Source organism: Pseudomonas sp. JDS28PS106, from assembly GCF_036706555.1.
Taxonomy (GTDB): domain Bacteria; phylum Pseudomonadota; class Gammaproteobacteria; order Pseudomonadales; family Pseudomonadaceae; genus Aquipseudomonas.
Map to the genome: position 1 here is coordinate 400,709 of NZ_JBAJGT010000001.1, position 57,671 is coordinate 458,379.

Annotated in this window: 45 protein-coding genes and 1 pseudogene (2 of these 46 running past the window's edge); 21 read left to right on the forward strand and 25 right to left on the reverse strand. The window is 62.7% G+C overall.

What is annotated here, in order from left to right; genetic code table 11:
* The 4 genes in view from TRP66_RS01735 to TRP66_RS01750 are tightly spaced (at most 6 nt apart) and all read left to right on the forward strand, a layout consistent with a single transcriptional unit that may run on beyond the window.
* A protein-coding gene (locus TRP66_RS01735) for an ABC transporter substrate-binding protein (protein ID WP_333399593.1) crosses the window boundary here: on the forward strand, window positions 1-756 show its 3' portion. Its footprint begins 270 nt before the window's first position; 756 of the gene's 1,026 nt are visible here — the last part of the coding sequence; its start codon lies beyond the left edge, outside the window; the stop codon is at window positions 754-756.
* Window positions 741-1,664 (forward strand): ABC transporter permease, encoded by a 924-nt coding sequence (locus TRP66_RS01740; protein WP_333399594.1) that lies wholly within the window; start codon window positions 741-743, stop codon window positions 1,662-1,664. Before TRP66_RS01735 ends, TRP66_RS01740 begins: the two co-directional genes overlap by 16 nt.
* A gap of 6 nt (window positions 1,665-1,670) precedes the next feature.
* Window positions 1,671-2,486 (forward strand): ABC transporter permease, encoded by an 816-nt coding sequence (locus tag TRP66_RS01745; protein ID WP_333399595.1) that lies wholly within the window; start codon window positions 1,671-1,673, stop codon window positions 2,484-2,486.
* Window positions 2,483-3,628 carry an ABC transporter ATP-binding protein gene (locus TRP66_RS01750; RefSeq protein WP_333399596.1) on the forward strand — a complete coding sequence of 382 codons (1,146 nt, stop codon included), beginning with the start codon at window positions 2,483-2,485 and terminating at the stop codon, window positions 3,626-3,628. The genes TRP66_RS01745 and TRP66_RS01750 overlap by 4 nt, the downstream gene beginning before the upstream one ends.
* Before the next feature lie 162 nt (window positions 3,629-3,790).
* Here the strand turns inward: TRP66_RS01750 and TRP66_RS01755 are convergent, their stop codons facing one another.
* On the reverse strand, window positions 3,791-5,197 hold the full coding sequence (locus TRP66_RS01755) for a purine-cytosine permease family protein (protein WP_333399597.1): 1,407 nt from the start codon (window positions 5,195-5,197) through the stop codon (window positions 3,791-3,793).
* A 740-nt stretch (window positions 5,198-5,937) separates the two neighbouring features.
* Here TRP66_RS01755 and TRP66_RS01760 point away from each other — a divergent pair.
* From TRP66_RS01760 to TRP66_RS01770, 3 genes are all read left to right on the forward strand, one after another.
* Complete coding sequence (locus TRP66_RS01760) at window positions 5,938-6,423, forward strand: flavin reductase family protein (RefSeq protein WP_333399598.1); 486 nt, start codon at window positions 5,938-5,940, stop codon at window positions 6,421-6,423.
* A 69-nt stretch (window positions 6,424-6,492) separates the two neighbouring features.
* Window positions 6,493-7,530 (forward strand): LLM class flavin-dependent oxidoreductase, encoded by a 1,038-nt coding sequence (locus TRP66_RS01765; RefSeq protein WP_333399599.1) that lies wholly within the window; start codon window positions 6,493-6,495, stop codon window positions 7,528-7,530.
* 196 nt (window positions 7,531-7,726) lie between these two features.
* Window positions 7,727-8,968: a M20/M25/M40 family metallo-hydrolase gene (locus TRP66_RS01770; protein WP_333399600.1), complete on the forward strand. Its 1,242-nt coding sequence runs from the start codon at window positions 7,727-7,729 to the stop codon at window positions 8,966-8,968.
* Window positions 8,969-9,281: 313 nt separating this feature from the next.
* Here the strand turns inward: TRP66_RS01770 and TRP66_RS01775 are convergent, their stop codons facing one another.
* Window positions 9,282-10,463, reverse strand: coding sequence for an MFS transporter (locus TRP66_RS01775; RefSeq protein ID WP_333399601.1), 1,182 nt, complete (start codon window positions 10,461-10,463; stop codon window positions 9,282-9,284).
* Window positions 10,464-10,558: 95 nt separating this feature from the next.
* Between TRP66_RS01775 and TRP66_RS01780 the strand changes: the two genes are divergently transcribed.
* On the forward strand, window positions 10,559-11,119 hold the full coding sequence (locus TRP66_RS01780; protein WP_333399602.1) for a TetR/AcrR family transcriptional regulator: 561 nt from the start codon (window positions 10,559-10,561) through the stop codon (window positions 11,117-11,119).
* 92 nt (window positions 11,120-11,211) lie between these two features.
* A pseudogene (locus TRP66_RS01785) lies at window positions 11,212-11,325 on the forward strand (hypothetical protein); the annotation flags it as partial.
* A gap of 85 nt (window positions 11,326-11,410) precedes the next feature.
* On the opposite strand, the gene TRP66_RS01790 reads toward TRP66_RS01785, so the two are convergent.
* Both TRP66_RS01790 and TRP66_RS01795 read right to left on the reverse strand, forming a co-directional pair.
* Window positions 11,411-12,379: an aliphatic sulfonate ABC transporter substrate-binding protein gene (locus TRP66_RS01790; protein WP_333399603.1), complete on the reverse strand. Its 969-nt coding sequence runs from the start codon at window positions 12,377-12,379 to the stop codon at window positions 11,411-11,413.
* Window positions 12,380-12,393: 14 nt separating this feature from the next.
* Window positions 12,394-13,359: an ABC transporter substrate-binding protein gene (locus TRP66_RS01795; protein ID WP_333399604.1), complete on the reverse strand. Its 966-nt coding sequence runs from the start codon at window positions 13,357-13,359 to the stop codon at window positions 12,394-12,396.
* Window positions 13,360-13,573: 214 nt separating this feature from the next.
* On the opposite strand from TRP66_RS01795, the gene TRP66_RS01800 reads away from it, so the two are divergent.
* Both TRP66_RS01800 and TRP66_RS01805 read left to right on the forward strand, forming a co-directional pair.
* Complete coding sequence (locus TRP66_RS01800) at window positions 13,574-14,473, forward strand: LysR family transcriptional regulator (protein WP_333399605.1); 900 nt, start codon at window positions 13,574-13,576, stop codon at window positions 14,471-14,473.
* A 137-nt stretch (window positions 14,474-14,610) separates the two neighbouring features.
* Complete coding sequence (locus TRP66_RS01805; protein WP_333399606.1) at window positions 14,611-15,405, forward strand: class II aldolase/adducin family protein; 795 nt, start codon at window positions 14,611-14,613, stop codon at window positions 15,403-15,405.
* Window positions 15,406-15,482: 77 nt separating this feature from the next.
* Here TRP66_RS01805 and TRP66_RS01810 read toward each other — a convergent pair whose 3' ends face one another.
* From TRP66_RS01810 to TRP66_RS01820, 3 genes are all read right to left on the reverse strand, one after another.
* Window positions 15,483-16,802, reverse strand: a complete 1,320-nt coding sequence (locus tag TRP66_RS01810) for an LLM class flavin-dependent oxidoreductase (protein WP_333399607.1) — start codon at window positions 16,800-16,802, stop codon at window positions 15,483-15,485.
* A 13-nt stretch (window positions 16,803-16,815) separates the two neighbouring features.
* On the reverse strand, window positions 16,816-17,769 hold the full coding sequence (locus TRP66_RS01815; RefSeq protein WP_333399608.1) for an ABC transporter substrate-binding protein: 954 nt from the start codon (window positions 17,767-17,769) through the stop codon (window positions 16,816-16,818).
* Between the two features lie 89 nt (window positions 17,770-17,858).
* Window positions 17,859-18,929, reverse strand: coding sequence for an LLM class flavin-dependent oxidoreductase (locus TRP66_RS01820; RefSeq protein ID WP_333399609.1), 1,071 nt, complete (start codon window positions 18,927-18,929; stop codon window positions 17,859-17,861).
* Between the two features lie 255 nt (window positions 18,930-19,184).
* Between TRP66_RS01820 and TRP66_RS01825 the strand changes: the two genes are divergently transcribed.
* From TRP66_RS01825 to TRP66_RS01835, 3 genes are all read left to right on the forward strand, one after another.
* Window positions 19,185-19,790 carry a cysteine dioxygenase gene (locus tag TRP66_RS01825; RefSeq protein ID WP_333399610.1) on the forward strand — a complete coding sequence of 202 codons (606 nt, stop codon included), beginning with the start codon at window positions 19,185-19,187 and terminating at the stop codon, window positions 19,788-19,790.
* Window positions 19,790-21,370, forward strand: a complete 1,581-nt coding sequence (locus TRP66_RS01830) for a rhodanese-related sulfurtransferase (RefSeq protein WP_442965149.1) — start codon at window positions 19,790-19,792, stop codon at window positions 21,368-21,370. Before TRP66_RS01825 ends, TRP66_RS01830 begins: the two co-directional genes overlap by 1 nt.
* 396 nt (window positions 21,371-21,766) lie before the next feature.
* Window positions 21,767-27,382: a putative Ig domain-containing protein gene (locus TRP66_RS01835; RefSeq protein ID WP_333399612.1), complete on the forward strand. Its 5,616-nt coding sequence runs from the start codon at window positions 21,767-21,769 to the stop codon at window positions 27,380-27,382.
* Window positions 27,383-28,173: 791 nt separating this feature from the next.
* Here the strand turns inward: TRP66_RS01835 and TRP66_RS01840 are convergent.
* The 5 genes from TRP66_RS01840 to TRP66_RS01860 form a co-directional block, all read right to left on the reverse strand.
* Window positions 28,174-29,523, reverse strand: coding sequence for a TolC family outer membrane protein (locus TRP66_RS01840; protein WP_333399613.1), 1,350 nt, complete (start codon window positions 29,521-29,523; stop codon window positions 28,174-28,176).
* A gap of 1 nt (window position 29,524) precedes the next feature.
* On the reverse strand, window positions 29,525-30,895 hold the full coding sequence (locus TRP66_RS01845) for an HlyD family type I secretion periplasmic adaptor subunit (protein WP_333399614.1): 1,371 nt from the start codon (window positions 30,893-30,895) through the stop codon (window positions 29,525-29,527).
* Complete coding sequence (locus TRP66_RS01850; RefSeq protein ID WP_333399615.1) at window positions 30,888-32,609, reverse strand: type I secretion system permease/ATPase; 1,722 nt, start codon at window positions 32,607-32,609, stop codon at window positions 30,888-30,890. Before TRP66_RS01850 ends, TRP66_RS01845 begins: the two co-directional genes overlap by 8 nt.
* Before the next feature lie 295 nt (window positions 32,610-32,904).
* A complete protein-coding gene (locus TRP66_RS01855; protein WP_442965150.1) occupies window positions 32,905-33,684 on the reverse strand; it encodes a carboxymuconolactone decarboxylase family protein in 780 nt (259 codons plus the stop codon).
* Window positions 33,653-34,147 carry a (R)-mandelonitrile lyase gene (locus tag TRP66_RS01860; RefSeq protein WP_333399616.1) on the reverse strand — a complete coding sequence of 165 codons (495 nt, stop codon included), beginning with the start codon at window positions 34,145-34,147 and terminating at the stop codon, window positions 33,653-33,655. Before TRP66_RS01860 ends, TRP66_RS01855 begins: the two co-directional genes overlap by 32 nt.
* Before the next feature lie 135 nt (window positions 34,148-34,282).
* Between TRP66_RS01860 and TRP66_RS01865 the strand changes: the two genes are divergently transcribed.
* Window positions 34,283-35,194, forward strand: a complete 912-nt coding sequence (locus tag TRP66_RS01865; protein ID WP_333399617.1) for a LysR family transcriptional regulator — start codon at window positions 34,283-34,285, stop codon at window positions 35,192-35,194.
* A gap of 29 nt (window positions 35,195-35,223) precedes the next feature.
* Here TRP66_RS01865 and TRP66_RS01870 read toward each other — a convergent pair whose 3' ends face one another.
* Together TRP66_RS01870 and TRP66_RS01875 are read right to left on the reverse strand one after the other, a co-directional pair.
* Complete coding sequence (locus TRP66_RS01870) at window positions 35,224-36,042, reverse strand: alpha/beta fold hydrolase (protein WP_333399618.1); 819 nt, start codon at window positions 36,040-36,042, stop codon at window positions 35,224-35,226.
* A 133-nt stretch (window positions 36,043-36,175) separates the two neighbouring features.
* Window positions 36,176-37,087 (reverse strand): LysR family transcriptional regulator, encoded by a 912-nt coding sequence (locus TRP66_RS01875; RefSeq protein WP_333399619.1) that lies wholly within the window; start codon window positions 37,085-37,087, stop codon window positions 36,176-36,178.
* 99 nt (window positions 37,088-37,186) lie between these two features.
* Here TRP66_RS01875 and TRP66_RS01880 point away from each other — a divergent pair, with 99 nt between their 5' ends.
* The 4 genes from TRP66_RS01880 (at window position 37,187) to TRP66_RS01895 (ending at window position 43,562) form a co-directional block, all read left to right on the forward strand.
* Window positions 37,187-40,609: a molybdopterin-dependent oxidoreductase gene (locus TRP66_RS01880; protein WP_333399620.1), complete on the forward strand. Its 3,423-nt coding sequence runs from the start codon at window positions 37,187-37,189 to the stop codon at window positions 40,607-40,609.
* Window positions 40,610-40,634: 25 nt separating this feature from the next.
* On the forward strand, window positions 40,635-41,570 hold the full coding sequence (locus tag TRP66_RS01885) for an ornithine cyclodeaminase family protein (protein ID WP_333399621.1): 936 nt from the start codon (window positions 40,635-40,637) through the stop codon (window positions 41,568-41,570).
* 60 nt (window positions 41,571-41,630) lie between these two features.
* Window positions 41,631-43,073 carry a short-chain fatty acid transporter gene (locus TRP66_RS01890; RefSeq protein ID WP_333399622.1) on the forward strand — a complete coding sequence of 481 codons (1,443 nt, stop codon included), beginning with the start codon at window positions 41,631-41,633 and terminating at the stop codon, window positions 43,071-43,073.
* 93 nt (window positions 43,074-43,166) lie between these two features.
* Entirely contained in the window at window positions 43,167-43,562 is a 396-nt protein-coding gene (locus TRP66_RS01895; protein WP_333399623.1) for a RidA family protein, read from the forward strand.
* Window positions 43,563-43,571: 9 nt separating this feature from the next.
* Here the strand turns inward: TRP66_RS01895 and TRP66_RS01900 are convergent, their stop codons facing one another.
* The 11 genes from TRP66_RS01900 to TRP66_RS01950 form a co-directional block, all read right to left on the reverse strand.
* On the reverse strand, window positions 43,572-44,903 hold the full coding sequence (locus TRP66_RS01900) for an MFS transporter (RefSeq protein WP_333399624.1): 1,332 nt from the start codon (window positions 44,901-44,903) through the stop codon (window positions 43,572-43,574).
* An 86-nt stretch (window positions 44,904-44,989) separates the two neighbouring features.
* Entirely contained in the window at window positions 44,990-45,925 is a 936-nt protein-coding gene (locus tag TRP66_RS01905; RefSeq protein ID WP_333399625.1) for a hydroxymethylglutaryl-CoA lyase, read from the reverse strand.
* Window positions 45,922-47,112, reverse strand: a complete 1,191-nt coding sequence (locus TRP66_RS01910) for a CaiB/BaiF CoA transferase family protein (protein WP_333399626.1) — start codon at window positions 47,110-47,112, stop codon at window positions 45,922-45,924. The genes TRP66_RS01905 and TRP66_RS01910 overlap by 4 nt, the downstream gene beginning before the upstream one ends.
* Window positions 47,113-47,216: 104 nt before the next feature.
* The gene (locus TRP66_RS01915; RefSeq protein WP_333399627.1) at window positions 47,217-48,128 is read right to left on the reverse strand and encodes a LysR family transcriptional regulator; all 912 of its coding nucleotides are present in this window, start codon (window positions 48,126-48,128) and stop codon (window positions 47,217-47,219) included.
* A 141-nt stretch (window positions 48,129-48,269) separates the two neighbouring features.
* The gene (locus TRP66_RS01920; RefSeq protein ID WP_333399628.1) at window positions 48,270-48,950 is read right to left on the reverse strand and encodes an RraA family protein; all 681 of its coding nucleotides are present in this window, start codon (window positions 48,948-48,950) and stop codon (window positions 48,270-48,272) included.
* A gap of 80 nt (window positions 48,951-49,030) precedes the next feature.
* Window positions 49,031-50,089: an amidohydrolase family protein gene (locus tag TRP66_RS01925; protein ID WP_333399629.1), complete on the reverse strand. Its 1,059-nt coding sequence runs from the start codon at window positions 50,087-50,089 to the stop codon at window positions 49,031-49,033.
* Complete coding sequence (locus tag TRP66_RS01930; RefSeq protein WP_333399630.1) at window positions 50,089-50,817, reverse strand: amino acid ABC transporter ATP-binding protein; 729 nt, start codon at window positions 50,815-50,817, stop codon at window positions 50,089-50,091. The genes TRP66_RS01925 and TRP66_RS01930 overlap by 1 nt, the downstream gene beginning before the upstream one ends.
* Window positions 50,814-51,560, reverse strand: a complete 747-nt coding sequence (locus TRP66_RS01935) for an amino acid ABC transporter permease (protein WP_333399631.1) — start codon at window positions 51,558-51,560, stop codon at window positions 50,814-50,816. The genes TRP66_RS01930 and TRP66_RS01935 overlap by 4 nt, the downstream gene beginning before the upstream one ends.
* 2 nt (window positions 51,561-51,562) lie before the next feature.
* Window positions 51,563-52,264, reverse strand: a complete 702-nt coding sequence (locus TRP66_RS01940; RefSeq protein ID WP_333399632.1) for an amino acid ABC transporter permease — start codon at window positions 52,262-52,264, stop codon at window positions 51,563-51,565.
* Between the two features lie 40 nt (window positions 52,265-52,304).
* On the reverse strand, window positions 52,305-53,108 hold the full coding sequence (locus TRP66_RS01945) for a transporter substrate-binding domain-containing protein (RefSeq protein WP_333399633.1): 804 nt from the start codon (window positions 53,106-53,108) through the stop codon (window positions 52,305-52,307).
* A gap of 74 nt (window positions 53,109-53,182) precedes the next feature.
* Window positions 53,183-54,388, reverse strand: a complete 1,206-nt coding sequence (locus TRP66_RS01950) for an aminotransferase class I/II-fold pyridoxal phosphate-dependent enzyme (protein WP_333399634.1) — start codon at window positions 54,386-54,388, stop codon at window positions 53,183-53,185.
* Window positions 54,389-54,516: 128 nt separating this feature from the next.
* On the opposite strand from TRP66_RS01950, the gene TRP66_RS01955 reads away from it, so the two are divergent.
* Entirely contained in the window at window positions 54,517-55,416 is a 900-nt protein-coding gene (locus tag TRP66_RS01955) for a LysR family transcriptional regulator (RefSeq protein ID WP_333399635.1), read from the forward strand.
* A gap of 156 nt (window positions 55,417-55,572) precedes the next feature.
* Window positions 55,573-57,671 carry the 5' portion of a membrane-bound PQQ-dependent dehydrogenase, glucose/quinate/shikimate family gene (locus TRP66_RS01960; protein ID WP_333399636.1) on the forward strand. The gene runs 265 nt beyond the window's last position, so 2,099 of the gene's 2,364 nt are visible here — the first part of the coding sequence; the start codon lies at window positions 55,573-55,575; the stop codon falls past the right edge of the window.

The following is a 57,671-nucleotide window of genomic DNA, read 5'->3' on the forward strand; positions in this document are numbered from 1 at the left end:
CTGCGCGCCGCAGCCGAAGGACTGCTCGAACCACTGGATTTCAAGACCATCGACCGCGCCCGGATCGACCCGCGCTTCGTGTCCGATCACGGCGCCGGCTCGTTCTTCTTCTCGTTCGTGCTGGGCTACAACGAGGGCAAGACAGGCGGTAAAGCGCCAGCCGACTGGGCTGCCCTGTTCGACACCAAGACTTACCCCGGCAAACGCGCGCTCTACAAGTGGCCAAGCCCCGGCACGCTGGAACTGGCGCTGCTGGCCGATGGCGTGCCCGCCGACAAGCTCTACCCGCTGGACCTTGACCGGGCCTTCAAGAAGCTCGACACCATCAAAAAGGACATCGTCTGGTGGGGCGGCGGCGCGCAGTCCCAGCAATTGCTTGCCTCGGGCGAAGTCTCCATGGGCCAGATGTGGAACGGTCGCGTCTATGCCTTGCAGCAGGACGGCGCACCGGTCGGCGTGAGCTGGAAGCAGAACCTGGTCATGGCCGATTTCCTCGTCGTCCCCAAGGGTTCGAAAAACAAGGACGCGGCGATGAAGTTCATCGCTGACGCCACCAGCGCCAAGGGCCAGGCCGACTTCTCCAACCTCAGCGCCTACGCCCCGGTCAACCTGGACAGCGTCCAGCAACTCGATACCAAGCTGGCGCCCAATCTGCCAACGGCCTATGCCCCCGATCAAATCACTCTGGACTTCGCGTATTGGGCCAAGAACGGTCCTGCGATCGCGACAAGGTGGAACGAATGGCTGGTCAAATGAAAATGCCGATGCTGGCCCGTCGCGGGCCAGGCGCCGCCGCCATCAACGCAGGAACCCTGCCGCCGGTGCCGTCCAGCAGACGCTGGCGCGGCAGTCGCAATCTGCTGCCGGCACTGATCTTCCTGGGCCTGTTCTTCTTCGCGCCGCTGATCGGTCTGTTGCTGCGCGGCGTGCTGGAGCCGACTCCGGGCCTGGGCAATTACGAGCAGCTGTTCGCCAACTCGGCGTATTCGCGGGTCCTGCTCAACACCTTCTCGGTCGCGGGACTGGTGACCTTGTTCAGCCTGCTGCTGGGGTTTCCGCTGGCATGGGTCATCACGCTGGTGCCACGCGGCTGGGGACGCTGGATCCTCAATATCGTGCTGTTGTCGATGTGGACCAGCCTGCTGGCGCGTACCTACTCCTGGCTGGTGCTGCTGCAGGCCTCCGGGGTCATCAACAAGACACTGATGGCCCTGGGCATCATCGACCAGCCGCTGGAGATGGTGCATAACCTGACCGGCGTCGTGATTGGCATGAGCTACATCATGATCCCGTTCATCGTCCTGCCCTTGCAGGCAACCATGCAGGCCATCGATCCAATGGTGTTGCAGGCGGGCTCGATTTGCGGCGCCAGTCCCCGGACCAACTTCTTCAAGGTGTTCCTGCCGCTGTGTCGTCCGGGTCTGTTCTCCGGCGGGCTGATGGTGTTCGTGATGTCGCTGGGGTACTACGTCACGCCAGCGCTGCTGGGCGGCGCGCAGAACATGATGCTACCCGAGTTCATCGTCCAGCAGGTTCAGTCGTTCCTCAACTGGGGACTGGCCAGTGCGGCGGCGGCCCTGTTGATCGTGATCACCCTGGTGCTGTTCTACTTCTACCTGAAGCTTCAGCCGGAATCACCGGTTGGCGCCAGTCACGCGAGGTAAGTCGCCATGCTCCTGACTCCCAACGCCATGGGCCCCGGACTGCGCGGCGGCCTTTACCTGACCACGGGGTTGATCGCGCTGTTTCTGCTGCTGCCGATCCTGTTCATCATCCTGTTGTCATTCGGCTCGTCCCAGTGGCTGGTGTTTCCGCCGCCCGGCTGGACACTCAAATGGTATGAACAGTTCTTCTCCAATCCGGAGTGGATGGCGGCGGCGATGTCCAGCTTCAAGGTCGCCATCCTGACCACCATTGCCGCGGTTGCGCTGGGCCTGCCCACGGCATTCGCTCTGGTGCGCGGTCGCTTTCCGGGCCGCGACCTGCTGTACGGGCTGTTCACCCTGCCGATGATCGTGCCATTGGTGATCATCGCGGTAGCAGTCTATGCGCTGTTCCTCAAGCTCGGTTACACCGGCACGTTGTTCTCGTTCGTGGTCAGCCACGTGATTGTGGCGTTGCCGTTTACCATCATCTCCATCATCAACTCCCTGAAACTGTTCGACCAGTCCATTGAGGATGCCGCGGTCATCTGCGGGGCCTCACGGATCCAGGCGATCTATCGGGTGACCTTTCCGGGGATTCGTCCGGGCATGATCGCCGGCGCACTGTTCGCCTTTCTGGTCTCATGGGACGAAGTGGTGCTGAGCGTGATGATGGCCAGCCCTACCCTGCAAACCCTTCCCGTCAAGATGTGGACCACATTGCGTCAGGATCTGACCCCGGTCATCGCCGTCGCCTCGACGCTGCTGATCGGTCTGTCGGTGCTGGTGATGATCATTGCCACCACCTTGCGAAACCGCAACGAAGCCAGGAGCACATCATGAGTGCCGTCATGCAGGAACGACCCGGGCAGACCCTCGTCAGCCTATGCAATCTCGACAAGCACTATGGCGATTTCGCCGCGGTGGACAACATTTCCCTGGATATCGTCGATGGCGAATTCCTGACCTTCCTCGGCTCCAGCGGCTCGGGCAAGAGCACGACGCTGTCGATGCTGGCGGGATTCGAAACGCCCAGTTCGGGCGAAATCCTTGTCAGCGGACAATCGCTGGTCAATGTGCCGCCGCACAAGCGCGACATCGGCATGGTGTTTCAGCGCTACTCGCTGTTCCCGCACCTCTCGGTCCGCGACAACATCGCCTTCCCGCTGGCGATTCGCAAACTGCCGGCGGCTGAACGCGACAAGCGCGTCGACGCCATGCTCAAACTGGTGCAACTCGAAGCCTTCGCCCACCGCCGTCCCGCCCAGCTATCCGGCGGCCAGCAGCAGCGCGTGGCCATCGCCCGGGCGCTGGTCTACGAACCGCGCATTCTGCTGATGGACGAGCCCCTCGGTGCACTGGACAAAAAGCTGCGTGAAGACCTGCAGGACGAATTGCGTCAGCTGCATCGGCGGCTGGGAATCACCATCGTCTATGTGACCCATGACCAGGAAGAAGCGATGCGTCTGTCACAGCGCATCGCCATTTTCAGTCATGGCAAGATCGTCGGGCTGGGCACGGGCTATGACCTGTACCAGAACCCGCCCAATGCGTTCGTGGCCTCGTTTCTGGGCAATTCGAACTTCCTCCGGCTCAAGGCTCAGGGCAACGGCGTGGCAACCTTTGAAGGCAAGCCACAGGCGATCCGCCTCACCTCCGGACTGACTGACGGTCAGGACGTGCTGCTGATGATCCGTCCCGAAAAGGCTCTGGCCCTGAGCCCCGCACAGGCTCAGCAGGTGCCGCTCGAACCGGGATGGAACGAGGTTGCGGCCACTGTGACCGAAGTACTGTTCCTGGGCGAAAGCCAGACCTGCTCGGTGGTGACGGCCAACGGCTCGGCAATGACCGTCAAGGCGTTGTCGGCCACCGGCATGCCGCTCAAGGCCGGAGACGCGGTGCGGGTTCGCTGGGCCGCGGCCGATGCTTGCGTCTACACCGAATGGGCCGAAAGCGACCTGAACAAGGCCGCCGGCGCGCACTGAGCGACAACGGCCCATAACTGACGATGCCCTCTTCGGAGGGCATTGTCGTTTTCGGGCCACCGCCACAGATGACAAAGCCGACCACCCGGCGCACGTTCATCAACCTCCCCAAACACAAAAGCCCCGGGCGCGAACCCGGGGCTTTTGCGATCTGCCAGACGTTCAGTCGTTGTAGCGCAGCCGCGCGACTCGAACCGCCTGGGCTTTGCTCCGGGTCGCCAGGCAGTAATAGAGCGGACAGGTCACCGCAAGCCCGACCAGCCAGGACAGGTCCACGCCTTCGATGTAGTTGGCATAGGGGCCGACCCACAACGCGGTATTGGCGAAAGGGATCTGAACCAGAATGCCGATGGCATAGGCAACGATCGCGTGCGGATTGAACAGGCCGTACACGCCGCCATCGGGCTTGAAGATCGACTCGATGTCGTACTCGCCGCGCTTGATCAGGTAGAAGTCGATGATGTTGATCGACGCCCAGGGCACCAGCACGATCAGCAGCGCGAGGATCAGGCCGATGAACTGACTGATGAAGTCGCTGGAGGCCGAAAGCGCGGTTGCGCAGCAGCCGGCGAGCACCACCGTCGACAGCATGACCCGGACCTTGACGCTCGGCGTCCAGCGGCCGGCGAAGGTCTGGATCGAGGTGACGATGGAAAGCACCGCACCGTACAGATTCAGCGCGTTATGGCTGATGATGTTGAACAGAAACAACACCATCAGCACCGGCCCGAGAATACCTGTCGACTGCTTGACTGCCGCCATCGCCTCGGTGCCTTCGGGTGTGGCAAGCGCCGCGATTGCGCCGAAACTGAACGACAGAATGGTGCCCAGCGAGGCCCCCAGATAGGTCGCCCAGAATGGCCTGGCAACGCCGATATCGCAGCGCAGGTAGCGGGAATAGTCGGAGGTATAGGGCGAGAAGCTGATCTGCCAGATGATCCCCAGCGACACCGTGGCGAGGAAGCCGGACAGATTGAAGCCGCCGCGCTGGAAGAAATCGGCAGGCAGATCCTGCAGGAAAATCATGCTGAATCCCGCCAGCAACGCCGACCCCATCACCCAGGTCCCGATACGATTGAGGGTATGGATGAAACGGTAGCCGACCACGCCAATGGCTGTGGCACTCAAGGCACCGATCAGAATGCCGCTGGAAAGCGATACCGAGGGCGCGATGCCCTGGATCGACTTGCCCGACAACACGATGTTGGAAATGAAAAAGCCGACGTAGATAAGTGCGGTGATGAACACGATCAGCAAGGCGCCGTAGCGTCCGAACTGGCCGCGGCTCTGCACCATCTGCGGGATTCCCAGGCGCGGACCTTGCGCCGAAGCCAGACCGATCACCAGTCCGCCAATCATGTTGCCGGCGATGATCGCCAGCAGACCCCAGAATAAATCAAGGTGGAACACCTGCACTGCCATCGCGCCGGTCACGATGGGCAGCGGCGCTATGTTGGTACTGAACCACAGCGTGAAAAGGTCTCTGGCCTTGCCATGACGTTCGGCCAGAGGCACGTAATCGACGGTGTGGTTTTCAATCAGGGGAGCGGAAGCATTGTTCTGGGACATAGTCTGGATCTCGAAACCGTGGGCCTGGCGTCTTTGTCGAGGCGCCGGAGACGTAGGCTTCGGATGCGCGTGACCGCGACGCTGCCAGCCGCCGGAACGAATCAGGCAGCGGACGGCTTCGTCGATACGGATATCGCGGGCCGAAGCTTTACGCAGGGAACCAAGCGAACCTGGGCGGTCGCTTCAACCTGGAGGCCGATGTCCGCTGCAAACGTCTGGCTGTCGAGGCGATGGAAGGAGTCCGTATAACGTGAGGGGGCAGCTTTGAGTAGAGTTCTTGAACATTGTCTCGCCTGAATTGTTGTTGTATTGAGCCAAATCGTGACGGGATCTGCGGTACATGTAGCTGGATCTCGACACATGCGCAGGCCGATTCTGCCGATCACTTTGGCTACACCATATTATGGTATGCCAATATCACGCAACCCCCGCTTGGTGGTGCAACCAGGCTCCCGACGAGCGCGCTCATGGAGCGGCTCTGACACTGCCGTGATCCAGCCGGGCGGCTCGATGCGTGATATCCGCGTAGCCGTAGGATCGAGCTTGCTCGCGAATGCAATCTGTCAGAGACCTCGATGTCGACCGGCGCACCGCTTTCGCGAGCAAGCTCGCTCCCACTTACATTGGGTATTCGTGTGAGTCGCGCAGCCCATCAGAAAAAACGCTTGCCATCGAAATATTACGGTATACCATCAGACAACAATAATTCATCGCTCCGGCGCAGCCGCAGAGGTATTACAATGATCGACGCAACTGCCTACAAGAACGTGCTGGGCTCGTTCCCTTCCGGTGTCACTGTCATCACCACACTGAACGACGACGGCGAAGTGGTCGGCCTGACCGCAAGCGCCTTCAGCTCGCTTTCGATGGACCCTCCTCTGGTGCTGTTCTGCCCCAATTACAGCTCGGACTCCTACCCCACACTGATCCGCAACCGGCGTTTCGCCATTCACCTGCTGTCCGGCACTCAGCAAGCCGAGGCCTATGCATTCGCGCGCAAAGGCAAGGACAAAGCCGCCGGAATCGACTGGACCCTGAGCGAGTTGGGCAATCCCCTGCTTGCCAACGCGACGGCGATCATCGAATGCGAGCTGTGGCGCGAATACGAAGGCGGTGATCACGCGATCATGGTTGGCGCGGTCAAGAATCTGATCCTGCCCGAGCAGCCCGCCGCGCCGCTGGTGTACTGCCGCGGCCAGATGGCGGCGTTGCCAGAACTCGCATGATCAGCTCACGCGTATCACACCGCTTTATCGCCTGTCCGCGGGCACTCTGATTGAAAACGAGGGTGAGTCATGAAATTTTCGTTGTTCGTACATATGGAACGCTGGGATGAAAGTGTCAGCCATCGTCAGCTGTTCGAGGATCTGACCGAACTGACGCTGATGGCGGAGAAAGGCGGTTTCAGCACGGTCTGGATCGGCGAGCATCACGCCATGGAGTACACCATCTCGCCGAGCCCGATGCCGTTGCTCGCCTACCTTGCGGCCAGAACCGACACCATCCGGCTGGGCGCGGGCACGATCATTGCGCCCTTCTGGCACCCGTTGCGGGTCGCCGGTGAATGTGCGTTGCTGGATGTGATCAGCAACGGACGCATGGAAGTCGGCCTGGCCCGCGGTGCTTACCAGGTCGAGTTCGATCGCATGGCCGGCGGCATGCCTGCCTCCGAAGGCGGCAAGGCGCTGCGCGAGATGGTTCCGGTGATTCGCGCGCTGTGGAAAGGCGATTACGCCCACGACGGCGAGATCTGGAAATTCCCCACGTCCACCAGCGTACCGAAACCGGTCGGCACCCCACCGATGTGGATCGCGGCGCGCGACCCGGATTCGCACAACTTTGCCGTGCGCAACGGCTGCAACGTGATGGTCACCCCGCTGATGAAGGGCGACGAGGAAGTAGTCGACCTCAAGAACAAATTCGAGGCGGCGCTGGCGAACAATCCGGACGTGCCACGTCCGCAGCTGATGGTGCTGCGCCATACCCACGTGCACAGCCCGGAAGATCCGGAAGGCTGGGAAGTCGGAGCCACCGCCATTTCGAAGTTCTATCGCACCTTCGATGCCTGGTTCGGCAACAAGACCACGCCAACGAATGGTTTTCTGGCGCCCAGCCCCGAAGAGAAGTTCGCCGAGCGGCCCGAGTTTCAGCTGGAGAACATTCGCAAGAACACCATGATCGGCACACCCGAGGAAATCATCCCGCGCATTCGCTATTACCAGGAACTGGGCGTCGACGAATTCAGTTTCTGGTGCGACAACAGCTTGCCGCACGCGGAAAAGAAAAAATCGCTGGAGCTGTTTATCAAGCACGTGGTACCGGCATTCCGCTGAGCAATGGGCAGCACAGAAAAACCAGGCCGATGCCTGGTTTTTCTGTTTTGCACTCGTGCTTTTTTCATCGGAGACGCAGTCTGTTTGCAGCACAAGCCGCGCCGTTTCAACCCATCAGTAACTTGATCAAATTGGCGAGAAAGCCGCCAATGGTCAAAGCTGCAGACTCAACCCGCATCGATGTGAAGGAACCCGCATGCTCATTCGACGTTCAGCTATCGCCTCTGCAATCGCCCTTTCATTCCTGTCGCTTTCTGCACTGGCCGCCGATCTGGCGCCCGATCAATTGCTGAAAAAACCCGAAGCCGAACAGCAATCCTACCTGGCCACTGTCAAGGGACTGGTGAACGTCGACACCGGTACGGGCCAGGAGCCAGGTCTGAAAACCATCAGTGCTGTGTTGGTGGAACGACTCAAGGCACTGGGCGCCGAAGTCGCCACGAGTCCGGCCTCGCCTTCGGCGGGCGATAACATTGTCGGCACCTTTAAGGGTAACGGCAGCAAGTCGTTCCTGCTGATGGTGCATTACGACACCGTGTTCCTGCCGGGCACCGCTGCCAAGCGGCCCTTCAAGGTCGAGGGCGAGCGCGCCTACGGCCCGGGCGTCGCCGATGCCAAGGGCGGCGTAGCAATGATCCTGCACTCGTTGAAGCTGCTGCGCGACGAGAATTTCAAGGATTACGGCACCCTGACTGTACTGTTCAACCCGGATGAGGAAACCGGCTCCAGCGGATCGAAAAAGATCATCGCCGAACTGGCTCGCCAGCACGACTACGTGTTTTCGTACGAGCCGCCGGACAAGGATGCGGTGACCGTCGCCACCAATGGCATCAACGGGGTGTTTCTCGACGTGAAGGGCAAGTCCTCGCACGCGGGGTCGGCGCCAGAAGCCGGGCGCAACGCGGCCATGGAACTGGCGCACCAGTTGCTGCAACTCAAGGATCTCGGCGATCAAGCCAAGGGCACCACGGTCAACTGGACGCTGCTCAAAGCCGGCGACAAGCGCAACATCATCCCTTCCAGCGCGTCGGCCGAAGCCGACATGCGCTACTCGGACCTGAGTGAAAGCGACCGCGTACTGGCGGACGCCCAGCGCATCGCGCAGAAAAAGCTGATTGACGGAACCGAAGTCAGCCTGCGCCTTGATAAAGGTCGGCCGCCCCTGGCGAAGAACCCCGGCTCCGACCAGTTGGCGAAGACCGCCCAGGCACTCTATGGAAAGATCGGTCGCACGATCGAACCCATCGCCATGCGCTTTGGCACCGACGCAGGCTACGCCTACGTGCCCGGCAGCGAAAAGCCGGCGGTGCTGGAAACCATGGGTGTGGTCGGCGCGGGCCTGCATGCCGACGACGAATACATCGAGCTTTCGAGCATAGCGCCACGGCTTTATTTGACCGTGGCGCTGATTCAGCAGTTGTCCGAAGGCACGCGATAAGCCCGCGCACGACACAGGCCCTGTAGGAGTGAGCTTGCTCGCGATCTGCCGCAATGCCACAGCAAATCCAGCCGACGCTGGTGTGTCGGGTATTGCCAGTCGCCAGCAGGCCGGCTCTCAGCAACAACTCGTAAATCGCCGTTGTAGCTATTTAAGCTCCAACAGCGATAATTTGGACATCCCCGCTACGACAAGCTGACCAGGCGCTTTGCAGTTAGGGTCAGCCCTGGCCTTCAGCCTACGATGTGTGCGGCAATACGTTTAATACAGAACCTGGGGAGACGTATGCGTTGAAGTGCTGGCCACATGGCTCTCAACCGGGCTGAACGCAGGGGCGCGCGGCGCTGTTGCGCACGCCGAACAGCGCCAGCACGATTACACCAGCTAGATACAGCTGCGCCGCGCCATCCAGGCCCAGCCGGGGTACCAAGGTGCTGACCGCCAAGACCGGCAGGCAGAACGCGAGATAACTGAGCACGTAGAACGCGGCCAGCAAGCCGGCACGTTGTGTCGGTTCGGCCAGCGGAAGCACGCCGCGAGTTGCCCCGAGAAAGCCGCTACCGAAGCCGATCCCAGTGACAGCAGTACCTAGCGCGAAGAATCCAAGCTGGCCGCTCAACACCGCCAGCCATAGCAGCACCGGTCCTGCCACCAAGGTGCTGGCACCGAGGCGCAGGAGGCGGCCGGCAGTCCAGAGCCGTAGCCCGTGCAGGCTTGCAGCGCCGCTCAACGTCAGGCAGGCCACTACCCCGCTTCCGATCAAAACCGAGCTTGTTCCGGTCGCCGCCCTGATCAGCCCCGGCATCAGAGAAAGATAGAAGCCGCCCACTGCCCAAACCGCCAGCTCCACCGGCAATACACGCCACAGTACAGCACGCGCCTGGGACGGAACCGCCAGTTGCGGACGCAGCGCGACCAGCAGTCCTGGACGACGAGGCAGTAGATCGGGCAGGCGCAGCAGCAACAGGCCCTGCAGCACAAAGAGCAGCAGAAACAGCCGATACACTAGTTGCAGGGGTGCCGGCGCAAACGCCACTAGCAGGCCGCACCCCAGAGCACCACCCGCCATTCCCAGCAGCGGCGCCAGGCTGTTTAGCCAAGGGCCTCGCTCACGATCCACGTCGAGCAACGCAGCGCCCACTGCACTGGTGGCGATGCCCGTGGCTATGCCCTGTAAGGTACGAGCTAACACCAAGTCTGTCAGCCCCTGGGCCTGATGGAACAGCAGCATGGAAAGCACCTCCAGCACTAACGCGCTCAGGATGACCGGTCGACGCCCCAGGTGATCAGACAGCCGTCCACCCACGAGCAACGCGGCAAGCAAGGCAAAGGCATAGACCGCAAACACCCAGGTCAGCCAGAAGGTGGAAAATCCCCAGGCTTGCTGATAGCTGGCATAAAGCGGCGTTGGAGCAGCCGAAGCCGCCATGAACGTGAATAGCAGAGTCCCGAGCAGACTCAAGCGCGCCGTGGATGTGGAAGTCGAAGAAGGCATCGCCCAACCCTAAAGCAAATAATTAGCTTTAAAGACTGAGCCTTTTCACTGACTAAAGCAATGCTTTTGCGTTAAATGAAAGGTATCCTGTTGCCATGAATACCAAGCAAGCCCGTCCTGGAGGCCGTAGCGCCCGCGTCCAACAAGCCATTCATGATGCCGTGCTGGCCATGCTGAACGAACAGTCGCGTGAATCCCTTACATTCCCCCAGATTGCCGCGCGTGCTGGCGTCACTCCGTCCACCCTCTACCGGCGCTGGGGCAATCTGCCAACTCTGCTGGCCGATGTTGATCTGTGCCAGCTTCGTCCGGACCAGCCCCCTCTGGATACCGGCAGCCTGCGTGGCGACCTCGAACGGTGGTTGGAATCCTACGTAGATGACCTTTCTTCCACACCCGGCCAGGCGATGCTCAAGGATGCTCTGGCCTCCACCGATCCAGGGTGCGCGGTGCGCTGTACTGAACCGACCCGCGAGCGGCTCGAACTGTTGCTTGAGCGGGCCAAATCCCGTGGAGAAGCAGCGCCAAATCTGGATGCTCTTATGGACGGCCTGGTCGCTCCGCTTGTTTTCCGAACCTTGTTCGGAGCCGAGCGCCCCGGCGAACAGCTCTGTCAGCGCCTGCTGTCACAGACGTTGAGCGAACAAAACATTTGAGAAAGCCCGCTGCTGGAAACAATCGATCAGACGAAAAAAATGTTGCGCTCGTGTATTCAATCGCGGCTAACGCCGCTCCCACGCGGTCGTGTATGGTCGGCGCGGGCCTGCATGCAGATGACGAATACATCGAATTGTCGAGCATCGCGCCACGGCTTTACCTGACCGTGGCGCTGATTCAGCAGCTGTCCGGAGGCGCGCGCTAAGCCAGCGCACGACACAGGCCCTGTAGGAGCCAGCTTGCTGGCGACGCAGATTCATTTGACACACCGCAGGCGAAGCGATGCCGCTTCACCGGCTATCTGCTTGCTCGCGCGGCTCGTACAGCGTCACCGCACGCGCATCCACCGCCTTGGGCAGCAATCCCTCTTTATAGAACGCATCGGCGATCTGTTGCTGCTCGGCCAGGTTCTCCGGTCTGACCGGCTGCACGTCATAGCTGCGCCGGGCGTTGGCCTGCTGCACGGTGGTGCTGTCGAGGTTGCCCCACAGGGGTCCGAGGATGGCGGCCGCCGACGCCGGGTCGGACTTGACCCAGGCACCGGTTTCACGCAGCGCCAGGTACACCTGCTGCAGGACTTGCGGATGCGCCTTGGCATAATCGCTGCCGGCCAGGTAGTAGCGCTGATAGCTGGCCAGACCCTTGCCGTCGGCGAGGATGCGGGCGCCCTGCTGATGCTGGGCGCTGGCGACGTACGGGTCCCAGGTCACCCAGGCATCGACCTTGCGATTTTCGAAGGCGGCGCGCCCATCGGCCGGGATCAGGTACGCCGGGGTGATGTCCTTGAAGGTCAGCCCGGCCTTGGCCAGGGCCTGGATCAGCAGGTAATGGCTGCCGGCAGCCTTGGTCACCGCCACGCGCTTGCCTTTGAGGTCGGCCAGGCTCGTCAGAGGCGACTCCGCAGGCACCAGGATCGCCTGCGCGGTCGGCGAAGGTGCTTCCCGAGCGAAATAGGTCAGTCTGGCGCCAGCGGCCTGGGTGAAGATCGGCACGGTGTCGGCCACGTCCGCCGATACGTCGACGTTGCCCAGGTTCAGCGCTTCCAGCAAGGGCAGGCCGCTGGGGAATTCATGCCAGCTGACGCGAATGCCCTGCGCCTGGAGACGCTGCTCCAGACCGCCGCGGGCTTTGAGCAAAGTCAACAGGGTCGAGGATTTCTGGTAGCCGATGCGCAGGGTCTGCTCGGCATTGGCAATATTCGGGATCGCAGCGCTGACCAGCAGCGCGACGGCCAGATGGCGCAAGGTTTTCAAGGGCATGATGAGGTTCCGGTTCAGGGTTGCGCGGCCAGCTTCGCGTTGTCGGGGACGGTGAAGCCGGTGGCGAAGGTCGGCGCCACGTCGAGGCGTTCGCTCATCAGGCCGTGTGCCTTGTAGAAGTCAGCGGTGTCCTGCTGCTGAGCCACGGTCTGGGGATCGATGGGCTGCCAGCGCAGCTTGCGCCGTTCGAACTGCAGACGCGCGGCGTTCTCGGGAAAGCCGATGATGGCCGCCAGGGTTTTCGAATAGCTGTCCAGATGCTGGTTGGCCCACACCTGCGCGCCGGCCAGCCGGTTGAGGTAGTCCTGCAGCGCCGCGCGCCGCGCCGGCTCATCCAGCGCCTTGTCGGTGGCCGCAAGAAAGCTGTTGCCGCTGGACAGGCCGCGACCGTTGACCAGCACGCGCCCCTGCCCGCTCACCTCGGCCAGCGCGGTATAGGGTTCCCAGGTCGACCAGGCGGCCACCGAACCGTTGGTCAGAGCGATCTTGGCGTCCACCGGGCCGAGGAAACGGAATTCCACATCCTTCTCGCTGAGCCCGGCCTGCTCCAGCGCCTTGAGCGCCAGGTGATGGCCGATCGAACCGCGCCCGGTGGCGATGCGTTTGCCCTTGAGGTCGGCGGCGCTATGCAGGGCCGCATCCGGGCGGACCAGCAGCGCCGTGCCGTAGGGGTCGGACTTGTCCACCGCGATGGCCTTGACCGGAGCACCCGAGGCCAGCACGAACAGCAGCGGCGCGTCGCCGATGATGCCGGCATCGATCGCTCCGGCATTGAGCGCCTCGGCCAGCGGCGCGGCCGCCGGAAACTCCGCCCAGCGGATGTCGTAGGGCAGATCGCGCAAGGCGTCGGCGGCTTCCAGCTGGGCACGCATGTTGCCCTTCTGGTCGCCGATCCGCAGGGTCAGGCGCTCGTCGGCGCTGGCCTGGCCGATCAGCAGCAGCGCCGCGGCAAGGGTCAAGAGCTGGGTTCGGATGGACATGGTGCTCCTCGGTGTCATGGCGGGGCCGCGTTGCGCGGACCGTGACGAGCGACTCTAGCGAGGTTTTCACGATAAATTAAATTGATTTTAGGAATATCCTAATATGCATTTCTACCAGCTCCCGCCTTATCCCTGAGAGCATGTCAGTGGCATTACCTCGCGGACAGATTATGCTAGCGCTTTATTTTTTCGTTCGACTCAGTGAGCGCCGACCATGAAGATCGATGATATGGACGCCTTCGTGGCGGTCATTCGATGCCAGTCCACCAACCTTGCCGCCCAGTCGCTGCAACTGACCCAGCCGGCGATCACCCGCCGGGTGCAGAACTTCGAGCACGATCTGGGCGCCACCCTGCTGGACCGCAACAGCAAGCCGCTCAAGCCCACACCCATGGGACTGCGGGTGTACGAGCAGTGCAAGGCAATCCTGCGCGAGATCGACCTGTTGCGCGAGCTGGTGGCCAACGATGGCGCGCCGTCGGGCACGTTGCGCCTGGGCGTGCCGCAGACCCTCGGCGACGTGGTGCTGCTCGACGCCCTGGCGCGGATCCGCGACGCTTACCCGCAATTGCGCACTCAGGTCACCAGCGGCTGGGGCAGCAGCCTGATCGCGCGCATGGAAAACGGCGAACTGGATGCCGCCGCCGCGCTGTTCCCCACCGGCAAGATCTTTCCCGAAGGGATCGCCAGCCATTCACTGGCGCGCATGTCGCTCAAGGTGGTCGCCGCCAAGGGCAGCATCACCAGGCGCAACACCCGGCTCAAGGACTGCTACACCCGCGGCTGGGTGCTCAATCCCGACGGCTGCGGTTTTCGCGCCGGGCTGCAACGGGCATTGAGCGAACAGGGGCTGAGTCTGTCGATCAATCTGGAAACCTTCGGCACCGAGTTGCAACTGGGTCTGGTCGCCAACGGTCAGGGACTGGGGCTGGTGCCCGAGCCCCTGCTGCTGGCGAGCCGGCATCGCGAGGCGCTGGACGTGATCAACGTCAGCGACTTCAAGCCTCAGGTCGATCTCTGGCTGTTCCATCCACGCTACCTGGGCAACCTGCAGGAACCGGTCGAGTTGTTCGGCGAAGTGGCCGGGCACCGCCTGCTGGCAGAGCCAGCCTGATATGCATGCGATGCATATAATTCTTGATAAAAGATGCCATGGATAAATAATTAGCATAGAACCAAAAAGACTTTTACAGCCTGCATCCCTGCGCATACGGTCTTGAGCATTCGACCGTCATTCAGGGATGAACCCCCATGCACTCGCTGTCCTCCACCACCCTGCGCACCCACACCGTACGCCAGCGCGTCAACGCCGAAGAATGGGAGGTGCGGGTCAAGCTCGCCGCCGCCTACCGCCTGGCCGCCCTGTTCCGCTGGACCGACCATATCTACACCCACTTTTCGGCCCGGGTGCCGGGACCGGACGAACATTTCCTGATCAATGCCTACGGCCTGCTGTTCGACGAAATCACCGCGTCCAATCTGGTCAAGGTGGACGTCGACGGCACACTGATCGATGATCCGCTGGGACTGGGCATCAACCAGGCGGGCTACGTGATCCACAGCGCAGTTCATCGCGCCCGTCCCGACCTGAAAGCCGTGCTGCACACCCACACCCGCGACGGCGCGGCAGTGTCGGCGCAGCGCGATGGCCTGCTGCCGATTTCCCAGCACGCGCTGGCCTATTACAGCCGGGTCGCTTATCACGCCTACGAAGGCATTGCCCTGGACCTGGACGAGCAGCAGCGGCTGGTCGCCAATCTGGGCGACAGCAATATTCTGATCCTGCGCAATCATGGACTGCTGACCGGCGGCGTCAGCGTGGAACAGGCCTTCCGCGAACTGCATGGGCTCGAACGGGCCTGCAATATCCAGATCGCGGCCCAGGCCGGGGGCAACGACCAGCTGCTGCATGCCTCACCGGCGGCGATCGCCAAGGTGCATGAACAGACCTTGCGCGTTCGCGAGGGTCAAAGTGATGGTATCCAGCGACACTGGGATGCGCTGATCCGGCAGTTGGAACGCGAGGGCGTCGAGTACCGGAACTGATAGACTGATGAAAAAGCGCCACACCGGCGCACCGGATTTGGTTCCGGCGCCGGTGTGGCGCTACCTTCCACCTGTGATCAGCGTCTGAACGTCGGAATCTTCAGCCCCAGGCTTTCCCGTAACGTGCTGCCTTCGTAGGCCGTGCGATACACACCCCGCTCCTGAAGCAGCGGTACCACTTCGTCGGTGAAGCGCCGGAACTGGCCGGGATGACCGATGTAGATATTGAAGCCGTCCAGCGCCCGCGCTTCGAACCACTCGGCCATTTTCGTGGCGACCGTCTGCGCCGAACCCACGAAGGCGCCGGGACGAAGCTGACGGCCGAAATCTACTGCCTGCCGCAAGGTGAAGCCCTTGTCGCGAGCCTGATCGGCGATGCGCTTGGCATTGGTGAAAAAGCTGCTGCGGGCATATTCCAGGCTTTCCTGGGGGAATGGCGCATCGAGGTCGTACTGGGTGAAATCGTGCCAGCCGAAGTTGCGGCCGAACTCCTTGAGCGCCAATTCGAAGCTGTGATCGGTCTGGTGGTAATGACGCTCGATTTCCCGGGCATGCTCGTCGGTGTCGCCGACATGGATTTCCGCTCCCGGCAGCACCAGCAATTGCTCGGGGTCACGTCCCAGACGCTCGGCGCGACGCTTGATGTCGCGGTAGAACGCCTGGCCCTGCTCGATGCTGGCGGCATGGGTGAAGACCACATCGGCGGTGGCGGCGCCCAGATCGCGACCCTGTTCGGAATCACCGGCCTGGAAGATCACCGGCTGGCCCTGGGGCGAGCGCTGCATGTTGAGCGGACCGGTTACCGAGAAATGCTCGCCCTTATGATGCAGCGCATGCAGCTTTGAGGGATCGAGGAAACGGCCGCTGTCGCGATCCCGGGGAAAGGCATCGTCTTCATAGGAACGCCACAGGCCCTGCACCACCTGCACATGTTCCTCGGCGCGAGCGTAGCGGGTGTCGTAATCGTAATGCTCATCAAGGCCGTAGTTACCCGCCGTGCCGGCATCGCCGCTGGTGACTACGTTCCAGCCGGCGCGCCCCTTGCTGATCAGGTCCAGCGAGGCGAGTCTTCTGGCGACGTTGTAGGGCGCGTTATAGGACGTCGTCAGCGTGCCGACCAGGCCGATATGGCGCGTGCTGACCGCTAGCGCCGAAAGCAGCGTCAGGGGTTCGAGCCGATTGAGATAGTGCGACGGGGAACCGGGGGTGATGAACTGGCTGTCGACGATGAACATCAGGTCGAACAGCGCCGCTTCGGCCTGACGGGCGATATCGATGTACCAGTCGATATTGACGCTGGCGTCGGCGGGCAGCTCGGGATCGAGCCACAGATTGTGCCGGCCGGGGCCGCCGCAGCCCATGGTCAGGGCGCCCAGCTTGATCTGTCGTTTGCTCATGGGGCGCTCCTGCTCAGTGGCTGCTGACGGTGGGTTGCTGCAAGGCGGCGCTGAACGAGGTGTCGAACAGGTTCTGCGCCGGATACGTCTTGATCAGGCCGAGCCCGGCGAAGAAGTCCACGGTTTTCTGCGCGTCGACCACCACCTGCGGGTCCAGCGGCGCCAGGTTGGTGCGGGCGCGAGCGAACCAGATACGGGCGATGTCACGATCGGCGCGGGTGCGTTTGGCCCAGGCATCGGCGTAGGCTTCGGTGTTGGCCGGATCGTTCAGGGTCCATTCCCGCGCTTTTTTCAAGCGCTGCAGGAAATCGGCGATCTGCGTGCGCTTGGCATCGACCGCCTTGCTATTGGCGACCACGAAGCTCTGCGCCGGAATCACGCCCTCGGCGGTCGCCAGCACCCGGGCGCCCTGGCGTTCCTGCTGGGTGACATAGGGTTCCCAGGTGGCGATCACGTCGACCGAGCCGCCGTCCAGCGCATGCGAGGCGTCGAGCGCGCTGAGGTAACGCAAGTCCAGCGTGTCGCGCGGCACCCCGGCCTTGTCCAGGGCGTTGAACAGCAGTTGCTGGCTCCAAGAGCCTTTCCAGATGGCCGCGCGCTTGCCGCGCAGGTCTTGCAGGTTCTTGATCGGGGAATCCTTGCGCACCAGGATCGCAACGCCTTCGAGGTTCTGTCGGCTGACCGCAATCACTTTGATCGGCGCTCCGAGGGCGCCCAGAAACAGCGGCGGCGCATCGCCCAGCAACCCGATGTCGAGGCTGCCGACGTTGAGCGCTTCAGCCACTGGCGAGCCAGCCGTGAATTGCTTCCATTCCAGGGTATAGGGCAGATCGTCGAGCACCCCGGCCGCTTCCATCACGGCGCGGGCGTTGTAACTCTGATCGCCGACCACCAGGGTCTCGGCGGCGGCGGCAAGGCTGAAGGTAGCGGCCAGCACAGTGGCGGCCAATTGCTTGAAGTAACGCACGTTCGTCTCCAGATGCCCCGTCGGGGCAAGTAAGGTCGATCCGCGCGTGCGGTCTCGTCAGGCATGTCTTGTCAGTGATGAAGCAGGTTTCAGGCGCTGCGCGCGGCAACCTTGGCGCGGGTCAGGGGGATCAGTTCGCGGCCGTAATCCTCGGCGTCATTCAGGGGGTCGAAGCCGCGGATCAGGAAACTCGTAACGCCCAGGTCGTAATAGGCCAGCAACGCGTCGGCGACCTGCTCCGGTGTGCCCACCAGCGCGGTCGAGTTATGTCCGCCGCCGACCAGCGCGGCGATGCCGGTCCACAAACGCTCGTCGACCCGCTCGCCCTTGGCCACGGTGTCGCGCAGGCGCTGGGCACCGACGCTTTGCGGTTTGTTGGCAATCACCGGCCCCGCCTGCTCGATGCGCTGCCGGGCCTGGCCGAGAATGGTTTCGGCCTTGGCCCAGGCCGCCTCCTCGGTCGCCGCGATGATCGGCCGGAACGACACGCTGAACTGCACATCGCGACCGTGTTTCGCAGCCTGCTCACGCACTGCTGCGATGGTTTCCGCCGTTTGCTCCAGCGACTCGCCCCACAAGGCGTACACATCGGCATGCTTGCCCGCTACCTCCAGCGCCGCCGGCGACGAACCGCCGAAGTAGATCGGCAGATGCGGGTGTTGCAGCGGCTTGATCGCCGAGAACGCATTTTGCGCCTGATAGTGGGTGCCTTCGTGATCGAACGGCGCCTGTTCAGTCCAGACCTTGCGCACGATCTCCAGAAACTCATCGGTGCGCGCGTAGCGCTGGTCATGTTCCAGGTAGTCGCCGTCCTTGCGCTGCTCGACATCATTGCCGCCGCTGATGATGTGTACCGCAAGGCGACCATCGAGCAGATGTTCAAGGGTCGCCAGTTTGCGTGCAGCCAGGGTCGGCGCCACGAAGCCGGGACGATGGGCGAGCAGAAACTGAATGCGCGACGTGGCCTGCCCGGCCAGCGCGGTGACCAGGAAACCGTCCGGCTGGTCGGACCAGTAACCCACCAGAATCCGGTCGAAGCCTGCCTGTTCATGGGCACGGGCGAAACGGGTGATGTAGTCCTTGTCAAAGATCGGACCTTGCGGCGCGGTGATTTCCGAGGACAGCCGGTGGCCAATCATGCCAATGAATTGAACGCTCATGTGGGGGACCTTCGATGAATAGAGGGTAGATCTCAACGAGTCGAGTAGACGACTTTTTTATAAGCTATAGGCCTAAATATTCGTTGTGAAATTCGCTTTGGTCATAAGCTCATACCTTTGCCAGATTTCATTTGAGAGCATAAAACCCAAACTGTAAATGCATTATATGCATATTAGCTTATGCACATTTTGCATTTTGAGAATAGAACAGGTCTTTGCTAGGGTGACACCAAACCCGAATACCGAGCCTCGACCATGAGCCAGAACCTGCACCTGGAGCGCTTGCGCCACTTCATTGATCGCTTTGCCGGACTGGTCGATCAGCAACCCGACGAGGCCACCCTCCTCGATCGCGGCCAGAATCTGCTGGCCGAACTGGTCGCCCATGACGACTGGTTGCCGGATGAATTCGCCCAGCCTGACCCGCAGCGCTATCAGCAGTACTTGCTGCATTGCGATTCGCGCCAGCGTTTTTCGGTGGTCAGCTTCGTCTGGGGACCCGGCCAGCGCACCCCGGTGCATGACCACCGGGTCTGGGGCCTGATCGGCATGCTGCGCGGCGCCGAAGATGCGCAGAGCTTCGTTCGTGATGCTCAAGGAGGCCTGACACCGCACGAGGCGCCGGTGCGGCTGACGCCCGGCCAGATGGAAGCCGTGTCGCCGCGTATCGGCGATATCCATCAGGTCAGCAATGCCTTTGCCGATCAGGTGTCGATCAGCATCCACGTCTACGGCGGCAACATCGGCGCGGTCTCGCGTGCCGTGTACGCCGAGGACGGCAGCGAAAAACCTTTCATCTCCGGCTATTCCAATAGCCGTCTGCCCAATATCTGGGATCTATCCAAAGAGAAGACTAAGTGATGACCGTCAGTACCCGCCGCTACGAAGACATCCGCCGCGCCTTGCTGGCCCATGAAGAATTCGCCCTGATCGACGTGCGTGAAGAGGACCCTTTCGCCCAGGCCCATCCCCTGTTCGCCGCGAACATCCCGCTTTCGAAACTGGAGCTGGAGATCTATGCCCGGGTGCCCCGGCGCGATACTTCGGCCACGGTTTATGACGATGGCGGGGGCCTCGCCAGCGTGGCGGCGCAGCGTCTGCTCGCGCTCGGCTACAGCGATGTGGCGGTGCTCGACGGCGGTCTGGCTGGCTGGCGCGACGCCGGTGGCGAGCTGTTCCGCGACGTCAACGTGCCGAGCAAGGCGTTCGGCGAACTGGTGGAAAGCGTGCGCCATACGCCGTCGCTGGCGGCCGAACAGGTACAGGCACTGCTAGATGAGAAAGCCGATGTCGTTGTGCTCGATGCCCGGCGCTTCGACGAGTATCAGACCATGAGCATTCCCGGCGGCATCAGCGTGCCCGGCGCCGAGCTGGTGCTGCGGGTCGCCGAACTGGCGCCGGACCCGACCACCCAGGTGATCGTCAACTGTGCTGGCCGCACTCGTAGCATCATCGGCACCCAGTCGTTGGTCAACGCCGGCATTCCCAACCCGGTTGCCGCGCTGCGCAACGGCACCATCGGCTGGACGCTGGCGGGTCAGCAACTGGCCCACGGCCAGGAGCGCCGCTTCGCCGAGGTGGGCGCCGACACTCGCGCCAACGCAGCGCGTCAGGCACGTACGGTGGCAGACCGCGCCGGCGTGCTGCGTCTGGACCGAGAAGGCCTCGCCAACTGGCAGGCTGACGCGGCGCGTACCACCTACCTGTTCGACGTGCGCACGCCCGAGGAGTACAGCGCCGGCCATTTGCCCGGTAGTCGCTCGGTGCCGGGAGGTCAGCTCGTACAGGAAACCGACCACGTCGCCAGCGTGCGTGGGGCGCGTATCGTGCTGGTGGACGACGACGGCGCACGCGCCAACATGAGTGCGTCGTGGCTGGCCCAGATGGGCTGGGAGGTCGCGGTGCTCGACAGCCTGAGCCGTCCCGATTTCAGCGCCAGTGGCGAATGGCAGCCACCGCTTCCGGAGCTGCCCGCAGCCAGCGAGATCAGTGTCGAACAACTGGCTGACTGGCTGGAGGACGACGGCACCGTGCTGCTGGACTTCACCACAAGCGCCAACTACGTCAAACGTCATATACCGGGAGCCCATTGGGCGATTCGCGCCCAGTTGCCCGAGGCGCTGGAACGTCTGCCCCAGGCGCGCCGCTACGTCCTGACCTGTGGCAGCAGTCTGCTAGCGCGTTTCGCCGCACGCGACTTGCAGACGCTGACCCGCACGCCGGTCCATGTGCTCGAAGGCGGTACCGCGCGCTGGATCGCCGCCGGACGGCCGCTGGAAACCGGCGAAACCCATGTGACGGTCCCGCGCAGCGACCGTTACCGGCGTCCGTATGAAGGCACCGATAACCCGCGTGAAGCGATGCAGGGTTATCTGGACTGGGAATTCGGTCTGATCGCCCAGCTCGATCGCGACGGCACCCACGGATTCAAGGTGCTCTGAGCCTCCTAACGCTGGCACGAATCTTCTGACACCACCCGGACCGAGCCAGTGCGGTCGGGGCAGGTCCTCTCCGCAGGCTCCCGCCCCCTCCGGCGTCTCAAAACAGATACAGCGTTCCGACGGAATTCACACCGTTATGATCGGACCCGCTCGATGTCAAATCCATGCTGATCAAAGCATGGTGCACGCTATTTCCCACTACGTCGCAAAAAAAGCGCGCCCATAAATAGTCAACGAAATGGCGCCAATATATCCGTAAACCATCACTTCGATACAATCCGACAATTTTCCGACATACGGCAATAACTTTCCGGATTCCAGGAGTCATACCCACCATGCTCGCCGATCGGATATTGGCATGCAGTGTGATCCCAGCCTGTGACCGGAGATAAATGCATGATTTTCAACATCAAGGATTTTGGCGCCAAAGGAGATGGTGTCACCGACGATACGGCGGCCATCCAGCAAGCGATTGATGCGGCGGCAGCGGCCGGCGGTGGACAGGTTTACGTCCCACCCGGTACCTGGATAGTGTCAGGAGGCGAGGAACCGTCCGACGGCTGTCTCATGCTCAAGAGCAACGTCTACATGTACGGCGACGGCATGGGCGTCTCGAACATCAAGGTGGCCGACGGCTCGGACACCAAGATCACCGGCATCATCCGCTCGGCGTATGGTGAAGAGACCCACGACTTCGGCCTGAGCAATCTCACCCTGGACGGCAACCGGGACAACACTACCGGCAAGATCGACGGCTGGTTCAACGGTTACATCCCCGGTCAGGAAGGCTACGACTCCAACGTCACCCTCGACGGCGTGGAAATCAAGGACTGCTCCGGCTACGGCTTCGACCCGCACGAACAGACCGTGAACATGGTTATCAAGAACAGCGTGTCCCACGGCAACGGCCTGGACGGCTTCGTGGCCGACTTCCTCAGCGACAGCATCTTCGAGAACAACATTGCCTACGACAACGACCGGCACGGGTTCAACGTCGTCACCAGCACCCACGACTTCACGCTCAGCAATAACGTGGCCTACGGCAACGGGGGCGGCGGGATCGTCGTGCAGCGCGGCAGCGAGAACATCCCATCGCCGGCCAACATCACCATCACCGGCGGCGAGGTCTACGGCAACGGCGCCGAAGGCGTGCTGGTCAAGCTGTCCAGCGATGTTACGGTCAGCGGCGTCGGCATCCATGACAACGGCAGCGCGGGCGTGCGCATTTATGGCAGCTCCCAGGTCGACGTCATCGGCAACACGCTGAGCAACAATGGCACGGCTGGCGCGGTGCCGGAGATCATCATTCAGTCCTACGACGACACCACCGGTGTATCGGGGAAGTATTTCAACGGCAGCGACAACACCATTCAGGGCAACACCATCACTGGCGGCGCGCAATCGACCTACGGCGTGGCCGAGCGCAATGAAGACGGCACCGACCGCAACGCAATCATTGCCAACACCATCAGCAACACCAGCAAAGGCGACACCCTGTTGTACGGCGACGGTAGCTATGTCAGCGCAACCATCCCGGTCGTGGCCGTTCCGGGCACCGACGGCAATGACACCCTGTCGGGCAGCGACGCCAACGAGATTTTTCAGGGCGGCGCGGGCAACGATACGATCAACGGCGGCGCCGGTGACGACATCCTGGTGGGCGGCACGGGCGTGGACAACCTGACCGGCGGCGCGGGCGCGGACATCTTCCGCTTCTCCAGCCAGTCGGACAGTTATCGCACCGCCACCACCGGTTCCGTGGACGTCATCACCGATTTCGACGTGACGCAGGACCGGATCGACCTCGCCGATCTGGGCTTCACCGGCCTGGGCAATGGCCGGGGCGGCACCTTGCAGGTCAGTTACAACGCGAGCCAGGACCGCACCTACATCAAGGATTACGATGCCGACGCCAGTGGCAATCGTTTCGAGCTGATCCTCGCCGGCAACCTGGTCGACACGCTCACCGCTGACCATTTCATTTTCAACCGTACCTTCACCGGCACCGAAGCCAACGACTCGCTGCAGGGCACCGACGGCAAAGACACGCTGCTCGGCCTTGCCGGCAACGACAGCCTGGCGGGCGGCGGCGGTGACGACCGGCTCGACGGCGGCGCCGGACAGGACACCCTGAGCGGTGGCGCCGGAGCTGACACCTTCGTGTTCTCCAGTCGTACCGACAGCTACCGCAATTACAGCGAAGGCGGCGCCAACCTGGGCGACCTGATTACCGATTTCGATGTCACCACCGACAAGATCGACCTCTCGGCGCTGGGCTTCACGGGCCTGGCCGACGGCATGAACGACACGGTCTATGTGGTGCTCAACGAAGCCGGCACCAAGACCTACATCAAGTCGCTCACCGCCGACGCCGACGGCAACCGTTTCGAAGTCGCGCTGGACGGCAACTATCTGGACAAGCTCACCAGCGCCAACTTCGTTTTCGCCACCCCCCCGGTCGTCAACCAGGCGCCGGTGGTCGCCAACGCGCTGCTGGACCAGAACGCCACCGAGAACACGCCGTTCAGCTACGTGGTGCCCGGCACCAGCTTCACCGATCCGAACAACGACACGCTCAGCTACACCGCGACCCTGGCCGACGGCAGCGCACTGCCCGACTGGCTGACCTTCGACGCCACCACCCGCACGCTCAGCGGCACGCCGGGCGCCAGCGCTTCCGGCACTTACGCGATCAGGATCACCGCGACCGACGCGAGCAACGCCAGCGTCAGTGACCAGTTCACCCTCGCCGTGCAGGACGTGCCTGACGCGCTGGATGTGATCAACGGCACGCCGACCAGCGATACGCTGACGGGCACCGCCGCCAATGAGCAGATATTCGGCGGCGCGGGCAACGACGTCATCAATGGCGGAGACGGCAATGACATCCTCATCGGCGGAGCCGGCGCGGACAAACTTGCCGGCGGCGCCGGCGCCGACGTGTACCGCTTCAGCTCGAAAATGGACAGTTACCGTACGGCTACGGCCAGCTCCGCTGACCAGATCCTCGACTTCGACGTGAACGCCGACAAAATCGACCTCTCGGCGCTCGGTTACAGCGGCCTGGGCAACGGTCTCGACGGTACGCTGCAGGTGATCTACAACGCCGGTAATGACCGTACCTACATCAAGGACAACGTGGCGGACGCCAACGGCAATCGCTTCGAAATCGTGCTGGCGGGCAATCTGGCCGCTACGCTGAACGCCAGTCACTTCGTGTTCGCCGAGCAGACCGTTCCAAGCAACGTTGCGCCTGTGGTGGTGATCCCGCTGCTGGACCAGAACGCGACCGAAAGCTCTCCCTTTACCTATACCGTCGCCGGCAACAGCTTCTCGGACGGCAACAACGACTCGCTGACCTACGCCGCCACCCTGGACGACGGCAGCGCCCTCCCGGACTGGCTGAGCTTCGACAGCGCCAGTCTGACGTTCAGCGGCACGCCGACCAGCACCTCCGCAGGCACCTACACCCTGCTGATCAAGGCGACCGACCCGTCGGGCGCATCGGTCAGTGACCGCTTCGCCCTGACGGTCGCGGATGCCCCCGCCAGCACCATCGCCGGCAGCGACAACGCCGAGGCCCTGTCGGGCACAATCGGTGAGGATCTGATTCTGGGCCTGGGTGGCAACGACACCATCCGGGCGGGCGCGGGAGCGGACATCATCGACGGCGGCGCGGGACGCGACTCGTTGTATGGCGACGAAGGCGCCGATACGTTCCGCTACACCCGCGTGCAGGACAGCTACCGGGACTACGGCGCGGATGGCGTGACCGCCACCGACACGATCTACGACTTCACCCACGGGGAGGACAAGATCGACGTGTCGGCCCTCGGTTTCCTCGGGCTGGGCGACGGCAGCAACCACACGCTCTACCTGAGCCTGAACGCCGCCGGCGACAAGACCTACATCAAATCCAGCGAGGCGGACGCCGATGGCAACCGTTTCGAGATCGCCTTGAGCGGCAACTATCTGGATACCCTGACCGCTGACGACTTCGTGTTCGGCGAACGAGCCCCGCAGGACATTCTTTTCCTGCCGACCCTCGGCCAGTCGAACGCGCGGCTGCTGCGCATGACCGAGGACGATGACCAGTCCGGCACCTCGGCGCTGGTCAGCGACTTGAGCAAATACACCACCTATGACGTGCGCAGTCAGTTCAACGACGCCGATGGCAACGGCATCGACATCGCGGTGGGTGGGAGCACCGTGAACGGCGTATCGACCCTCGGCGCCGAAGAACTGAAGTTGTGCTGGTGGCTGACCGACACCAACCAGCCGGGCCCGGCTCTGCTGCGCGCCGTGGTCCTGTTGCAGGACCAGCTCAGCGAACTGCGCGCGATCGACAACGTGACCATGGGCATCATCTGGGGCCAGGGCGAAGAAGCCGCGCAGGAAATCGCCCGCGCCTCTGACAAGCAAGCTGCCGCGCAAGCCTACAAGGCCGCGACGCTCGCCGTGTTCGACTACCTGCATGCACAGTTGGGCGACTTCAACGTGTACATGATGGAAACCGGTCACTACGACCAGGACGCGGCGCGCGCCCGCGGCTTCTCGGAAGAGAAGATCGCCGGTATCGTGGAGGGCGTCGATTACGTCCGCGCCGTGCAGGAAGCAATCGCCGCTGAGCGCGACGACGTCAAGCTGGCGGTGGACTATACCGACCTGCCGCTGCGCCACGAGGTCGACCCGCTGGTCTACCCCGACGACGTCTGGCACCTGCACGAGGAATCCGCCGAGATCGTCGGCCAGCGACTGGCCGATTACATTGCCGATGACCTGGGTTTCCAGGGGGATCCGACCGACAACAACAGCGTGCAGGCGATATTCGACGATGCGCAGAACGAAGGCGGCAAGATCTTCGGCACCGATCAGGCCGACACGCTTGTCGGAACGTCAGGCAATGACATTCTCGATGGCGACCTGGGCGCCGACAGCATGAACGGTGGCGACGGCAACGACATCTACATCGTCGACAATGCGTTCGACAGCGTGACCGAAAGCAGCGACTCGCCTTCGCAGATCGACACCGTGCAGGCGTCGGTGAGCTGGACGCTGGGCGCGAACCTGGAAAACCTGGTGCTGACCGGCGTCTCCGCCATCGACGGCAGGGGCAACGAGCTGCGCAACTTCATCACCGGCAACGCGGCGGCCAACGTGCTGGATGGCGCGGGCGGCGCCGACAGCATGAGCGGCGGCAACGGTAGCGACATCTATATCGTCGATAACAGCGGCGACAACGTGATCGAAACCAATGCCGACCGGCTAACGGGCGGTGTCGACAGCGTGCGCAGCAGCCTGGCGGCCTACACCCTGGGAAGCAACGTCGAGAATCTGTACATCGACAGCAGCGATGCCGCCAACGGCATTGGCAACGCGCTCGACAACGTGCTGTTCGCCGGCCTCGGCGACAACGTGCTGGACGGACGCGAAGGCAATGACACCGTTTCCTACGCCCGAGCCCTGGCCGGAATCACCGCGACCCTCTCGACCTCGGCGCAGCAGGACACGGTCGGCTCCGGACTCGATACGCTGAAGAACTTCGAGAATCTGACCGGCAGCGCCTACGCCGATACCCTGACCGGGAACAGTGGCGCCAACGTGCTGATCGGCGGCGCCGGCAATGACGTCCTGGTAGGCGGCTCCGGCGATGACCGGCTGGTGGGCGGCGAAGGCGCGGATTCGCTGACCGGCGGCACGGGCGCCGATACTTACGTGTTCGGTTCGCTGGCGGAACTGGGCACAGGCGCGCTGCGCGACGTAATCAGCGGTTTCAAGAGCGCCGAGGGCGACCTGCTCGACTTCACCGGCATGGATGCCAACCCGCTGACCGCCGGAATCGACGCCTTCAGGTTCATCGGCAGCGACGCGTTCGACGCCACGGACGCGACCGGCCAGCTGCGCTTCGCCGACGGCATCCTGTACGGCAGCGTCAACGCCGACGCGACGCCGGACTTCGAAATCCAGCTGGTAGGCGTCAAGGCACTGCAGGCCAGCGACTTCGCTGCCTGACCGCCCCTGTGAAAACAAAAAGGCCTCCGCAATGGAGGCCTTCTTTTTTGCCGTAGGAGACTTCTCGGCGGCGCTGCACAATCGCTGTAGGAGCCAGCTTGCTGGCGATGGCGTTGGATCTGGCGGTGACAGCGCAACCGGCATCGCCAGCAAGCTGGCTCCTACACGAATCGTGCAAATGACGCCGAGTGCGTAAGCCATGCGCCGTGCTCAGGTTCGGTTCAGAACAAGCTCTGCAACATATCCAGCCTGGTATCAAGCAGGTCGCGACGCGCCTGGAAGCCTTTCTCGGTCGAGGTCAGCGCCCGCTCGTTAGACTCCACCGCATTCGGGTGCACCGACGATGCTCTCAGCGGCGCTGCACAATCGCTGTAGGAGCCAGCTTGCTGGCGATGGCGTTGGATCTGGCGGTGACAGCGCAACCGGCATCGCCAGCAAGCTGGCTCCTACACGAATCGTGCAAATGACGCCGAGCGCGTGAGCCATGCGCCGTGCTCAGGTTCGGTTCAGAACAAGCTCTGCAACATATCCAGCCTGGTATCAAGCAGGTCGCGACGCGCCTGGAAGCCTTTCTCGGTCGAGGTCAGCGCCCGCTCGTTAGACTCCACCGCATTCGGGTGCACCGACGATGCTCTCAGCGGCGCTGCACAATCGCTGTAGGAGCCAGCTTGCTGGCGATGGCGTTGGATCTGGCGGTGACAGCGCAACCGGCATCGCCAGCAAGCTGGCTCCTACACGAATCGTGCAAATGACGCCGAGCGCGTGAGCCACGCGCCGTGCCCAAGCCCGGTTCAGAACAGGCTCTGCACCTTCTCCAGCACGGCTCGGTTCATCTGCCCGGTATGGGTATGCAGGCTCACGTAGCTCTGCAACATGTCCAGCCTGGCATCGAGCAGGTCGCGACGCGCTTGGAATACCCGCTGCTGGGCATCGAGAATGTCCACAGTCGAGCGAACGCCACCCTGAAAGCCTTTCTCGGTCGAGGTCAGCGCCCGCTGGTTGGACTCTACCGCGCGCTGCAACGCCCTGCTCTTGCTGAATCCAGCCACCACGCCCAGGTAGTCGGTTTCGATGTCTTCGGCCAGTTGCTGGCGCTGGACGTCATAGTCGGACTGCGCGCCGGCCAGTTGCGCCTCGGCTTTGGCGACCGAGGCGCGTACCGCGCCGCCACGGTACAGCGGAATATCCAGCTGCACGCCGACGTAGTAAGTGTCCTGGCGAGGATCGAGTTCCTGGTATTGCCGGGTTTCGCGGCGGGTCACCTGAGTGGTGAGCGACAAGGTCGGATAGTGTCCGGCACGCTGGGTCTCGGCCTGAGCTTCGGCGACTTTGACCGCCGCCAGGCGCGCCGCCAGTTCGGGGCTGGCATCGCGGGCGACAGCGGTCCAGTAAGCGAGATCCTGTTCCGGCGCAATGGGGCTGCTGGCGCCCGCGTCCTCGCGCATGGGCTGGATATCGTCCACCAGCATCCGGGTGCGCCCGGACAACGCGCGCAAGGCGGCAATCCGTCGGGCCCGGGCTTCGGCCTCCTGAGCGTCGACCAGATCGAGTCGCGCCTGGGCTTCGTCGATATCGGTGATCGCGCCCTGCCCGGCCTGGTAGAGTTTCTGACTCTGCGTGACAAGGCCGGCAATGGCCGACTTCTGCTGGCCGATCAACTTGATTTCGTTTTCAGCACGAGCGACGTCGAAATAGCCTTTGGCGACCCGGTCGAACAGGCTCTGGCTGGCGACATCGAACTGCCCGACGCCGAGCGCGCCCCGTGCCTTGCCTTCCTGAAAGGCGGCCCAGCGTGCCTTGTCGTATAACGGCTGCTGCGCGGCAAGAGTCACGTTGTTGGCCTGGTAGTCGTTGCTGTTGACGTAACCGGTGTCATCGCCGCCGTCGGTACGACCGCCATTGCCGTAACGCGAGCTCAGCGATACCTGCGGATAGAGACCACCCCGGCCGATGTCTTCTTCGTGCCGCGAAGCCTGGTACGCATGACTGGCCGACTGCAAGGTCGGATCGTTGGCTCGCGACGCGTCGTAGATGGCAGTCAGACTCAAGCCCGCCCCGGCCGCCAGGCTCGAAACGGAACCCGCCCAGCCGGCGAAAAGACCGGCCAGCAATCGCAGGCCGAAGCGGTTGCGGTCAGTCATCTCATTCCTCTTTGAAGGCTGCGATCAGGCGCTCGCGCAACGGCTTCATCAGGTAGTTCATCAGGGTCCGTTCGCCGGTGACCACTGTGACATCGGCGAGCATGCCGGGGCGCACCGAGAGACCGGCATCCTGTAGCGCCGCGACGGTCTGGGCGGGAATATCGACCTTGGCGGAGAAATAGGGCTGACGGGTCTGCTCATCCAGCAACTGGTCCGCCGAGACGGTTCTCACCGTACCGGTGACGGTGGGCGTATCGACCCGTTGCAGCGCGGTGAAATGCACGTGCACCGGCAGGCCGGGCCGCAGCTTGTTGGCCATCAGCGGCTCGAAACGCGCGGTGATCGCCAGCGGCGCATCCAGCGGGACCACTTGCATCAGCGTCTGGCCGGCCTGAGTGACGCCGCCTTCGGTGTGAATGTTCAAGTCCATGACCTGGCCAGCCACCGGCGCGCGAACGGCACCGTTGTCCACCTGAAATTGCAGCGCGCGAATCTGATCGGCGTAACCTGCCGCTTCGGCGGTCACCTCGCTCAACTGCGTTTCCGCATCGCGGCGGAATTCCTGCCGGGCCTGCAGGATCTTCAGGCGGCTTTCGTTGATGGCCTGTCGGGTCTTGCCGATGTCACCGACCCCCGAGGCGATCTGCCCCGCCAGGAGCGCGGCGTTGCGCTCGGCTTCGAACAGCTTGTTGCGCGGTACATACCCTTCCCGCGCCAGCTCGCGCAGCCCCGACAACTCCTGCTGCTGGAACTGCATCTGCGCGTCGTAATTGCGCTTCACGCCTTCATAACCCTGCAGTTGCTGCTGAAGGGACTGCACCTCGTGCTCCAGGATCTGTACCCGGCTACCGAGCTCGGCGCGGCGGGTCTGGAACAACTCGCTTTGCAACGCCATGGCCGCCTTGACGCGCGGCTCGTCGGCGCGCTCCAGCAATTCGGCGGGCCACTGGATCGCTGGCTTGTCCAACCGTTCAGCCATCAGCCGCGCCTCGATGCTGCGATCGTTGAGCAACTTGCCCAGGGTAACGTCCAGCTGCGACTGCGCCTGCAAGGTGTTGAGCTGCACCAGCAACTGTCCCTGCGTGACGTGATCGCCGTCGCTGACGAACATCTTTTCGACCACGCCGTCTACCCGCGACTGCACTGCCTTGCGCTCGCCGGCCACCACCACCTTGCCGCTGCCGACCACGCCCTGATCCAGGGGCGCCAGGCATGCCCACAACAGAAAACCGCCGAGCGCGACGCCCAGAAAGCCGACGCCGTAACGCGCCGCGCTGCCGGCATCGGTACTGGCTTGCGTCAGCATCTCGGCATTGCGCAGACTCAAGCGCTGGTCGCCCCGCGCATCGGGGCTTGGCATTACGTCACGCATTGTGTCCGGCCTCCCGGACGGCAGGCGCTCTGGTAACCGGCGCCAGTGCTTTGAGCACCGCATCTCGCGGCCCGAACGCCTGCTGGGTGCCGTCCTTGAGCAGAAGGATATGGTCCGCGACCGCCAGAACGCTGGGGCGATGAGTGATCAGCACCACCGTGCTGCCGGCTGTCTTGAGCGTGGCGATGGCCTGAATGAGCGCCAGCTCGCCGGCTTCGTCCAGATTGGAATTGGGTTCGTCGAGCACGATCAGCGCGGGGGCGCCGTAGAGTGCCCGCGCCAGGCCGAGACGCTGTTTCTGCCCCCCGGACAGACCCAGGCCACCAGGACCAAGCGGCGTATCGTAGCCTTTCGGAAAGCGCAGGATCATGTCGTGAATACCGGCGTGGCGGCTGGCGGCGATGATCTTGTCCGCGTCCTGCTCGCCAAAGCGGGCGATATTGTCGGCCACGCTGCCGTCGAACAGCTCGATGTCCTGGGGCAGATAACCCAGATGAGGCCCCAGCGCATCGCGGGACCACTGGCTGATCTCGGCATTGTCCAGACGCACCGAACCGCCCATTGCCGGCCAGACGCCCACGATCGCCCGGGCCAGGGTCGATTTGCCGCTGGCACTGGCGCCGATGACGGCCAGCACCTCGCCTTTGTTCAGGGCCAGGTTGATACCGCGCAGGCTCGGCTGCAGGGTACCGGGCGGACCGGCATGGAGCTGTTCGAGGCGCAGCGCTCCGGTAGGCGGCGGCAACGGCATGCGCAGCGGCTCGCGCGGGTGTCGATGCAGCAACTGGCCTAGCCGTTGATAACTCTGGCGTCCGGCGGTGAACTGTTTCCATGAACCTATCGCGATTTCCACCGGCGCGAGCGCTCGGCCCAGCAACAGCGACATGGCGATCATCATGCCCGCGGACAACTGCCCTTCGAGCACCAGCAAGGCACCCAGCCCCAGAGACAAGGACTGGCCCGAGATACGCACGAAACGGGTCGCCGCCGTGATGCGAGCGCCGCGGTCGCTGGCGTGGGCCTGAGCAGCGATGATGCGCTGCTGCATGAGGCTCCAGCGATCGCGCAGCGGCCCGAGCATCCCCAGCGCCTGGATCACTTCGGCGTTTTGCAGAGTGCTGTTGACGTAGCCCGCCGACTGCACGCCCAGGCGGTTGGCCTGCTCCAGCCGCGTGCGGGTCGCCAGTTCGCCCCACAGCGCCAGACCGATCAGCAACAGCGCGAGCACCAGAGTGAGCACGCCGAACCAGGGATGGAAGATAAAGGCCACCAGCAGGAAAATCGGCAGCCAGGGCGCGTCGAGCAGCGCGATCAGGCCCTGCCCGGTGATCAGTTGCCGCAGGGAGGCGAGGTCGCTCAGCACTTGCGCCGGGTTGGCGTTGTGTTCGCGCAGGCTGCGCGCGAAGGCGGCATCGAAGACCCGCTCGCCCAGCGCGTCGTCCAGGCCCGCGCTCATGCGGATCATCACCTGCCCACGCACCCATTCGATCAACCCGCTGAACAGGAAAAGTCCCAGCGCGATCAGGGTCAGCATCAACAGGGTGGTTTCGTTGCGGCTGGTGAGCACCCGGTCATAGACCTGCATCATGTACAGCGAGGGCACCAGCACCAACAGATTGATCACGCCGCTGAACAGCGCCAGCGCCCAGAACACTCGGCGGTAGCCGAGCAGCGCTGCATCGATGTCATGACGAGGGTCCAGGAGAAAGCGCATAGAGTGACAACCGGTGAGAAATAATTCAGTGCTGGCCGCATTCCGTGCGCCGAATGTCCGAAGGGTGTCGACTCCACGGCAGCAGCCGTAGAGTCGCCTCCAGAGTGACGAACGCCCTCATCCACAGCGCGTGGATGTGACTGCATTTCGCCATATAAGTGCCGGGCCTGGAAAAATTCTCTGAAACACGATCGCCGGGCGCCCCACTGTTGGAGTGAGGCGCGCGGGTTGTCCTGATGAAATGAGTGACGCTTGGCGATCGCCGCCCGGGAGCGGCGGATGCATGATCGGTCGGTCATTTGCTCGTCAGCTGACGTTCCAGCGCCGCACTTGCCCGTCGGGATGTTTCGACGCTGACCCGTTCGGCCAGCACCTGCGTGAGGTGGCGAAGCTGTTCGGCGCTGACGCCGGTGTTCATGCTCATGCGCATGTGCGCCTGTAATTGCGCCTCTGCGCCCGGCAGGGCCGAGAGCATGCTCACGGTCGCCAGTTCGCGGCTTTGCCAGTCCAGGTTATCGCGCTCGAAGATGTCGCCGAACAGATGGGTACGCAGGTATTCGTTGGCGACCGGAGCGAATTGGAACAGCGGCCCGGCCACCGGCGCGCCGGACAAGCGGGTCTGGTTCTCGGTGCCGGCCGCCAGCAGCGCGTCGCCCTTCGGCGCCGGGCGACTGGGTTCGCGACCCGGTTCATCCTCGACGCCCCTGCCCTTGCGCGCCTCGACGACCTTCATCAGCTCGCCCAGCGCGTTGAGGCTGCGTGGAAAGCCGGCGTAAGCATACAGCTGCACCAGCACCTCGCGCGCATCGCTGATGCTCATGCCATTGTCGAAGCCCTGATTCAGCGCCATGTTTAACCCGGCCATATCGCCGGCAGTGGCAAAGGCCGCTACCGGAATGATCGCCTGCTGGCGGGCATCGAGTGTTTCGCGGACTTGAGATACGGCGGCCTGCTTCATGGGTGGCGGCTCCTGAGCCATGGCGGTCTGGGCAAAGTCGCTCATTCCCAGGGCGACACCGATCGCGCCCAGGGTGAGGCCCGACTTACTGCTCACGGGTTTGCGTGTATTGCTCATCGGTCACTTTCTCCATCCAGTCGACGTTCTTGCCATCCAGAGTCGGCGTCACTGCCATGTGGGTCATGGCCGTCGCCGGAGCAGCACCGTGCCAGTGCTTGACGCCCGGCGGGCACCAGATGACGTCGCCGGGGCGGATCATCTGCACCGGCTTGCCCCACTCCTGGGTCAGGCCGACGCCGGACGTGACCACCAGACGCTGACCGGCCGGATGCGTGTGCCAGGCTGACCTCGCCCCTGGCTCGAAGGTGACCAGCGCGCCGGAGGCACTGATGTGCTCATTGGCCGGCCATACCGGATCGATACGCACGCGACCCGTGAAGAACTGCTCGGGACCCGCGATGGAGGCCTGCTCGCCGGCGCGGCTGATCTCCTGCCCCTCCCTGGCGCTCTTTTCGGCGCTGGCCGCACCCGCCTGCAGGGCAGCCGCGCACAGCGCCGCGTTGATGATCTGTCTGCTCATTTCAACTACCTCCCGGAACACGAAAATGGAGTCGTTACGCACACCCCATGTGAAAGACCTGCATGGACTGTACGTGCCGGCGATTACTTCGTGTATATACGGAATTCGGAAATCAGTATGAAGCGGAGATTAACAATGGCGGTGAACGGACTGGATGATCTCGGTGTCTTCGTGACCGTAGCGCGAGAAGGCAGTTTCACCCGGGCCGCTGCCTGCCTGGGCGTTTCACCCTCCTCAGTCAGTCAGACGCTGCGCGGTCTGGAGGAGCGTCTGGGGGTGCGCCTGCTGACTCGCACGACCCGCAGCGTCACCCGCACCGAGGCAGGGGAAAAGCTGCTGGGCGACATCGCGCCGCTGCTCGACCGGATCGAAACTCACCTCAACGCCGTTTCTGATCTGAGCCTGCGACCGTCGGGCACGGTGCGCATCAACGCCGACGAATTCGCCGTGCGCCATGTGCTCTGGCCCAGACTGTTGCCGGTGCTCGAAACCTGGCCGGAAGTGACCATCGAAATGATCACCGACTACGGGCTCACCGATATCGTTGCCGAGCGCTTCGATGCGGGCGTGCGCCTTGGCGGCATCATCGATGCGGACATGGTCGCCGTGCCCATCGGGCCGGAGATGCGCATGGTCACGGTGGCCTCCCCCGGCCATCTGGCAAAGCACGGCGCGCCGCAGCGACCCGAAGACTTGCCCTCGCATCGCTGCATCAACCTGCGGCTGCCCACCCACGGGGGCCTTTACCCCTGGGAGTTCGGCAGCGGCGAGAAGGAGTTCCGGGTGCGAGTCAATGGCCCCTTGATCCTCAACAGTGCGCTACAGATTCTCGATGCATGTCTCGCCGGCGTAGGGATCGCGCAACTGCCCGATGCCCTGGTGCAGCCCTGGCTGGACAAGGGCGCGTTGCAGGAAATTCTCGCCGACTGGTCGGACCCGTTTGCGGGTTACCACCTTTACTATCCCAGCCGCCGCCAGCAGACTGCGGCGTTTCGCGTGGTCGTGAACCAATTGCGGTGGACGCCTGCTGGATGCGATCAAAGGTAAACGGACGGCTCCAGATCAGTTCTGAAGCGTTACCGGTTCTGCGGCAGCCAGTCGAGGAGAAAATCGGTGACCACACGCGGGTTCTCCAGATTGGAGATATGCCCGGCACAGGGGATTTGCGCTGCCAGGCAGCCGATAATGCGCGCCATGCCATTCGTTTCTTCCGGTGGGCGGGGTATGTCCCGATCACCGCACAGGATAATCGTGCGCTCGGCTGCCAGATTGGCAAGCGCAGGCAGCAGATCCGCTCGACCGAAGATTATGCGCCCCATGGGATCGATGCTCTGGCGGATGCGTTCGGCGCTGGTGGCCTTGAGGGTTGCCCGGAAGTGTTTACGAATGTCCGGAACCGTCGTTCCTGCGGGATGGAAAAACAGCGGAACTACCCGATCGAGCAAATCATCGTAAAAGCACCCGGCTTCGCTCGCGGCGTCCAGCAGGCCGAAATACTTCAGTCGCGTTTCTTCTGGCTCGGCGCCCAGAAACGTGTCCATCAGCACCAGGCGATCAACGCGCCGCGGATGCTCGAGAGCCAACTCTGCCCCCCACATTCCGCCAACGGACAAGCCCACCAGATGACATTGTTCGACGTTCAAAGCGTCAAGCAGCGTCAGGTGCTGTCGAACCAGAGCGCTCATATCAGTTGTCGTGGCAGGCGGAGCGTCAGAGCTCCCATGGCCCCACAGCTCAGGAACAATCACCCGAAAGCTTTTCGCCAGAGCCTGGATCTGGGGATGCCACATCTCGGCCGACCAGAGGAAGCTATGCCCCAACACAAGGGGAAAGCCTTGACCGATATCGACGTAGCTCATCCTCGCTCCATCGACTTCAATGAATTGTTTGTGCATGCCCGTTCCTTTGTCGTTCAATGCGGGCGGTCATCTTACCGATCGTTTGACGCGGCTGAAATCGTCCATCCTTGGGCATTGCGGGGGATTTTGTAAGCGAAAGCGTGTATGCCGAGCCATGTGATGCGAGGCATCAGGCCTTGAGGATGGTGCGGAACGAGTCGAGCAGGTAGTCCTTTACCTCAGAAAATCCCTGGCCTTGAGTCCGCTCGGGGTCCCACACCAGGCCCACGTCCATGGACGGCACCGGATCGGCCAGTTGCCGCCGGACAATGCGGTGCCCGTCCAGCGACCAGGGCCGGTAGACCAGGTCCGAGAGGATGGTGACACCGCGACCGGCGGCCACGAGGCTGCGCACCGCTTCTATGGAAGAACTGCGAAAGCCCACGTCGGGCTGCAAGCGGTAGTGGCGCCAGTATTTCTCCACCGTGGACACATGTTCGTCCATGTCCAGCAGGATATAGCGCTGGCTCGCCACATCGGAAAGCCGGACGCGGTTGGCGCTCATCAGCGGATGCTCGGGGTGGCCCCACAGTTGCCTGGGCGAGTGCATCAGCAGCTGACAAGGCAGCGACGCATTCTCGGAAAGATTGGAGGCCAGCAGGATGGCCATGTCCAGACTGCCGTCGCGCACTCGCTCTTCGATCTGCGCGCGATCCTCCTCGACGAAGCTCAGTTCGAGCTCCGGAAACTTCTTTTCCAGTTCGCGGAGCAGTGGGGTCAATACGTAGGCGGAGATGGTTTCAGTCACGCCTATCCTCATCAGCCCGGTGATTCGCGACGGCATCAGCGCGACGCAATCCATGGCTTCGTCCATGACGGCCTCGATCCGCTGGGCATGACGTAAAAAACGGTTCCCGGCCTCGGTCAAGCGAACGCCGCCTGCATGTCGCGAGAACAATGCAGCCCCTACGATTTCCTCCAGCGCCTTGAGCGACGCTGTCATCGTCGACTGAGTGACGTGGCAGCGCTGGGCGGCTCTGGAGACCTGACCGGTATCGGCTATCGCGATGAAGTGCTGAAGATTTTTGAGGCTCGGTCGCATCGACGGACTCGATATTGCGTTAGCGATTAATTGAATTATCAATACTACGTGGCCGAGTAATACCATCGGATTCAGTGACCGGGCAAGGATTCAACACCGATGAGCGATCCACAGATTCAGCGCAAGGCGGGCTTTTGCACGCTGTGCCGTTCACGGTGCGGCACCCTGAACGTCGTTGAAAACGATCGGCTCATCGAGGTCCGGCCCGACCCTGAACACCCTACCGGCAAGGCGATGTGTCTCAAGGGCAAGGCGGCGCCTGAACTGGTTCACAGCGCAGATCGTCAGTTGTTCCCCATGCGCCGGACCCATCCCAAGAGCCACCCGGATCCGGGCTGGGAAGTGATCAGTTGGGAACAAGCGCTGGAGGAAGTCGCCCGACGACTCGGCAATGCCCGCGATCGGCATGGCGCGGAGTCCGTGGCCTTTGCCGTCACGACGCCCAGCGGTACGCCGTTGAGCGACAGCATCGACTGGATCGAGCGCTTCATTCGTGTGTACGGCAGCCCCAACACCTGTTACGCCACCGAGATCTGCAACTGGCACAAGGACCACGCCCATGCGTTCACTTTCGGCTGCGGCATGCCGACCGCTGACTACCGCCGGGCCGACCTGATTCTTCTGTGGGGCCATAATCCCACCAGCACCTGGCTGGCGCAGGCCGAAGCCATCGGCGCGGGTCGTGCGGCCGGCGCCAGGATGATTGTCGTCGACCCTCGCAAAACGCCCCTGGCCGCCGAGGCGGACGCCTGGCTGCGGGTTTGCCCTGGCAGCGATCTTGCGCTGGCGATGGGGTTGGCGAACCTCATGATCAGCCGCTACGGCTTCGACGAGGCGTTCGTGCGCCAGTGGAGCAATGCGCCGCTGCTGATCCGCGCGGATAACGGTCGCTTCCTGAGCTGCGCGGACATCGGCATCGAGGGCGATCAGGATTATGTCGTGTGGGACGCCCTTCTCGATGCACCGACCGCTTCCCGTCCTCTGGATGAACAGGCCCTTGCCCAGTCGAGCCTGCGCGGCACTTACTCGATCACGCTCGCCGACCAGTCCACCCGTATCGAGTGCTCACCCGCGTTCGAGCTTTATGCCCGAGAGTGCGCGCTCTACACGCCACGACGGGTCGAAGCGATGACCCATGTCAGCGTCGAACGCCTGGAGCATGCCGCGAGCCTCATCGCATCTTCCAGGCGGGTAGCCTTTCATGCCTGGTCGGGAGTGGGCCAACAGCAGGATGCGTCACAGACAGATCGCGCGATGGCGTGTCTGTATGCGCTGACCGGCAGTTTCGACCGCGATGGCGGGAATCGTCAGTACCGCAAGCCGCCCTTCAACCCGGTCATGGCCTTCGATCTGTTGGCCCCGGAGCAGCGCGCCAAGGCACTGGGCCTGGACCAGCGCCCGCTAGGGCCGCCGTCGCAAGGCTGGGTCACCGCGCGGGACCTCTATCAGGCCATCGTTCACGAAAAGCCCTACGCCATACGAACCCTCATGGCCTTCGGGACCAACCTGCTGATGTCCCAGCCCGACGTTCATCTGGGCGAACAGGCGCTGCAGAACCTCGACTTTTATGTGCACTGCGACCTGTTCGAATCCCCGAGCGCGCGTTATGCCGACATCTTTCTGCCGGTGAATACGCCGTGGGAGCGCGAAGGCTTGCGGATCGGTTTCGAAATTTCCGCCGAGGCGGATCGCTGGGTGCAGTTGCGCCAGCGCATGGTGACGCCTCGTGGCGACGCTCGCTCGGACAACGATATCGTGTTCGATCTGGCGTGCAGGCTGGGTATGGGTGAACAGTTTTTCGGCGGTTCGCTGGAAGCGGGATGGAATCACATGCTCGCTCCGCTGGGACTGAACGTCGAAACCCTGCGGGCCAATCCCGCGGGCGTGTCTGTCGACGTTCCCGACCAGCCCTGCAAGTACGCGCTGCAGCCTCGGCATCAGGGATTCAACACTCCCACGGGCCTTGTCGAGTTGTACTCGCAGCGGCTGCTGGATCACGGCTACTCGCCTGTGCCGCGCGGCAACGCACCGGGTCCTGAGGACGACGCCCTGCGCAGCAGGTTCCCCCTGATGCTCACCTCGGCCAAGAACGGTTATTTCTGCCACAGCCAGCATCGCAGTCTGGCTTCGCTGCGCCGCAAGGCCTTGCACCCGACGCTCGAAATATCGCCAGTGATGGCCGCCAGGGAAGACATCCAGACGGGCGACGTCGTGGTGGTAAGCACCGATGCGGGGCAGGCGCGTTTCTGCGCCTCGATCCTCGAAGACCTTCACCCCTCGGTGGTAGTGGGCGAGTATGGCTGGTGGCAGAGTTGCGAAGCGCTAGGCCAGGAAGAACGGGCGGTGCGCGGTGCCGGCAACAGCAACTTCAACAGTCTGATCGCGAACGCCGCTGTCGACCCGATCAGCGGCTCGTCTCCCCTTCGCGCCTATCGCTGCGCCGTGACCCGCGACCATGTCAGCGCAACAAGGCGCCGATGGGAAGGCTTTCGGGCCTTTACGGTCACTGCCCTCACCCGTGAAGCCGCCGACGTTCTCACCGTCGCTTTCGAGGCGTCGGACGGCGCGGCACTGCCGGACTTTCAACCCGGCCAGCACATCACACTACAACTCGATACGCCCGACGAGCCCACGTTACGCTCCTACTCACTGACCGGTTCTGCCGAGCAGCGCAACCGTCGTGGTTATCAGATATCGGTGCGCAGGGCGCTCACCCGCGACGACCAGGCGCCTGCGCTACCGGGTAAAGGCTCAGGATTCGTTCATGAACGGCTCAAGGTCGGCGACCGACTGTTGGCGCGTGCCCCATCCGGAGTGTTCATCCTGCCCGTGAGATCCAGGCGGCCTCTGGTCCTGATCGCTTCGGGCATCGGCATTACCCCTTTTCTCAACTTGCTGGAATCACTGGCCGGACGTCAGGACCCACCCCGCATTCTGCTGCTCTACGGGAATCGAAATGGCACCGGTCATGCATTCAAAGAAAGGCTCAAGGCGCTCGTAGAGTCCCTGCCCACGGTGACCCTGCTCAATTTCTACAGCCAGCCCGGCGACGACGATCAACGGGGCAAGGACTACGACATGGCTGGCCGGGTCAGCGCCGCCGCGATTGCGCAGTCGCTGACTCAGCAGCGCGCGCTTTTCTACCTGTGCGGCTCCGCGCAAATGATGGCCGACCTGCGCGCAGACCTGGAGCAGCGCGGCGTGCTGCGATTCGACATCCAGCAGGAAACGTTCAAGTCACCGATTACACCGGTCATCACCCCCGGCCAACAATTCGACGTGCACTTTAGCCGGTCCGGCATCACCGCCAGATGGGTATCGGAGGACGGGCCGCTGCTGAGTTTCGCCGAGAAACTCGGGGTGCGCCTGCCCAGCGGCTGCCGGGTCGGGCAGTGCGAAAGCTGCGCGGTGAAAGTCGTGCAGGGAAGCATCGTGCATCTCGACGGGCACCAGGTCGAGGACCGTTCAGTCTGCCTGGCTTGCCAGGCGATCCCGACTGGCGCCGTGACCCTGGACGCCTGAAATCAAACCCAACAAGAGGTGAAACATGCTGATCATCGACGCGCAACGAACCCGGGAACTGCTGCCGTTCGAGCATCTGGTTCCGGCAGTGGAGCAGGCGTTTCAGAATGAAGTCGAAGTGCCGCTTCGCCACAATCATCCCATCAACCCCGACTCGGCGGCGCCAGGTTCAGTCCTCTTGATGCCCGCCTGGAATCGCGATTTCTTCGGCATCAAAACGGTCACCATCTATCCGAACAATGCGGCCCTCGGCGTACCGGGACTGCATTCGACCTACATGCTTCACGATGCTAGAACCGGCGCGCCGCTGGCATTGATCGACGGCAACGAGATCACCTCGCGCCGCACCGCTGCTGCGTCGGCGCTCGCCGCCAGTTATCTGAGCCGCACCGACTCCGCCTCCCTGCTGGTGGTCGGCGCGGGCCGGGTCGCGAGCCTGCTCGCCTATGCGTACCGCTCGGTTCGTCCGATCCAGCGTGTATGGGTGTGGGACATCAACCTGGCTCAGGCAGCACGGCTGGTCGATCAGCTTCGACTGGACGGCTTCGATGTCAGCGTCGCCGAGGACCTGCAAAGCGCATGCGCGCAGGCAGACATCGTGACTTGCGCCACGCTGTCGACCGAACCGCTCATTCGCAGGGCCTGGCTCAAGCCAGGCATGCACCTGGATCTGATCGGAGGCTTCACCCCGCAGATGCGTGAAAGCGACGATGACTGTTTCGGCGACACGGACGTATTCGTCGACACCGACGAAGCCGCGATGAAAGCCGGAGATTTGCTCAGCCCGATGCAGAACGGTGTGCTTGCGCGCTCGGCGATCCGCGCCGACCTGGCAAGCCTGTGCCGCAAGCATCACGCCGGCCGGGCCGATGATCGACAGATCACCGTATTCAAGGCAGTCGGAACAGCGCTGGAGGACCTGGCCGCCGCGCAACTGGTTTATGTCCACGTCACACAATAACTAGAAACCCGCGCACTTATTGAGTTTCTGCCTTCCGCCCGAATGTTCAGGAAGACAACCATGAAAGAGTCCGTGCTAGACCTGGGTCACAACAAAGAAAACCTGGGGTTCTTCGAAAAAATCGCCATCGGCGTTTCCAACTGGTCGGAGCGCTGGTTCCCCGACTCCTATATCTTCGCCGCGCTGGCCGTCGTACTGGTCGCCATCGGCGCCCTGGCAAGCGGCGCGCCCGTTCAGTCGGTTGCCGGCGCCTTTGGAGACGGCTACTGGAGCCTGATCCCGTTCACCATGCAGATGGCGCTGGTGGCGATCTCGGGGTATGTGGTCGCCGTGTCGCCACCCGCTTCCGCGCTCATCGAAAAGCTGGCCGGGCTGCCGAAAAGCGCGCGCGGCGCGGTCACCTTCGTGGCGCTGATCAGCATGGTGTTGTCATTGTTCAACTGGGCGATCAGCCTGGTGTTCAGCGGCCTGCTGGTACGAGCGCTCGGCCGGCGAACCGGCCTGAAGATGGACTATCGCGCCGCCGGCGCCGCCGCCTATCTGGGGATGGGCGCGACCTGGGCACTGGGTCTTAGCTCGGCGGCCGCGCAGTTGCAGGCCAACCCCGCCAGCCTGCCCAAGTCGATTCTGGATATCACCGGCGTCATTCCGTTTTCGCAGACCATCTTCCTCTGGCAGTCGATGGCGATGGCTGCGGTGCTGATCGTCGTGTCGCTGCTGGTCGCCTGGTTCTCGACGCCCGGTGAAAGCCGTGCGCGAACCGCGCAGGACATGGGGGTGGACCTGAGCACCGACGACAACACGATCTCCCCGCCACGTCGCCCTGGAGAATGGCTGGAATACAGCCCTGTGCTGACGTTGTTGCTGGTCGCACTGGGCGCCATTTGGCTGGTCAAGGAATTCTCCACCAAGGACCCGATCTTCGCGATTTCCTCGCTCAACACTTACAACTTCCTGTTCCTGATGTTGGGCATGCTGCTCAACTGGCGACCCAAGCGTTTTCTGAATGCCATCGCCAAATCCGTGCCTTCGGTGGCAGGCGTGCTCATCCAGTTCCCGCTCTATGGCGCCATCGCCTTCATGATGACCAAGGCGCAGGGCATCGACGGGGCCACCCTGTCCCACCACATCGCCTCGGTGTTCGTGGCCATCGCCGACAGCGAAAGCTTCGCCGTGGTGATGGGCGTGTACTCGGCGGTGTTGGGTTTCCTCATCCCGTCCGGCGGCGGCAAATGGATCATCGAAGCGCCTTATGTGATGCAGGCCGCCAACGAACTGCAGGTCAACCTGGGCTGGGCAGTACAGGTCTACAACGCTGCCGAAGCACTGCCCAACCTCATCAACCCGTTCTGGATGCTGCCGCTGCTCGGCGTGCTGGGGGTGAAGGCCAGGGATGTCGTCGGCTTCACCTTCACCCAACTGCTGGTGCATACCCCGCTGGTGCTGGTGATGCTTTGGGCGTTCTCACGGACTCTGGAGTATCTGCCGCCGGTGATGCCATGACCTTGGCCATCCCGGGTTGCCTGACCCAGGTCGTGTGTGGCTCCCTCTCGGATGTACACTGGCATAGCCATTTATCTTCCGAGTTCCAGAACCATGAATGACCGTCAGCTCATCATCCCGGATGAAATGCAGTTGATATCCGAACGTGCCGGTTACGTGCCTGCGGTCAAGGTGGGGAAAACGCTGTACTGCGCGGGTCAGGTCGGTCGTACGCCGCAACTGGCCGTGATCGAAGACCCGGAGCAGCAGTTCCTGGCGGCCTGGGAGAACCTGCGGCTGGTCCTTGCCGCCGGTGGCTGCGGCTTCGAAGACGTGGTCGATCTGACGACTTATCACGTCGACTTGCACCGCCACATGCCGGTGTTCAGGCGCGTGAAGGATCAGGTCTTTCCAAGAAGCCACTGTGCCTGGACCTGCCTGGGTGTCAGTGAACTGGCGCACCCAGGCTTGCTGGTCGAGATCAAGTGCGTCGCGGTGCAGCGTCATTGAAACCGGTGTTTACACGCCTGGCTTGTCTCGGCTGCGCAAGCGCTCCGGCAACGCCCAGAACAACAGTGAAGCCGCCACCAGACTCGTCACGCCGATGACGTAGAGCGCAGGGGTGGTGCTGCCGGTCATGTCGCGGATGTAGCCGACCATGACCGGGCTCACGATCCCGCCGAACTGGCCCAGGGTATTGATTAGCGCGATACCGCCCGCCGCTCCGGCACCCGCGCCGGCCAGCAGTTTGGGCGGCAGTGCCCAGAACGCCGGGATGGAAGCGACAATGCCGGCACCGAGTAGCGCTAGAGAAGCCATCAGCAGCACGACGTGGTGAGCGAACACCGCCGCGCTGAAGAACCCCAGGGCGCCGGCGACCACCAGCCCGCACACGAACTTGCGGCGTTCACCGGTCGCATCCGACAGCCGCCCTACCACCGCCATACTGATGGCGCCGCAGATATAGGGGATCGCGGTCATGAAGCCGATCTTCATCGGATCGTCGATGCCGGAGCTACGAATCAGCTGCGGCGCCCAGAAATTCAGGCCATAGGACGCCACCTGGATCAGGAAGTAGATCAGCCCCAACAGCAGAAAGCCCGGCAGTTTGATGGCTGAAAGCAGCGACCCGTGCTTGTTGGCTTCATGGCTGGCAATGCGGCTGGAGAGGTAGGTTTTCTCGTCGGCGCTGAGCCAGGGGGCGTCTTCGACCCGGTCGTGAAGCATCTTCAGAACCATTACACCAAGCAGCAGGCAAGGAATGCCTCCCACCAGGAACAACCAGTGCCAGCCGCGCAGGTCGAGCAGTCCGTCCATGTGGCCCAGCACCAGCCCGGACACCGGGGCGCCGATCAAACCGGCGAAAGCGGACGCCAGGAACAGCGTGGAGGTGATCCGGCCGCGGTAGCTCTGCGGGAACCAGAGCGTCAGGTAGTACAGAACGCCGGGGGCAAACCCTGCTTCCATGGCGCCGATCACGAATCGCAGCACGTAGAATTGCCATTCGGTGGTCACGAACATCATCAACGCCGTCGCAATGCCCCACGACATCATGATGCGGGCGATCCAGCGCCGCGCGCCGACCTTGTAGAGCATCATGTTGCTCGGCACTTCGAACAGCACGTAACCCACCACGAACAGGCCTGCCCCAAGGCCATAGGCCGTGTCGCTCAAGGAAAGGTCGGCTTGCAGCTGGAACTTGGCGAAGCTGATGTTGATGCGGTCGAAAAAGGCGAACAGGTAACACACCATGATCAGCGGCATCAGGCGCCAGGCAACCTTGCGCACGATGGCTTTTTCGGCGCTCACGTCGTCGACGGGAACGGCGGGGGAAGTTGCGGTCAGACTCATGTCAATCTCCAGATGAGCCCTTGATGGGACTCGATTATTGTTGTGCTCTGGATGTAACCCAGTGGTCGAAAGCGGCGGGTTTCGGTTCAGGCGTCGAACACCGGGACGGGATGCAGGTCGCGGTTGCGACCGGCCTTGGCGACCTGCCCTGGCATCTCGTGCCCAAGCAGGTCCGGAAGTGTTCGCGAGAGTTGCAGCAACAGCGGCAGGTCTATACCCGTCTCGATGCCCATCTCGTCACACAGGTTGACCAGGTCTTCGGTGCAGATATTGCCCGAGGCGCCTGGGGCGAACGGGCATCCCCCAAGACCGCCGAGCGAGGCATCGAAACGTCTGGCGCCGGCCTCGTAGGCGGCCAGCACGTTGCACAGTCCAAGGCCTCGGGTGTTGTGGAAGTGAAGCGTCAGGCCCGCCGCCGGAACCCGCTGCAGCACACGCCTGACGATTCGCTCGACCTGGCGGGGGTTGGCCATGCCGGTGGTGTCGGCCAGTGTGATGCCGGTCATTCCCAGCTCAAGATAGTGGTCGACGATTTCGCAGACGCGATCTTCGGCGATGCCGCCTTCGAACGGGCAGCCAAAAGTGGTCGCGACCGAACCGTTCATGCCCAGGCCCTTGTCTCGCACCGCGGCAGCAATGTCCGCGAAGCCACTCAGCGACTGCTCGCAGCTCATCCTCATGTTGGCGCGGTTGTGAGTCTGGCTGGCGGACATCACCAGATTGACTTCGTCGGCACCGACGCCGATTGCACGCTGCGCGCCTTTGAGATTCGGAATCAGAGCCACGTAGACGACCCCAGGCTGGCGGGTCAGTCCTTGAAACACCTCTTCGCCATCGCGCAGCGCCGGAATGGCCTTGGGGGATACGAAGGACCCGGCCTCGATACGCGAGAAGCCGGCCCGTGAGAGTTGGTCGATGAGCGCGATCTTGTCGGCGGTCGGGACCCATCGAGGCTCGATCTGCAGGCCGTCACGCGGCGAGACTTCCTGAACGATGAGACGGTCGGTGTAGTCAGTGATCATTGCACGACCCCTCCCTTCTTCAGTTGCCGGATGTCGTCGTCGCTGAGGCCCAGATCGGCCAGAACCGAGTCGGTGTGCTGACCGAGTTGCGGGCCTTGCCAGTTCACCTGGCCGGGGGTCTCCGACAGCTTGGGCACGATACCCGGCATCTTCACTTCGGCTCCGCCGGGCAACGTCGCGTCGAGGATCATGTCACGGGCCTGATAGTGAGGATCGGCGACGATGTCGGCCACCGAGTAGATGCGGCCAGCGGGCACCTCAGCCTTTTCCAGCACGCTCAGCACCTGCTCGATCGAATGGCTGCCGGTCCAGGCGCTGATCGCGTCGTCGAGCATCTGGCTCTGCGGGGCGCGTCCGTCGTTCTGGCGCAAGTCCTCGCGCTCGGCCAGATCGGGCCGGCCGATCGCGTGCATCAGGCGGACGAAGATCGGATCGCTGTTACCGGCGATCACCACGTAGGCGCCGTCCTGAGTGGGGTAAGTGTTCGACGGGGCAATGCCGGGCAGCGCGCCGCCGGTACGCTCCCGCACATGACCCATCATGGCGTACTCGGGCACCAGGCTTTCCATCACGTTGAACACGCTTTCGACCAGCGACACATCGACCACCTGCCCCTCGCCCTGGCCGGTTTTTACACGCAGCACAGACATCAGGGCACCGATTACCGCATGCATCGAGGCGAGGGAGTCGCCGAGGCTCACACCCACCCGGGCCGGTGGACTGCCGGGCGTGCCGGTGGTGTAACGGATTCCGCCCATCGCTTCGCCGATGGCGCCGAAGCCGGGGCGGTCACGATAGGGGCCGGTCTGGCCATAACCAGAAATGCGCACCAGGGTCAGGCCGGGGTTCAGAGCATGCAGCACTTCCCAGCCCAGACCGAGTTTTTCCAGCGCGCCGGGCCGCAGGTTTTCGATGAGTACGTCGGCACTTGCGACCAGCTGCTTGATGATGTCCACGCCTTCGGCAGACTTGAGATTGAGCGCGAGGGATTTCTTGTTGCGCGACTGCAAGTACCACCAGAGGGAGGTGCCCTCGTGCATCTTGCGCCATTTGCGCAGCGGGTCGCCCTTGCCCAGGGACTCGATCTTGATGACTTCGGCGCCGAATTCGCCCAGCAGGCGTGCGGCGAACGGCGCGGCGATCAGGGTCCCGATCTCGATGACCCGCAGTCCGGTGAGAGCTGTCATGGAGGTATGGCCTCTTTTTTCTTGGATTTTGAGCCAATCCTAGAGCCGCATCCACATCAGGGCTAATCGTGAATTTTCAACAGGCCTTCGTGAATCGAGAAGGCTCAATCTGGACCTTGCCGCAAATGCTCATAGAGCAGCCGGCTCACCGGAGACAGCGTTTCGGTGTCGCGCACGACCAGGGACAGCGTGCGTTGCGCCCAGCTGTCTTCAATTGCGGCGGCGCACAGGCCCAGCGGTTTGCCAATCAGCTCGAAGGCTTTCAGCGGCAGGACCCCAATCCCGAGATCGGCCTGCACCATGCGGCATACACCGTCGAAGCCGGGCACCTGGATACGTTGCTTGAGCGGCTTGGCGCTGCTCCTGGCGGCAGCTTGAGTGCGCAGGTTAATGAAGCTGTCCGAGTGCAGGCCCACATGGTCGAACGTGAGCGTGTCGGAGAACAGCAGCCGCTGCCGGCTGGCGAGAGGATGATCCTGGCGCATGACCACCACCAGTTCGTCCTGGCGGTAAGGCACGGCGAAGAGCTCACCAATGTCCGTTTCCCCCGAACAGATACCCAGATCCGCGGCCCCTTCGGACAGGCCTCTCACTACCCCGGTGCTGGGGCGCTCTTCAAGGTTGATCTTGACCTGCGCATGGTGGGCGATGAACTGTTGCAGGTCTTCCGGCAGGAATTCGATGATGGCCGAAATGTTGGCCATCATGCGCACATGGCCGCGAATGCCTTCCAGATGCTCGCCGACATCGATGCTGATTTTCTCGACGTCCATCAGGATCTTTTTCGCGTAGAACAGCAGGGTTTCGCCCGCCGCGGTCAGCTTCATGCCTTTGGCCTGGCGTTCGAAGACATCGATGCCGAGCATCTGCTCCATGTCCTGAAGGCGTTTGCTGGCGGCCGACAATGCGATCATTTCCCGGTCGGCTGCGCGGGTCAGTGTCCCTTCTTCGTGCACGGCCACGAACAATTGCAGGGAAATCAGATCGAGCCTTTTTATCAGGTGGCGATACAGCATGATCGTGTTGCTCAACTTCAAGGAGACAAGAGCAACAGATAACCATGTTTGGGGCGGGTTTTCTCTATCCGCCGAAAGACGGGAGGTTGCCCTCCCGCTCGATCCTGCAGCACGCCCACCGACGACAGGCTCTGGCCCTGCTCAGTTCGACGGCAACTCGCAGCGTCTGGCAGTCAGCGCGGCCAGAACCCAGCCACGGTCGCTACGCCCCTCGGCAATTGCCTGCAACTGGGCATGCTCGGCGTCCGACTTGGCTTTGGCCTTGGCGTAGACCTCATCCAGATCGGCATGAGGTACGCAGACCACGCCGTCGTCGTCACCCAGGATCAGGTCGCCCGGCTCGATGACCATGCCTTCGATAGCGATGCCGACATTGATTTCGCCCGGCCCGTCTTTGTAGGGGCCGCGATGGGTGACGCCACAGGCAAATACCGGCAGATCGTTGTCGGCAATCGCCCGTGAATCCCGGACCGCCCCATAGATGACGAAACCCGCGAGCCCTTTGTGCTGCGCATAGGTGGTCATCAGTTCGCCGATCATCGCGTTGGTCAGATCGCCGCCGGCGTCGACCACGATCACATCGCCCGGCTGGGCGATGTCCAGCGCGTGGTGGATCATCAGGTTGTCGCCTGGACGGCACTTGACTGTCAGCGCGGGGCCGGCCAGAACGCCGTCACGATGCAAGGGCCGCAAGCGCGCCCCGCCGGCAAACATGCGCTCCATCGAATCGCTGACGTTCGCGACCGGCAAGGCACGAAAGTTTTCCACCTGGGCAGCAGTCACCTGCCGGGTACGTTGCAACACTCTGAAACCTGCAGACATGGTGAGTCCTCGTCCGAATCATTTAACGATAGAAAATGCACTGTGAAGTCCTGCCAGAGTCCGGCAGGAGGTACGCCCGGTCAGCCGGACAGGGTGATGCCGTAGGTCTGGGCTGCGGTTCCGTTGAACAGCCAGTCGCGCTCGTCAGGACTGAAATCGGCCGTGACGCGCTTGAACGCGTTCCACATCACGCAATAGCCGTACATGCCCTTGTCAACCGGGAAATTGCTCTCGAACATGCATCGCTCCACGCCGAACTGCTCGATGCAGTGCATCAGATAAGGCCGCCACAGCTGCGCAAGTCGGGCCGAATCCGGCGGCAGCGGCTGCGTATGCAGTGCGAAGCCGCTGACCGACATGCCCAGCCCGCCCAGCTTGATCCTGACATTGGGGCATTGAGCCAGAAGCGCGATGCCGCGTTTCCAGTGCTCAAGTACCTCGCCGCGCCTGCCCTCGTATGGCCCTGTTCCCAGCGGGCCTGCGACGTGATCGATGACGATAAGCTGATCGGGAAAACTTCGGGCCAGATCGAGCATGTCGTCGAGCTGGGTGTGATACCCCCAGATATCCAGGGCGAGTTCGAACTCACGCAAGCGCCCTACCGCTGTCCGAAAGCCCTTCTCCCGCAGAACCCCGGCCGGCGGCGGATTGGGATTGGTCACTACCCGGGGATCGGCGTGCCAGGCGGTGGTGTTGCGTACTCCCCTCAGGCGTGCCCCGGCCCGCTCGCGCATCTGCTCGAGCACTGGCGTGATGAAATCTCCCTGCCGCAAGTCCGCGCCGCATACGATGGCCGCGCACAGCCGCGCCTTGCCGTACAGACCGCTGGCGCTCATGGCGGCGACGCCGTTGGCGAACTCGACCTCGCCGACACTGGCCCAGGCGCCGTCGCGGTCAGCATCGAACATCGACCGGCACTGCACATAAACCGATGCGAGCACCGCGTGGCCGGCGTGGTCGATGTCCTGGCGATACTCGTCGAACAGGTAGCGATTGCCGGGTCGGTCCCACAGATGATGGTGCGCATCGATGATCGGCAGGTCCGGATCGATCGGCGCCTCGACCACTTGGGCCAGCCAGTCCGGGCGAACGGGCAGATGCGGCGAGGCGCTGGATATTCCGCTGGAGGGCCGGCTCATCAATGCGCCCTGATATCGGAGATGAATTTCGCCGCGCGCGGGTGTTCCGGCGCTGTGAAGAACGTCTCCGGCACGGCGCGCTCCAGCACCTGACCGGCGTCCATGAACCAGATGCGATCGGCCACGTCACGGGCGAAGCCCATTTCGTGGGTCACGCAAATCATCGTCATGCCTTCGGCGGCAAGTTCTTTCATCACCTGGAGCACCTCGCCGACCATTTCCGGGTCCAGCGCGCTGGTGGGCTCGTCGAACAGCATCACCGGCGGTTCCATGGCCAGCGCGCGAGCGATTGCGACACGCTGCTGCTGGCCGCCGGAAAGCTGCGCCGGCATGGCGTCGGCCTTGTGCGCCAGCCCGACTTTGGCGAGCAGTGCGCGGGCCTTTTCGGCCGATTGCTGTTTGTCGGCGTTCAACACCGTGATGGGGCCGACCATGACGTTTTCCAGCACGCTCATGTGCGGGAACAGGTTGAACTGCTGGAACACGAAACCGATGCGGCTGCGCAGCGCATTGAGTTCCTTGCGCGCAGCGTGCACATCCTCGCCGGACACCAGAATGCTGCCATCCTGGATTTCTTCGAGGCGGTTGACCGTGCGGATCAGCGTCGACTTGCCCGAGCCAGAGGGTCCGCACACGACTACTACTTCGCCCTGGGCCACCGTCTCGTTGATGTCGTGCAGCGCCCGGTACTGGCCGTACCACTTGTTGACGTTCTTGAATTCGATCATTTGGTCTGCCCTGCCAGAATCTGGTTGCCGGACACGCTCGCCGCATCTCGCGACGAAGCTCCGGAGCGTTTGCGCTCGATCGCCGCTTCCAGCCATTTGGCGAGACGGCTCAGCGAGAAGCACAGCACGAAGTAGAAGGCGGCCAGCAGCAGATAGACCTGAAAAGGCTTGGTCAGCAGCTGGTTGTTGACTTGATAGGCCGCGAAGGTGACCTCCTGGGTGCCGATCAGATAGGCCAGCGAGGTGTTCTTGGTGATCATGATGAACTGGTTGAGAATGCTCGGAAGCATGTTGACCAGCGCCTGCGGCAGGACCACTTTGCGCATGCACTGCCCGTAGGACATGCCGATGGCGCGCGCAGCTTCCACCTGACCGCGGGGTACGGCGTTGATGCCGGCGCGCACGACTTCGCCCAGATAGGCACCTTCATAGATGACCAGCGCGACCACCATGGTGACGGTGCCCGAGATGTTGTATCCGGTGATCAGCGGGATCACGAAATACGCCCAGAAGATCAGCAGCACCAGAGGAACCGCGCGTACCACATAGGTATAACCGACCGCAAAGCAGCGCACGGGCACCAGCGTGGATGTGCGGGCCAGGCCGATCAGGACCGCCAGCGGAAAGGACACGACCAGACTGAGCAGCGCCAGAATGACCGTCAGCGCCAGGCCGCCCAGCGGCCCGTTGGGGTATTGACCCACCAGCATCATGATGCCGTAGTCGTTGATGATCTCCAGCATGATTACCTCGCCATCCGTAGTTCGATGCGCCGCTGCCAGAGAGCCCCCAGCGACATGATGGTCCAGGATCCGATCAGGTAGAAAAGGCTGGCCACCGCGAAGGTCTGGAAGGTCATATAGGTTTCACCCTCGATCTGGCGGGTGATGTACATCATCTCGGCCGTGCCGATGGCCATCGCCAGCGCGGTGGATTTGAATAGGCCCAGCGCCTGGTTGACCAGTGAAGGCGCGGAGGCGCGAATGGCCTGGGGTATCAGCACCTTGCGCAAGGTTTGCAGATAGCTGAACCCCAGCGCCTTGGCCGCCTCGGTCTGGCCATCGGGCAGCGAACGGAAGCCGCTGCGCAGGTCTTCGGCGACATAGGCAGCCGAGTTCAGGGTCAGGGCGATGATTGCGAAGATGACCTCGCCACCGCTTGCGTTGATCGACTCCTGAACCGCAGCGGGCAGCAGTTGCGGCACGCCGAAATACCAGACGAACAACTGCACCAGCGTCGGCACGTTGCGGTGATATTCCACGAAGGCGATCACCAGCAGGTCGCACAGCCGCGCCGGTATCAAGCGAATGCCCATCAACACGCACGCCAACAGGAAAGCCAGCACCCCGGATATCACCCAGAGCTGAAGCGACAGACCGGCGCCATTGAGAAACAGCTGCAGGTAGTCGCCTTGAAACAGCGACGAGAAACCATTGAACAGAGACACGGGCACCTCGATCAGGCCGCTCGACGCGGCCTGCCATCAGTCACTGAAAGTCGGAGATCTGGGTCAGCTTCTTCTCGCGAGCCAGGCGGTATTCCGTGCCCTCGCCGTACCAGTGATCCCACATCGCCTGCAGCTCGCCGCTGGCTTCCATGTCGACCAGCGCTTTGTCGATGGCGGCGGTCAGCACGTCCTCGCCTTTCTTGATACCGATGCAATTGGGCTCGAAATGCAGGGCCTGACTCAGGAACTGCATGTCTTCGCTGCGGACATGAAAGCGGATCGCCGCGGGTTCGGTCATCGCCATGCCCTGGACCTTGCCCTGTTGCAGGGCCAGGAACGCGGACGGCGCGTCTTCGAAGCCGACGACCTTGGACTCGGTCAACTGCTGGCGCGCATACAGCTCCGGGGTCGAGCTCTTGATGGCGCTGATGCGCTTGTCCTTGAGATCGGCAAAGCTGTTGATGCCGCTGCTGCGCTTGACGAGGATCTTGATCGGCACCTGGTAATAGGCCGCGGAAAAATTGATCTGTTGCGCCCGGTCCTTCGAATAACCCAGCGCCGCGGCCACGACGTCAGCGCGTCCGGAAATCAGGGTCGGGATACGCGCGCTGACGGCGATGCCCTGAAGTTCAGGCTTGACTCCCAGATGCGTGGCGAGTGCTTTGCACAGGTCCACATCGAGGCCGATGATTTCCCGGGTCTTGGGGTCCTGGAAGCCCAGGGGCACACTGTCGGTAAGCGTTGCGCAACGCAAAGTGCCGCGCTCTTTGATGTCTTGCAGACCATCGGCCAGTACGGCCGTGGACGCGAGTAAACCTGCCAAAGCGAGGATCGCCCTTTTCATAGTCACTTCTCTTTTGTGGTGAGGGCAGAAGCAAGCAAATCGAGCCTGAAGAAGTGTTTCGGGATTCGGGATGCTCAGACCAGGGCCTGGCACGCCTCTTTTATGCGTCCGCAACCTTCGATGATCGTCTGTGTCGAGGTGGCGAAAGACAGTCGCAGGTAAGGAGACAAACCATACGCAGCCCCGTCCAGTACGGCAACGTTGGCCGCTTCGAGCAGGTAATTCCTGACGTCCAGATCGGTCTCCAGAATCCCGCCCTCGGGGGTGCGCTTGCCCAGCAGACCGCCACAGTTGGGATAGGCGTAGAACGCACCTTCGATCGGCAGGCAGGACAGCCCTGGTACCTCGTTGAGCAGCTTCATGATCAGGTCGCGGCGCTCGCCGAACACCGCGGCCGCCTCGGCCACGAAATGACTGCCGGCGTCCAGCGCTTCGATGGCCGCAGCCTGACTGAGCGATGCCGCGCCGCCGATGCTTTGCGACATCAGCTTGTCCATCGCCTTGGCCAGTGTGGCCGGGGCGCCGGCATAACCGATGCGCCAGCCGGTCATGGCATAGGCCTTGGATACGCCATTGATGACCAGGGTGCGTTCCTTGAGCGCGGGTGCAATCAGCGCCGGTGCAGCGAACGGCTGCCGCAGGTAGTTGAAGTGCTCGTAGATCTCGTCCGTCATCAGCCATACATGCGGATGGCGAAGCAGCACTTCAGTGATCGCGGTCAGCTCGGCTTCGCTGTAGATCGCACCGCTCGGATTGTTGGGGGTGTTGAGCACCAGCCACTTGGTGCGTGGCGTGATCGCGGCTTCCAGTTGCGCGGGGGTGATCTTGAATCCTTGGGAATCCGGGCACTGCACCACGACCGGAACGCCACCGTTCAGCTTGACGATGTCGGGATAGGAGACCCAGTAAGGCGCCGGGATGATCACCTCGTCGCCCTCATCCACGGTGCAAGTGAACGCGGTATAGATCAGCTGTTTGGCGCCCGATCCCACCACGACCTCGTTCAAGGCGTAGTCCACGCCGTTCTGTTCGCGAAACTTGCGCTGGACCGCGAGCTTCAGGCCTTTGGTGCCGGTGGTCGGCGTATAGCGCGTCTCGCCTGCCTTGCCGGCGGCACAGGCCGCGTCGATGACGTGGGTCGGGGTGACGAAATCCGGCTCACCCACGGTGAAATCCAGAATCTTCTTCCCGCTGGCTTCGAGTTCCATGACGCGTGCCTTGGCCGCTACGCTGGCCGAGGGACTGAAACGCGCCAGGCGGGATGAAAGTGGGTAGCTCATGGGGTGGTGACCTGTCAGTGACTGCTTGATGACTGGAGGTTAGGGTATGCAACGATCAAGAAATAACGATATTTTATCCCTGCATTCCATCGCATTTAGGCATACATCGAGGCCAGGGAGATTCGCCAGTGATCACTATCAAGCAGGTCGAAGCCGTGTTCTGGGTTTCACGTCTGGGAAGCTTCGAAGCGGCAGCGGCGCATCTGAATACCACGCAGTCAGCAGTATCCAAGCGGATTCAGGATCTGGAGACTCGCTACGGCCAGCCACTTTTCGACCGGTCCAGACGCACGGCAAAGCTCACCGCTCTGGGCGAAGAAATCGCGATGCTGGCGACTTCCCTGCTCAACCAGCGCGACGTGATCCTGCAACGCCTGGAAAGCCCGGAAAACCTGTATCGGAAATTGCGTCTCGGGGTTACCGAACTCACGGCGCTGACCTGGCTTCCCGATCTGGTACGCGGCATTCGCAGCGCGTATCCGCTGGTGGAAATCATCCCGGAAGTGGATGTCAGTCCCGTCCTGTTCGAGCGACTGGCCAGCAACTCTCTGGATCTGATCATCGTGCCGGACATCTTTCAGGACAATCGCTTCCCGGCACAGATGCTGGCGCCGGTGGAGAACGCCTGGATGTGCGCCCCGAGCCTGGTGGGCAATCAGGCCCGGCTGACCCTCGAAGATCTGGCGACCCGCACGCTGGTGGTCCAGGGTGGACAATCGGGCATGGGCCGAGCCTATGGGCAATGGTTCAAGAGTCAGGGAGTCGACATTACCCGCTCCATCACTTGCAACAATTTGCTGGCCCAGATCGGTCTGGCCGCGAGCGGCCTGGCAACCGCCTACCTGCCCAGGGCATGTCTTGCGCAAATGCTGAGCAGCAACCTGCTGCACGTTCTGGACGTCACTCCGGCCCTGCCGGCGCTCAATTACAAGGCCATTCACCGCAGCCTTGAAGATGACCCGTTCATGAACAGTGTCCTGGCGGTCACTCGGCAGGCCTGTGATTTCTCCAGGTTCATCATGCAGTAACGCGAGCTGCGCGGACTGAAAAGCTAAATATCGTGCCAACCCCAAAATATTGAAACATTTCTACATGATTTTGCCCGCAAGCCCCGCGATAATCCTGCGCGATTCATTCAGCGCCCGCCCGGGCGTTCTTATATCGATCGAATAACAGGAATAAAAATGATTCTGAGAGCGACGAGTATCGTGATGGCGATACTGGCTATTGCGTTGTTGTACATGGGAGCGCAGCTGGTGGCTGCCGGGGGGTCGCCCGCGTATTCGATCATTGCGCTGGGCGTGCTGGCGACTGCGGTGCTGCTGTTCCGGAAGGACAGGTCCGCGCTGACGCTGTATGCGCTGCTGATGTGGGGCATCTTGCTATGGATCGTCTCCGAAGTCGGTTTCGACAAGTGGCAATGGATTCCTCGCGGCGATGTGTTCGCCTTGCTGGGCCTCTGGCTGGCGTTGCCCTGGGTGGTCCGCCCGCTCTATCAGGCAGACCCGGCAGTCACTGGCCGCCGTTTTCACCCGTTGCTGGGCGGTACGGTCGCGGTGATGATGCTGATCGTGCTGGCGGTGATGTTCTACGATCCGGTCCCGGTTCACCGCAAGATCGACAACCCGGCCGCCGCCCGCGGCACCGAGGCGGCCGGCAACGACTGGGTCGCTTACGGCGGCACCAGCAACGGTCAGCGCTTCTCAAGCCTGGACCAGATCAACCCCGGCACCATCAACAAGCTGTCGGTCGCCTGGGAGTATCACACGGGTGATCTGCGCGATCCTGCCAAGGATGCCGGCGAGTACACCTTCGAAGCCACACCCTTGAAGGTCAACAATCGGGTCTACGTCTGCACGGCGCATAACGAAGTGCACGCGTTGAATCCCGAAACCGGCAAGCTGGACTGGAAATACGCGCCGGAGAAGGATCGCTCGTACCTGCAACAGCATCAGACCTGCCGGGGCGTGAGTTACTACTCGGCGACAGCTTCGAACGCCAATTCCGGCCAGTGTGCCAAGCGCATCATCACCGCCACCGCCGACGCGCGTCTGGTGGCACTGGATGCGGACACCGGCAAGCTGTGCGGCGACTTCGGTCAGGGCGGCATCATCGACCTCAAGGCCAACATGGGCGAGGTGCGTCCGCATGCTCTGATGCAGACCGCCGCCCCGCTGGTAGCGGGCGATCTGGTCATCGTCGGTGGCTCGGTGATGGACAATGGCTTCAAGGCCGGCAACCCGTCGGGCGTGATCCGTGCCTATAACGCCGTGACCGGCGCGCTGGTGTGGAACTTCGACCCGGCCAACCCGGATAGCACCCAGCCAATCGCGGCCGGCCAGAACTACCCTCAGGACACGCCGATTGCCTGGGCGACCCTGAGCGCCGACGTGAACAACGGGCTGGTCTACGTCCCGTTTGGCAACGCGTCGCCGGATGAACTGGGCACTGACCGCGATCCAGACAGCAACGTCGAGAAATTCCGCGACACCCTGGTTGCGCTGGACCTGAAAACCGGCGCCTTCAAGTGGAAATTCCAGACCTCCAGCAACGACCTGTGGGACCGCGACAACCCTTCGCAGCCGACGCTCATGGATGTAGGGCCGCAAGACAACAAGCAGCCGGCCGTCGTGCTGCCGACCAAAGTCGGCAATATCTTCGTGCTCAACCGCCTGACCGGTGAGCCGATCGTGCCGGTGGATCAGGTCAAGGTCAGGACCGATGGCGGCGTGCCGGGCGAGCGTTTCGCCGCGACCCAGCCGGTGTCGCACATCAACTTCATTCCCGAAGCGCTGACCGAAAAGTCCATGTGGGGTCTGACGCCATTCGACCAGATGTCCTGCCGTATCAGTTACAACAAGCTGCGCTATGACGGCAACCCGTGGACGCCAAGTACCGAAACCGGTTCGCTGATATTCCCCGGCAACATCGGTGCGTTCAACTGGGGTTCGGTGGCGGTCGATCCGGATCGCCAGATCCTCATCGCGGCGCCTGTGCGCCTGGCCTACACCTACAACCTGATCAAGCGCACCCCGGAAACGGCGGACAAGCGTCTGTTCTCCGAAGAAGGCACGCCTTACTGGAACGAGAACTTCCAGGGTGACTACGCCATTCGCATCAAGCAGTTCGCTTCCGCGCTGGGTGTGCCGTGCATCGCGCCACCCTGGGGCCGGATGGTCGGCGTTGACCTCAATACCGGCAAGACCCAGTGGCTGCGCCGGGTCGGCACCAGCAAGAATCTGAAGACCAGCTTCCTGCCGGGCCGCTTCCCGATCGGCTTCCC

Bases quoted from the DNA above. Each gene is read 5' to 3' on its own strand.
- TRP66_RS01740 (WP_333399594.1), top strand. From the start codon at position 741: ATGGCTGGTCAAATGAAAATGCCGATGCTGGCCCGTCGCGGGCCAGGC.
- TRP66_RS01745 (WP_333399595.1), top strand. From the start codon at position 1,671: ATGCTCCTGACTCCCAACGCCATGGGCCCCGGACTGCGCGGCGGCCTT.
- TRP66_RS01750 (WP_333399596.1), top strand. From the start codon at position 2,483: ATGAGTGCCGTCATGCAGGAACGACCCGGGCAGACCCTCGTCAGCCTA.
- TRP66_RS01755 (WP_333399597.1), bottom strand. From the start codon at position 5,197: ATGTCCCAGAACAATGCTTCCGCTCCCCTGATTGAAAACCACACCGTC.
- TRP66_RS01760 (WP_333399598.1), top strand. From the start codon at position 5,938: ATGATCGACGCAACTGCCTACAAGAACGTGCTGGGCTCGTTCCCTTCC.
- TRP66_RS01765 (WP_333399599.1), top strand. From the start codon at position 6,493: ATGAAATTTTCGTTGTTCGTACATATGGAACGCTGGGATGAAAGTGTC.
- TRP66_RS01770 (WP_333399600.1), top strand. From the start codon at position 7,727: ATGCTCATTCGACGTTCAGCTATCGCCTCTGCAATCGCCCTTTCATTC.
- TRP66_RS01775 (WP_333399601.1), bottom strand. From the start codon at position 10,463: ATGCCTTCTTCGACTTCCACATCCACGGCGCGCTTGAGTCTGCTCGGG.
- TRP66_RS01780 (WP_333399602.1), top strand. From the start codon at position 10,559: ATGAATACCAAGCAAGCCCGTCCTGGAGGCCGTAGCGCCCGCGTCCAA.
- TRP66_RS01790 (WP_333399603.1), bottom strand. From the start codon at position 12,379: ATGCCCTTGAAAACCTTGCGCCATCTGGCCGTCGCGCTGCTGGTCAGC.
- TRP66_RS01795 (WP_333399604.1), bottom strand. From the start codon at position 13,359: ATGTCCATCCGAACCCAGCTCTTGACCCTTGCCGCGGCGCTGCTGCTG.
- TRP66_RS01800 (WP_333399605.1), top strand. From the start codon at position 13,574: ATGAAGATCGATGATATGGACGCCTTCGTGGCGGTCATTCGATGCCAG.
- TRP66_RS01805 (WP_333399606.1), top strand. From the start codon at position 14,611: ATGCACTCGCTGTCCTCCACCACCCTGCGCACCCACACCGTACGCCAG.
- TRP66_RS01810 (WP_333399607.1), bottom strand. From the start codon at position 16,802: ATGAGCAAACGACAGATCAAGCTGGGCGCCCTGACCATGGGCTGCGGC.
- TRP66_RS01820 (WP_333399609.1), bottom strand. From the start codon at position 18,929: ATGAGCGTTCAATTCATTGGCATGATTGGCCACCGGCTGTCCTCGGAA.
- TRP66_RS01825 (WP_333399610.1), top strand. From the start codon at position 19,185: ATGAGCCAGAACCTGCACCTGGAGCGCTTGCGCCACTTCATTGATCGC.
- TRP66_RS01830 (WP_442965149.1), top strand. From the start codon at position 19,790: ATGACCGTCAGTACCCGCCGCTACGAAGACATCCGCCGCGCCTTGCTG.
- TRP66_RS01835 (WP_333399612.1), top strand. From the start codon at position 21,767: ATGATTTTCAACATCAAGGATTTTGGCGCCAAAGGAGATGGTGTCACC.
- TRP66_RS01840 (WP_333399613.1), bottom strand. From the start codon at position 29,523: ATGACTGACCGCAACCGCTTCGGCCTGCGATTGCTGGCCGGTCTTTTC.
- TRP66_RS01845 (WP_333399614.1), bottom strand. From the start codon at position 30,895: ATGCGTGACGTAATGCCAAGCCCCGATGCGCGGGGCGACCAGCGCTTG.
- TRP66_RS01850 (WP_333399615.1), bottom strand. From the start codon at position 32,609: ATGCGCTTTCTCCTGGACCCTCGTCATGACATCGATGCAGCGCTGCTC.
- TRP66_RS01855 (WP_442965150.1), bottom strand. From the start codon at position 33,684: ATGAGCAATACACGCAAACCCGTGAGCAGTAAGTCGGGCCTCACCCTG.
- TRP66_RS01860 (WP_333399616.1), bottom strand. From the start codon at position 34,147: ATGAGCAGACAGATCATCAACGCGGCGCTGTGCGCGGCTGCCCTGCAG.
- TRP66_RS01865 (WP_333399617.1), top strand. From the start codon at position 34,283: ATGGCGGTGAACGGACTGGATGATCTCGGTGTCTTCGTGACCGTAGCG.
- TRP66_RS01870 (WP_333399618.1), bottom strand. From the start codon at position 36,042: ATGCACAAACAATTCATTGAAGTCGATGGAGCGAGGATGAGCTACGTC.
- TRP66_RS01875 (WP_333399619.1), bottom strand. From the start codon at position 37,087: ATGCGACCGAGCCTCAAAAATCTTCAGCACTTCATCGCGATAGCCGAT.
- TRP66_RS01880 (WP_333399620.1), top strand. From the start codon at position 37,187: ATGAGCGATCCACAGATTCAGCGCAAGGCGGGCTTTTGCACGCTGTGC.
- TRP66_RS01885 (WP_333399621.1), top strand. From the start codon at position 40,635: ATGCTGATCATCGACGCGCAACGAACCCGGGAACTGCTGCCGTTCGAG.
- TRP66_RS01890 (WP_333399622.1), top strand. From the start codon at position 41,631: ATGAAAGAGTCCGTGCTAGACCTGGGTCACAACAAAGAAAACCTGGGG.
- TRP66_RS01895 (WP_333399623.1), top strand. From the start codon at position 43,167: ATGAATGACCGTCAGCTCATCATCCCGGATGAAATGCAGTTGATATCC.
- TRP66_RS01900 (WP_333399624.1), bottom strand. From the start codon at position 44,903: ATGAGTCTGACCGCAACTTCCCCCGCCGTTCCCGTCGACGACGTGAGC.
- TRP66_RS01905 (WP_333399625.1), bottom strand. From the start codon at position 45,925: ATGATCACTGACTACACCGACCGTCTCATCGTTCAGGAAGTCTCGCCG.
- TRP66_RS01910 (WP_333399626.1), bottom strand. From the start codon at position 47,112: ATGACAGCTCTCACCGGACTGCGGGTCATCGAGATCGGGACCCTGATC.
- TRP66_RS01915 (WP_333399627.1), bottom strand. From the start codon at position 48,128: ATGCTGTATCGCCACCTGATAAAAAGGCTCGATCTGATTTCCCTGCAA.
- TRP66_RS01920 (WP_333399628.1), bottom strand. From the start codon at position 48,950: ATGTCTGCAGGTTTCAGAGTGTTGCAACGTACCCGGCAGGTGACTGCT.
- TRP66_RS01925 (WP_333399629.1), bottom strand. From the start codon at position 50,089: ATGAGCCGGCCCTCCAGCGGAATATCCAGCGCCTCGCCGCATCTGCCC.
- TRP66_RS01930 (WP_333399630.1), bottom strand. From the start codon at position 50,817: ATGATCGAATTCAAGAACGTCAACAAGTGGTACGGCCAGTACCGGGCG.
- TRP66_RS01935 (WP_333399631.1), bottom strand. From the start codon at position 51,560: ATGCTGGAGATCATCAACGACTACGGCATCATGATGCTGGTGGGTCAA.
- TRP66_RS01945 (WP_333399633.1), bottom strand. From the start codon at position 53,108: ATGAAAAGGGCGATCCTCGCTTTGGCAGGTTTACTCGCGTCCACGGCC.
- TRP66_RS01950 (WP_333399634.1), bottom strand. From the start codon at position 54,388: ATGAGCTACCCACTTTCATCCCGCCTGGCGCGTTTCAGTCCCTCGGCC.